A 57,016-nucleotide genomic window follows, 5' to 3' on the forward strand; every position below is an offset into this window, starting at 1 on the left:
CCTGGTCGCACAACCACGCCATCTCCATCAAGCAAGATGGCATGGCCGGCACCGCAGGCAACATCGCCCGCGTCATCTTCGGCGACGGCAGCGTACGCGCCTTTGACTGGGATGTGGCGACCACCAGCTGGAACGCCAGCAACAGCGCCGACAGCCTGACCGCTAACAACACAGGCCTTCTCTATAAACGCCTGGACGACGACAGCCAGTGGCAGTTCGATACGGCAGGCAGGTTGCTCACCGTGAACCAGCGCAACGGTTGGATCAACAGCTACACCTACAGCACCGCCAGCACACCTGCCAATGTTGCCCCCGTGCCCGGCCTGCTCATCACGGTCAGAAACCAGTTTGGCCGCACCTTGAGCTTTGTGTACAACGCCAACAATCAGCTGACAAGCGTCACCGCCAGCGACGGCCAGGTCACCAGTTATACCTACGACGGCACCACTGTCACCTCACACCTGACCGCTGTCAGCTACCCTGGTAGCTCCGGCATCGTCACCCGCATCTACCACTACGAGAACGCTGCTTACCCCCAACTGGTTACCGGCATCACCGACGAGCGGGGAATCCGGCTGTCCAACATCGCCTACGACAGCCTGGGCCGCGCCATCAGCAGCGGCCATGCAGGTGGCGTCGATCTGTACACGGTGAGTTACGCCACCCCCGGCTCGGCCACGGTCACCGATCCGCTGGGTACCCAGCGCACCTACAACTACAGCACCAACAAAGGCAAGCTCGCCGTCACCGGCGCAGACAAGCCCAGCGGAACAGGCGCCCCATCCGCGGCTAGCCGGGTGCAAGACGCCAACGGTTTCGTCACGCAGGAGACCGACTTCCTGGGTGTGAACACCATGTACACCTGGGACATCAACCGGCGCCTGCCGTTGACAACGACCAGGGCAGCAGGCCTGTCTGAAGTGCAGACCACGGCAACGCAGTGGCACCCCACCTTCAAGCTGCCCGTGCTGGTGACCGAGGCTGGAAGAACTACGGCCTACACCTACGACACGCAAGGCAACAAACTCAGTCAGACCGTCACCGACACGGCCACCAATGTGGCGCGAACCACCAGCTGGACGTACAACCCGCAAGGCCTGCTGGCTACCGAGACCACCAACGGCATCGTCACCCAGACCTACGCTTACTACAGCACCACCAGCTTCAGCGGCACGGCGCCCAACGAGGTGGGCTATACGGTAGGAGATCTGCAGAGCATCACGAATGCGATGGGGCACGTCATGCAGTTCACCCTCTACGACAAGGCAGGGCGAGTCAGGCAAAGCGTCGACCCGCGAGGTGTGGTGACCGACACGATGTACACGCCGCGCGGCTGGATCAGCCGCACCAGCGTCACGCCGCCGGGCGGCACCGCCCGAACCACGAACTACAAATACGACAACGCAGGCCAGCTAACGGGTGTAGCCACGCCCGATGGCGCCACCATGGGCTACAGCTACGACGCCGCTCACCGGCTAAAGGGTGTGACGGACGCCAAAGGCAACACCGTCGCCTACACCCTGGATGCCATGGGCAACAAGGTCGGCGAGCAGGTCAGGGATCCCGCGGGCAACCTGCAAAGAAACATCACGCGTGTTTATGACACCTTGAACCGCGTCCAGCAAGTTACGGGAGCGAGCAATTGAATAGCATCGAAGAAAACCATGGATACATACCGGCGGCAAGTCGGGTGGCGGCAATAAGGAACGGATGCGGGCAGTTTTTTCATGCGCTCTTGCGATTAATGAATAGGCGCCCTGTCAACCACTCGCCGCTAGCGGTCTTATCGCTTTTGGTCATTGCCCTCGTGCTGGCGTTGGTCTGGACGCCTGCACGTGCGTTTTCGCCTACCTCCCAGCTTGTACCGCCCGCCGACCTCGCGGAATGGACCGCTTATCAGATGCCAAACTGTGATCCGCCGATAACTGGCGATCCGTACAAAACCACTTGCACTGGGCCGATGCAGGGTTCCGGCGCGTATTCGGGTGGGTATGTGATCATGCGTACCAGTATTTTTGGTACCGATGTCTATGCCTACTACCCCGCTACGGAGGTACTAACTTGCCCTTTAAGCGCTGATCTTGTGGGTGGGCAATGTGTCTGTAAGCCTCCTTCGATGGAGAACACCGCTCAGACGGCTTGCAATTTACCGTCTCCGCCGGCGGTCCCAAACCCGCCGGTGACAAGCGCATCGGAATCAAGCAAGCCAAAGGTATGCAATATATGCCCGTGCCCGACCGGAACGGTCAAAGTTGACGGAGAACAAACCCCCAAGCCGATCATTCCGGCGACAGGCGAAGAGGTTCTGGCGCAAGCCGACTACACAGGACAAGGTGCAGACGCCCTGAGCCTGGTGCGGTACTACCGGAGCAGCTGGGCCGGCAACACAGACAGGGCCCTGGCAGTCGATCCCGGGCTGACCCGCGCCTGGTCGCATAACCACGCCGTGTCCATCAAGCAAGAAGGCACTGCAGGCACAGCCAACAGCGTCGCCCGCGTCATCTCTGGCGACGGCAACGTACGCACCTTTGGCTGGAATGTCACCAGCAGCAGCTGGGATGCCGGCAACAGCGCCGACACACTAACGGTTAACACCACAGGCCTTCTCTATAAACGCCTGGACGACGACAGCCTGTGGCAGTTTGATACGGCAGGCAAGCTGCTCACCGTGACCCAGCGCAACGGCTGGGTTAATACTTATACCTACAGCACCGGCAGCAGCGCTATTGTCCCTGCGGCCAATCTGCTGGTCTCGGTCAGCAACCAGTTCGGCCGCAGCTTGAACTTTGCCTATAACGGCGTCAGCCAGCTGGTGCGTGTGACCGCCAGCGACGGCCAGGTCACCAGCTACACCTACGACGGCGCCACCGTCATCTCGCACCTGACCAGTGTCAGCTACCCGAGCCTTGCCAGCGGTACCGTCACCCGCAGCTACCACTACGAGAATCCCACCTACACCCAGATGGTCACCGGCATCACCGACGAGCGAGGAATCCGGCTGGCAAACATCGCTTACGACAGCCAGGGCCGCGCCATCAGCAGTGGCTATGCCAGCGGCGCCGATCTGTACACAGTGAGCTACGCAACCGGCGCAGCTACGGTCACCGACCCCCTGGGCACGCAGCGCACTTACAACTACAGCACCAACAAAGGCCAGCTCGCCGTCACCGGCGCCGACAAACCCAGTGGAACAGGCGCCCCGTCCGCCGCCAGCCGGGTACAAGACGCCGACGGTTTCATCACTCAGGAGACCGACTTCCTGGGTGTGAACAGCATGTACACCTGGGACATCAACCGGCGCCTGCCTTTGAGCACCACCAAGGCGGCTGGCCTGTCCGAAGTGCAGACCACGACCACTCAGTGGCATCCCGCATTCAGGCTGCCGGTGCTTGTGACCGAAGCGGGAAGAACCACCGCCTATACCTACGACACACAAGGCAACCCACTGAGCCAGACCGTCACTGACACGGCCACCAATGTGGCCCGTACCGTTGGTTGGAGCTATGTCCCCAGTGGAGGTGCACGGGGCCTGGTGGCCACCCAGAGCGCTAACGGCGTTGTTCGCCAGACCTACGCCTATTACGGCGCCACCAGCTTCAGCGGCACCGAAAGCAACATCGATCCAGAGCTAAGTCACGTCAGCCTGCTGCTAAACGGCATCGGTATTCCTGGCTCGATCATCGTAGACAGCAGTCCGTCGCCCAAGCCATTGACGAGACTGGGTAACGCGCAAATCAGTGCAGCCCAGAGCAAGTTTGGCTACAGCTCTCTTTACTTTGATGGAAACAGATCGTCCGTGAGCACTCCACCATCAGCGGAGTTCCAGTTTGGCTCCGGGGATTTCACGGTTGAAGCCTGGGTGTACCAGACAAACCGCAATACGGGGACATATTGGGCCTACCAACAGGTTGTGGGGCAGTACCAGGCGGCCGCGAACTCAGACGTCAGCTTCGTGCTGCTCGCTGCTGACGGGTATCCTCGAGTCGCCTTCTGGTCGGGTAACGCAGTGGCGGCGGACATCGACGCGGTAAATCCCTTGCCCTTGAACACCTGGGCTCATCTGGCCGCGGTGCGCAGTGGCAATCTGGTGACCCTTTACGTCAATGGCGTGAGCGCCGGCTCCGCAACCTTGACTGCCAGTCTCGACGTTTCTACGCGGAACCTCACGGTAGGTGCGGACATTGATCGGCGAATAGCTTGGAGTGGCTACCTCTCTGATCTGCGGATCACCAAAGGCGTGGCGCGGTACACCGCGAACTTTACGCCACCGGTGAAGGCATTTTCTGATACGACACCGGTTATTGACCCGAATGCTCTTGGCCACACGGCAGGCGACCTGCAAAGCATCACCAATGCAGCAGGCCACCTGACGCAATTCACGCTTTACGACAGAGCGGGGCGTGTGCGGCAGATGGCCGATCCCAATGGAATCGTCACCGACATCGTCTACACACCGCGCGGCTGGGTGAGCAGCACCAGCGTCACGCCGCCGGACGGCACGGCCAGAACCACTACCTATAGCTACGACAACGCTGACCAGTTGATCGGCGTGGCGATGCCTGATGCCACCACCATGAGCTACAGCTACGACGCCGCACACCGCCTGACCGGCGTGACGGATGCGAAGGGCAACTCGGTGAGCTACACGCTCGACGCCATGGGCAACAAAGTCGGCGAGCAGGTCAGGGACCCCGCGGGCAACCTGCAGAGAAACATCACGCGCGTCTACGACGCCCTGAACCGGGTCCAGCAAGTCACGGGAGCGAGCAATTGAAAACCACCACCATCACCATTAATCAACCAGGAGGAGTCAGCATGAGCAGCCCAAGCCCCACCCGAGCCTTCACCGCGTGGCTAAGCCGCATGGTGCTGCTCATCGCCATGGCCCCGGCCATGGTCCTTGCCGCCACCCCGACGACCACGGCGCTGTCTAGCAGCGCCGGTACCGCTCCCGTCGGGCAGAGCGTTACGCTGACTGCTACCGTGACTGGTGCCAGCCCGACGGGTACTGTCACCTTCAAGGACGGCGCTGCCACTGTTGGTAGCAGCGCCTTGACTGGTGGTGTGGCAACACTCGCCACCTCCAGCCTGGCCCTGGGCAGTCATAGCCTGAGCGCTGAGTACGCAGGCGACACCAACAACAACCCTTCGACTTCAGCTGGCGTCACTGTCGCCATCAACGCCGGCACCCTGACCTGGCAGTACGGCTACGACGCCATGGGCAGGCCCACCACGGTGCTCGATCCCAATGGCCTGGCCAGCTACACCTACTACGACAGCCTGGGCCGTCCCATCCAGACCCAGCAGCCGGCCAACATCGGCAGCGCTACGCCGACCACCATCAGCCTGGCCTATAACGCCAATGACCGCCTGACCCAGGTCACCGACCCGCGCAACCTGGCCACGACCTACAACCCTAACGGACTGGGCGATGTGACGGCCCAGACCAGCCCTGACACGGGAGCGAGCCAGTACACCTACGACGCCAAAGGCAATGTCCTCACCAAAACCGATGCCCGCGGCAAGCTGAGCCAGTACACCTATGACAACATTGACCGCATCAAAACCATCAACTATCCCACGGGTACAGGGAGCGCCTTTGAATACGACGGCGGTACAACTCCTATCCCAGGTGCTGTAGGTGAACTCACCAAGATCACCGATGCGAGCGGCCAGACCGTCTATACCTACGACAGCATGAGCCGCAAGACATCCAAGGTCCAGACCACGGGCAGCAAAACCTTTACCGTTGGCTACACCTGGGGTGACAGTGGAAGCGCATTGGACAAACTGACCGCCATTACCTATCCGAGCGGAATCCGGGTCAACTACAGCTACGACAGCTACGGCGATGTTTCCGGCATCACCGTGAACCCGCCGAATGCCAATGGTGCAGGCACCAACACGGGCAGCACCTTGCCGATGCTGAGCGCCATTACCCGCAATGCCGAAAGCAAACTCACAGGCTGGACCTGGGCCAGCACCAAGACCCAGGCGATCAGCTACGACGCTAACGGGCAGGTCAGTGCTTACAACCTGGGCGACCCGACAACAACCGGCATCCTGCGCACCATAGTCCGCGATAGTGCAGGGCGCATTACCGGTTACACGCACACCAGCAACGGAACCCCCGTTTCCACCCTGGACCAGAGCTTTAGTTATGACAACCTGAACCGCCTGATCAGTGCGACGCTGGGCAGCACAGCGATTCAGTACAGCTATGACCCCACGGGCAACCGCACAGCGAGAGTCTTGAGTGGAGCGAGCTACCCCAACACCATCTCGGCCACTAGCAACAAGCTAGACCAGACCCAGGATGTGGGCGGTGCGGCCACTGTGGTGCATGACGCGGCCGGTAGTATCACGGGTGATGGGGCCAATGCCTATACCTACAGTGATCGGGGACGTCTGGCGACCATGACGAATGCCGGCGGCGCGGTCACTTACGGCTACAACGCGCTGGAGCTTCGGGTCGGAAAAACCGGACCGACGGCGCTGGTGCCCACGGGCGCTATCTACTATGTCTATGATGAGGCGGGCAAGCTGCTCGGGGAATACGACTCAAACGGAACGCCGCTGTATGAAACCATCTACTTTGGCCTGCCGGTTGGGGTGGTCAAGCAGACGGGAACCGCCGCGGCCAGCGACATCGCGATCAGCTTGTATAACGTCTCGACCGACCAATTGGGGGCGGCGCGCATCATCACGCGGCAAAGCGATGAGATGACGGTGTGGAGATGGGATACGGCTGAGCCCTTTGGCGCGACGGCGCCGGACCAGAATCCGAGCAGTCTCGGGATATTCAGCTTTAACCAACGTCTCCCGGGCCAGGTGTTTGATGCCGAGAGTGGGCTGTTCCAGAACTGGTACCGGGAATACAACCCCCGCATCGGTCGGTATATGCAGTCCGATCCGATTGGGTTGCGCGGCGGGATCAATACTTATGCCTATGTGGGAGGGGATCCTCTTTCGTACGCGGATCCTTCGGGACGTTGCCCATGGTGTGGAGCAATTTGGGAGGGGGTGGTATTGACATGGGAAACCGGAGTTCTGGTTTATAACGCTTATAGAAGAATAGTTCCCAAGTGGATACGTTACCCATTGCTCGCCAAAGACGCCCAAACGGCTTATAGGTGGTGGGAGAAGCATCAATCGAAACCGGATCAATGCCCCTCCTCGGATTATCAAAGCGGCGGCGGTGGCGATTTTGGCGGTGGCGGCGCTACAGCGGATTGGTCTGACCCTACGACCAAGAATTCTCCTGGCTCAGACAAAGATGACAAATTTGTAGACGACTTTGTTCGCGATCAAATTAGGGACGAGATCTTGCATGAGTTGGAAAAACGGCGTAAGAAGAAAAACACCGGGCATTAGGCTATTGGGTATGAGCCTTGACGATTAGATATACGAAAAATGCCGCGACCAAGAGGCAGACAACCGTAAGCGAGAAACTGATCAGAAGAAGTATTTTTGCTATCAGCGCTTTGCCTCGTCCCATTTGTCGCCAAGCATTTTTCGTTGTGGCTCGGTATCTGGAGGAAAAAATGAATCGCCAACCAGCAACTCCTTCGAGTACCAGCTCGATTAGTGTCAAGCCATCAAGAAAAATGGTAATGAGAGGCAGCATGAGTCAACTCCTGAAGTTCTGCATCTTTGCACAACTGAAGAACTTGTACGAGGCACCTTAGGTGGATAAAGAGATATGAGTGTTGAGTCCCACGTCGATGTGCCCCGCTTTTTTCGCAGCAGCTTGACCTTATCAAAAACCTGAAATGTGGATGTCCAGCCCTGCGCAAGGGTGTCACCAATGGCTCCGCATCCAATGGGAAAACGGATCAACCCAGCACGAAAATCCACAGTTCTCGAGTTATCTTCTGGAGCACGGTGGCCTATTTTGGTTATTCGTTTTTCTTTGGCCGGATCGTTTCGGGCGCATATCCTGCTGGTGACGGCAAGAGCTTTGAAACCTTGTTCTTGGGGCTTCTTGCCGGCCCCAGCCTCGGACTCGGCAGAGGGCATGGTGCGGAATTCTGGATCTTCGCAATCATGGTTTGCCTTCCTCTCCTTTGGGGCTCCCTCCTGTTGAAGTCACTGCCGCTATGGGTGGCGTGTTCGGGGTTGTCGACAACGATATGGTGCGGACTGGGCGCATTCATGTGTTGCTAACAGCCATTTGCAATAGGTGAACGCATTGAGATCATGGATGGCTCGGGCGCATGTCACTTCTCAATTCACCGAAGCCACAAACACCCACTCCGCATAAGTCTCTTTGTCCTGGAAATCCCGGTACTGGATCGGGAATTCCCTTTTCTTGAACGCGCTTTGCGTCGAGCGGCTGTGCACACCCAGAATGCCGCCGGCGCCTTGCATCAGCACCCAGTCGGCTTCGCCCGTCATGGGGTCGGGGTAGAGGCGGCGCAGGTGCCGCACCGGCATGGGGAATCGTTTGTCCTCCAGCAGGTCGTCGAGTGAGCGCGGCAGGGACTGGCTTTTGCCGGATGGCACGCTGCTGTAATAAGACTTGATGGCGCGGCGGTACTGGTCGCCTACGAAGAGCAGCTCTGTCTCTTTGGCGCGCTGGCTGTGGGTGCGTTGCAGTTCGACCATGGCCGATGCGCCCAGGGTGGTGAGCAGCAGAAAAATCAAGACCGCGAGCAGCACCAGGCCTGACTGCATGGCCAAAGGCTTGTGCGGGCGGCTGGCTTTTATCATGGCTTGAATGAGCCTCGTCACCAGGCGCTGTAAGCCGAGCCGTCCAGAGCGCGCTTGGCGGACTTCGAGGAGACGTCAAACACATCGGTGCCCGGTTGCGGCGCATCGGCGCTGCTGCTGTAGGCGCGGGTGTTCCAGGTCTGCCCATCCGCTAGCGCAGGGTCTTCAGCGAAGGGGTCGCGCGGAATCCTGCGCAGCAGCACAAAGGGCTGGGCTGAAAAACCAAAGGCGGCGGAGCGCGGGACGCCGGTGACCAGGACCTCGAGCGACGGCGGGTAGCCCGAGGCGCCTACGCCCTTGTCGATGACACCCGCGTCGGAGGCCGCTTTGTAGCTGTCGAGTGCCTGGCGTATGACACGCAGGCCTTGCTTGAGCTCGGCTTCCTTGGCGCGTGTCTGCACCACCTGGGTCAGGGGCAGGGCCACCATGGCGAGCAGGCCGACGATGGCCAGCGAGACCAGCAGCTCGATCAGCGTGAAGCCGCGCTGCGCCGGCTGTTTCATGGTGCGGTGCTTTCCGTGGCCGGTGCCGGCGATGGGCTCGGCGCATTGGGCGCGCGCACATCGTAAATGCCGGGTTCGGCGCTGTTCGGGAAGGGCAGGGTCTCCCAGGCCCTTGAGCCGGACACCGGGTCCAGCGGGATCTCGCGCAGGTAGCGTTTGTCGACCACCTCCTGCAATTGAGCCGGGTACTTGCCCTGGTCGGCGCGGAACTTGTCGATGGCGTCGCGCAGGGTGGCGAGGTTTTGCGCCTGGACTTTTTCCTTGCCGCCGTCGAGTGCCTTGAAGTAGCGCGGCGTGGCCAGCGTCAGCAGCAACGCGAGGATGGAGAACACCACCAGCAGTTCGATCAGGGTGAAGCCCGCCGCGCGCGAGGGGCCGGCGGCCGTTCGCATATTCATCAGGCGGAAGCTGGGGAGAGGACTCACATCGCCTCTTGTCAACGCTTGATCATGGGCGGAGGGGCCGGCAGGCCGCCGCCGCTCAGCGGCATGGCGGGTGCCGGCTGCGGAAGTGGCTGCGGCACGGACGGCGCGGATGGTGGAACTCCAGGCGCTCCAGGAGCCCCCGGTGCCTGCGGCGCCGGCGAGATGCCGCTGGCGGGCGCGGCGGTAGCGGCAGGCCGGCCGCCCAGCCCGCCAGGCAGGCTCAGGCCGCCCACGGGATCGCCGAGGATCTGCCGGTCGCGCAAGGTGAGCGCCGTGCCCGAGAACACACTGGCGCGGTCCAGGCCGAGGTTGGCGTAGTTGCGCACGATGCGTGGCGTGATCGCCAGCACGATCTCGGAGCGGGACTTGTTGCTGCCCGAATTGCCGAACAGGCGCCCGACCACGGGCAAATGTCCCAGGCCCGGAATCTTGTCGGCGGTGTTGCGCTCTTCATCGGTGATCAGGCCGCCCAGGACCTGGGTCTCGCCGTCGGCCAGGCGCAGAAAGGTGCTGGCGTTGCGTGTGCCTATCTGGTACGAGCGGCTGCCCTGCGCGTCGGTGAACTCCCGCGCGATGTTGCTGACTTCGAGGTTGATCTTGATGCCCACGTCGTTGCTGGCGTAGACCTGCGGCTCGAACTCGAGCTTGAGGCCCACGTCCTGGTAGGTGATGGTGCCGGTGACGACCGAGGAGCCGCCGTTGACCGGCGTGACGTTGTTGATGATGGTGGGCACGCGGTCGCCGATCATGATCTTGGCTTTTTCGCGGTTGCGCGCGCGTATGCGCGGGCTGGCCAGGATGCGGGTCTCGGTGTCCTGCAGCTTGAAGTTGAGGGTGCCGGCGATAGGCGTGACGGTGAGGCCGCCCACGCCCAGCTGCCTGAGCTGCGCGATGGTGAGGTTGCTGACGGTGCCGCCCGGCGTGGTGGCGCCGGCGCTGGGCGTGCTGATGGTGATGGCATTGGGCGGGGAAACGCCGAGGTTGCTGTTGCGGCCTTCGGAGATTTCCAGCACCTCCACTTCGAGCATGACTTCCGGGTCGGGCTCGTCGTGCAGGGCGATCAGTTTTTCGGCGATGCGCAGGGTCTCGGGTGTGTCGCGTATGACCAGCAGGCCGCTGCGCTCGTCGGCCGAGACGTCCTTGAGCTTGAGCATGGTCTTGAGCATGCCGGCCAGGTACTTGAGGTCGCTGTTGGTGACACGGAAGGAGCGCACCGTCAGCTCCTGGTACTCCGACTGCTTGGCCGCCGTGGCCGCGTACACCATCAGGGTGTTGCTGTTGACGATGCGTTTTTCGAGCTGGTTCTGCATCAGGATCAGGTCGATCGCATCCTCAACCGCCACGTCTTTCACAAAAATCGTGACCCGGACGTCGCTCTTGACCTCGCGGTCCAGCAGGATGTTCAGGCCCGTGGATTTCGACAGAGCTTCAAACACGGTGCGCATGGTGGCATCGCGGAACTGCAGCGTCACCGGCGAACCCATGACAGACTTGGCCTCCCTGAAGCGGTCGCGTTCAAGGTCGGCTACGGCCCTCGCGTCGAGGACGGCTTTCCGGAGCTGCGCCGCCTGCTTGTTGCCGGGCTGGTCGGCCAGCACCCGCGCCGCGCGTTCGCCGGCCGCTTCGAGCTTGCCTTCCTTGAGGTAGCGTTCGCCTTCGGCCAGCAACTGGTCGTTGCGCACGTCCTGGTCCAGCGCCTTCAGGGATGCCGCGGCCCGGGCATTGCTTGGGCTCAGGGCCAGCGCCCGGCCGTAGAGGTCGCGCGCGCCGGCGATGTCTCCGCTGGCGCGCACCAGGTCGCCCTGCTTGACGAAGGCGTCGGCATGCTTGTCGCGCTGCACCAGGTAGTCGATCTTGTAGTACTGGTTGGCCTCGTCGAGCTCCGTCGCTTTTTTCAGCGAGGCGACGCCGGCGTCGACGTTCCCCTCGCCGATCTGGCCCATGCCGTCGTTGTGGTAGCGCGCACCGGCGCAGGCCGTCAGCAGCAAACAGGCCACCACACTGGACGCGATGGGTGTCATGCGCCTGCGTTCTTCAATACGCCCTGTGTTGCCGCCACTTCCGGAGAGCCCGGCATTTCGCTTGAGTGTTTTCATCGTGGAGTGTCCAGAAGTAGAAGCGACTGTTTTTGGCCCAGGGGGAGGTAGGTGAACACCACGCGCTCGCTCGTGATCTCGTCGACGCGGTAGCTGCCGGCGACGGTGTCGCCTTTTTGGATGACGGTCAGGTTGTCGCCGTGCTGGATAAAGGCTTGCTGCTGGCCGTTGCCGATCTTCTTGCCCTGGATCGCGCCCACCGCGGTAAAGGGCAGCGGCGGCGCCGTGGGCGGCGGCGGCGGTGGCGGCTCGGCGGCCACGGCCGGTGGTGGCGGCTTGCGGGGTTTGGCGGGCGCGGGCGGCGGCATGGGTGGGGCCACCACCTGGGGCGGCGGCACAAACTCGGGCGCCAGCGGGCCGAAGGGGTCGCGCACCACCATCTTGTTCATGCGCAGGCTGGGGCTGTTCATCGCGACCTCAAGGCGCTGGGGTGCTGCATCGGCAAGCAGTGTTGTCGTGGCGGCCTGCGCTGGGGCGATCGCCGCCGTTCGCTGGCGCGGCGCCGCTGCCAGGTCCAGGTCCTCGTCGCCGCCCGGCCACTTGCCCTGCATGGCGGCCGCCAGCACAAAACTGGCCAGACCGGCCGCGACCAGGACGGCGGCCTTCTTCCAGCCGCCCTGCGCGGTACCGGCTTTCGAGGGGCCGGCGCTCACGGCATGCCTTTCGTGCCGCCCGGCTCGGGGGTACTGGCCGGCCGTCTTGGCGCCGCGGGCCGCGCGCCCTGGGCCTGCTCCGCGCGCGGGGCATACACCAGCGCGAGCTTGAGGAAGACCTGGTGCTTGACGGCCGTGCCGTCCTTGCGTTCTATGCGCAGCTCCTGCACCGCCGCATGCGGCATGGCGTTGAGCACGCTCGCCAGGAACTCCTTGAGCGCGCCGTAGTTTTCGTTGATGCGCAGGTCCACCAGGCGCGTGTCCAGGCCCAGCGCCGTGGGGTCCGCGTCGCGGTAGTCGCCGCTGGCCAGCACAATGCCCTGGCTTTTCGCGATGTCAAAAATCTGCGCCAGGTCGGCCGTGTAGTCGGTCGAAGGCGGGAAGATGACAGGTATGCCGCGCGGTGCGTTCGCGGCGGGCCTGGGGCTGGTTTTCTGGGCCTGCCGCAACTCCAACTGCAGCTTGTTCTTCTGCAGGCGCAACTGGTGGGAAAGGCCCAGTAGCAGGGCGCCCACCAGCACCAGCCCGGCGCCGCACAGCACGGGCCAGCCCAGGGCGCGCAGCGGCTCCAGGCCCGCGCCGCTGCGAAGCCGGTCAAGCGAGCTGGTGATGAACGCGGGGCTGCGCATCATGGCGTGGGTGCCTTGGTAATGCCCGGCTTCAGCACGGGGGCCGAGACTTCAACTGGCATCAGCGGGCTGAGGGCGGCCGGTGCGCCGGCGGGCGGCTCTTTCGCGAGGAACACGCCTTCGTTCAAGCGGTTCCAGCCCGCCGTCAGCCGGAAGCGGAAGGTGGCCGGGTTGCTGCGCTCGTCGAGCTGGTGGCTCACGATGCGCACGTCCGAGAAACCGCTGACGCTGCCGAGCGCCTCGGTGTAGGCCAGCATGGACGGGTAGTTCGAGGCCATCAGGGTCAGCTCTATCTTGCGGCTGGCCGGGTTGGCGGTGTTGGGCACCATGGACAGCAGGGTCACGCGCCCTTCGACCGTGTCGGCGGCGGCTTCCAGGGCCTCGAACATCAGCGACCACGGCGTTTGCAGCAAGGCTTCGAGCTGGCGCCTGGCCCTGATTTTTTCGAGCATGGCGGGGTTGTTCTCGGCCTGCCGCATTTGTTCGCTCAGCGCGTTCTGCTGCTTCGAGATCTTCGCCTGCTGCGAGCGAACGCCCTCCAGCAGCGCGCCGGCCCGCGACGTCATGTAGAGGCCGGCCAGCGCGATACAGGCGCCCGCGGCCAGGATGGCCCAGCTCAGCGGGCGGTAGCGCGCCGCGCCCGGCGCGAATTCAAAAGGGCTCTCGACCAGGCGCCGGCTCATGCTGCAAGCTCCGTGGCGGCGGGCCAGGCACAGGGGATGACCTGCTCATCAAGGCCCGCACCCGAGGCGATCAGGAAGCGGTCCAGCGCGGGCTGCAGCCAGGGGTCGCTGTTGCTTGATAGCGCCGGCGTGGCCATGCGCCAGGCATTCACGGCGCTGCCGTTCACCAGGCGCACAAAACTCAGCGCCGCATGCCGGCGGCCCGAGGCCTCAAGCTCCGTCCACACCAGCGTGCGCGCATCGCGCCGGCGCCGGCTTTGTTCGAGTTCGCTGTCCAGCCTTTCCACCAGGGCCGGCTGGCAGCTCGCGAGCTTCATGCGCTGGGCCTGGGCCAGCGCCTGCAGGCCGGCGACCAGGGCCGATTCGAAGGTGACCACGCACACATGGGCCTGGTCGACCTGGATGCGCCAGCGCACTTCATGCCCCGCCGCCTCCATGCCCAGCGCCTCCTGCGAGAGCGCCCTCGCCACGGTTCGCAGTTGCGATTCGGAGCGCGCCGAAGGTGAAGAAAAATCCATGGGCGCGATGCCGAGGTAGGAAGTGCCCACCCCCGTGCGCACCACAAGGCGGCAGCCATCCAGCGGCGCCGGGTGGCGCGCGCGCAGCGCCTGCAGGGCAAGCGCGGCGGCTTCGAGCAGGGCGTTAAGGGTATCGGCGCGCGTCGCACCAGGAATCCAGTTTGCCGTTTCGGTGAACGTGGCGGCCTGTGCCTGCTCAAGCGGCTTGCGCCTTGCTTGCAAGCTGCGCATCACGCGGCTGCCCCAGCCGGGCGCGGCCGGCTTGAGCGTCGCCTGCAGGTGGGCGGCGCCTATGTCGAGATGAACCATGGATTTCATGGCTGGCGATCAGGCATGGGAAGCCTCCGTGGGTTGCGTGGCCTGCAGGTTCTCGCGGGGGGTGACGCGGTTGATCTCTTCCACGGTGGTCTGGCCCCCCATGGCCAGTGACACGGCCGAGTCGCGCAAGCTCATGAAGCCCTTGCCGCGCGCAACCTGCTTGATCTGCGAGATGGGTGCCTGCCGCACCAGCAGGTCGCGGATGTCGTCGTCCATCTCCAGCGTTTCGGCAATCGCCAGGCGCCCTTTGTAGCCGGTGCCGCGGCAATGCGCGCAGCCCACGGCCTGCATGAACTTCGCCTGTCCCAGGTCCAGGCGCTCCGCGGGGATGCCCAGCCGCACCAGCTGTTCGGCCGTCATGCCGGCGGGCACCGCGCAATGCGCGCACACCGCGCGCAGCAGGCGCTGGGCGACGATGCCGGTCAGGGCCGACACCAGGCTGTAGCTGTCAACGTTCATGTTCTTGAAGCGGCCGATCACGTCGAACACATTGTTGGCGTGCACGGTGGTGAACACCTGGTGGCCGGTCAGCGCGGCCTGCACGGCGATCTGCGCCGTCTCGGCGTCGCGTATCTCGCCGACCATGATCTTGTCCGGGTCGTGGCGCAGCACCGAGCGCAGCCCGCGCGCGAAGGTCAGGCCTTTTTTCTCATTGACGGGAATCTGCAGCACGCCCTTGAGCTGGTATTCGATCGGGTCTTCAATCGTGATGATCTTGTCCAGGCCGGTGTTGATCTCGGAGATGGCCGCGTACAGGGTGGTGGTTTTGCCGCTGCCCGTGGGGCCGGTCACCAGCAGCAGGCCGTAGGGCAGGCCCGAGGCCTGGCGGATAAAGTCCTTGGCGCTTTGCGCGAAGCTCAGCGTGTCCAGGCTCAGCGTCTGGAACTGGCCGGTCAGGTGCTTGCGGTCCAGCACGCGCAGCACGGCGTCCTCGCCGAACAGGTTGGGCATGATGGAAACGCGGAAGTCGATCTCGCGCCGCTCGACACGGACCTTGAAGCGGCCGTCCTGCGGCGTGCGCCGCTCGGAGATGTCGAGCTCGGACAGCACCTTGATGCGCGAGATCGCCTGGTGCCCCATCTCGGCGCTGTCGATGCGTTTGACGTTTTCCAGCACGCCGTCGATGCGGTACTTGACGTGCAGGCCGACCGGCTGGGTCTCAAAGTGGATGTCGGAGGCGCCCATCTTGAGCGCGTCGTACAAAATCGAATCGACCAGGCGCACCAGCGGGTTGGCCGTGGTCTCTATGCCCGCGATGGACAGGGACACGACGGAGGCATCGACGGATTCCTCTCGCACCAGGCCGCCGGCTTCTTCTTCCGCGGCGCTGCCCATGGCCATCAGATTGCGCTCGGCATGCGCCAGCCAGGCCTGCACGTCCTCGACCAGCGCCAGCCCGCGCACCACCTCGTCGGCGCCGGTGCCGCCCAGGCGCAGGTCTATCCACTCCTGGCCCTTGAGGTCCAGCGGGTCGCTGACCACGACGGTGCGCAGTCTGGCGCCGGAGGGGCCGGTGGACCAGCCGCCCAGGCAGCCGCGCGCCTGGCAGTCGGCGAAGGAGATCAGGTCGAAGTCCGGTGTGATGCCTTGCAGGTCTTCCGTGGCCATGGCGCGCAGGCCCAGCGCGGCCGCGACATCCGCCAGCACGCGCCCAGCCTCAAGCCCGCTTTGCTGCACCATCCACTGCAGGCGCGAACCCACGGTCGCCGCCAGCACGGCTTGCTGCATCAGCGCGCGGCCAACCTGGCCGGCGGCCGGCGCTGCAAGAGGCGTAAGGGGCGCAAGAGGCGCAAGGGGGAGGGGGGCGTTCATGGAGGAAGCAGCGCGAAGCTCAGTTCAGGCTGGATGCCAGGTCGAAGATGGGCAGGTACATGAGGACCACGATGGCCCCAATGACGGTGCCGATCACGATCATCAGCGCGGGTTCGATGACGCGCGTGGCGACGTCGATGGAGCGCTGCAGCCTGCGCTCGTAAAACTGCGCGATGCGCTCCAGCATCTCCGACATGGAGCCGGTCCGCTCGGCCACCTTGAGCATGCTGGTGGCCACGGGATCCGACAGGCCGGCGCCGGACAGGGCCGCGCTCATGCTGAGGCCCTCGCGCATCAGCACGATGGCGCGCTCCAGCCGTTCACGGTCCGCGTCGTTGAGCAATTTGGCGCCGTGCTCCATCGCGCGGTGGATCACAATGCCGCGCGAGACAAGAATGGACAGCGTGCGATACAGCTGCAGGTGCTGGAATTCGCGGATCACCCCGGCGATATAGGGAATGCCCTGCAGCCAGCGTGAGCGCACGCCATGCGCGCGGAAGTGCGCGACCACCCAGGCCCCCAGCACGAAGACGGCACCAAAGAACAGCGCCAGCACCCAGGGCTTGTCGGCCACCAGCCGGCCCCAGGCCATCAGGCCGGCCGACAGCATGGGCAGCTGCGTGCGGGTGCCGTCCAGCAGGCCGGCGAAGCGCGGGATCACCACACCCATGAGGAACATCACGACCAGGCCGCCCACCACCAGCAGCACCATGGGGTAGACCGAGGCGCCTATCAGTTTGTCCTTGAGAGCCTGCATTTCACGCTGGTGGGCCGCATAGCGGGCCAGGCCCTTGCCGAGGTCGCCGGTGCGCTCGCTGGCCTCCACCGTGGCGACCAGCAGCTCCGGGAAGGCGCCCGTCATTTGCATGGCCGCCGAAAGGTTGCGGCCTTCCGACACCGCGCGCGCCACCTGCTCGATGAGCTCGCGCCGCGCGCCCGCGGTTTCCTTGCTGCCCAGGGTCTGCAGCGCTTCGGTCACGCTGAGGCCGGCGTCGATCAGCGCCGCGAAATCCTGCGAGAAGGAGGCGGTGTCCAGCCCCGAGCGCGAGGGCGCCGCGGATTTGGCGCGCACCAGGCCGCTGAAGCCCGCGCCGGATTCCCTGGCGGCCTCGCAGCTCAACACGGTGAAGCCGCCGCGCACCGTTTGCGCCAGCGCTTCGGCGGACGTGGCCGCGCGTACCTGGCGGGACGCGATACGCCCCGCGCTGTCGCGGGTGACAACGTCATACAGGGCGTGAGCCGCGGACATGCGTGAAACCGTTACGGTGCCGGAAGCTGCCGTCAATTGGCCGAATGCAGCGAGACGTCCTGCGCCTCGCCGGTGCCGCCGGGCTTGCCGTCGGCGCCGTAGGAAATGATGTCGATGGCCAATGCGCCCGGCTGCAGCACGTAGGCGTAGTCATTGCCCCAGGGGTCGGCCGGCAGGGCTTTTTTCAGGTAAGGCCCTTGCCATTTGGCGACGCCCGAAGGCTGGGCGTTGAGGGCGGCGAGCCCTTGTTCCGCGGTGGGGTAGCTGCCCACGTCGAGCCGGTACTGGTCCAGCGCCTTGTCGAGGGATTCGATCTGCGCCTTGGCGATCTTGGATTTGGATTTGCTGACCGAATCAAAGTAGCGCGGCGCGACCAGGCCGGCCAGCAGGCCGATGATGACCACCACCACCAGCAGCTCCAGCAGCGTGAAGCCGTGTGCGCGTTTGTGGCCGGTGGGCACGGAGTGGGTTCGCGCTGGATGCGTGAAGAGATTCAAAAAGTTTCCCCTCCCAGGGAAATGAGTCCATGCATTTTGCGGACGCGATGGGAAATATTTATTTTTCGACGGCCATGCCGCCTGCCGCGACCTGCGCTGTGGTTTTACTTAACCCGGCGCAAATCGATACTGAAAAGGTACTCAATCCAGAAAGAAATTGCGCTGAAGCAACTCCCACTAACTCCTGGGCCGGTCGGATTCTGCCAGAAGAGTATGGCATTGATAAGGGTGAAATTTCGGAGGCCAAAGATTGTGTTGTCTATACGCACACTTAAGAATTTTTTACTCCAGATGGAGGATGACAGGCGCACTGCCAGTCACTAGACTCCGGGCTCGTTTGCTTGCTCGCACGCGATAAGACGACAAGAAAAAATCAACGAGGGATCCCATGGGATTGTTTCAATGGCCTGCATCGGACACGGTGCGGGCGGATCAACTATGTTTTCCCACTAATGCTTGCGAGAATTTGAGTGTGGTGCGGGGACTCGCAGGGGTCCCTAAATGAGCCAAGTGAATTTCTTCCTGCGGCTGTTCTCCAAGGGCCTCACCGCTTCGCTTGCGGTGATTCTTGTTTTTTCTCAATCAGAGGCAATGGCTTCGTTTCCAGCGACTTCGTCTGGTGTCACCGAGTATCGATATACCTATGACAACGTGACCGGGCCTTGGCATCAGGTGCCTTCGACGGCTTGCGAAGGCTGGGCGGCGGCTTATCCGGTCGTTTATCCCCCTCCCGGGGGAAACACGGTGGAAATCACGGGCATGACGGGCACCACCTGTCGCTACGTTCCGCATTATGCGAGCGGGGTTGTGGGCTCTGAGGGAACCATTGGTGCAAGCACCCGCATAGCTCCCCCTGGCTGCCCGAATAACAGTGAGCAGGCTGAAAGCCAATGCACCTGCACATCTGACTACCACGAGAACGCAAGCCACACGGCGTGTGAATTAAGACCGTCTCCACCGTCGGTGACTGTTCCACCGGAACCCGAATCCTCTGCGCCAGGTGATTTGGGTGATCCGAGAAATCCCCAAGATATAAAAGATTCGGGAGACCCAAAAAGTAACAGCTGCCCAGCGAAGCCCGATGGTGTCGCGGTAGGCAATCCCATCCTGCCAGCGACGGGAGAGAAGGTTCTGAGTCAGACGGACCATGCGGGAACGGGGCCCGATGCACTGAACCTGGTGAGGCGCTACAGAAGCAGTTGGGCAGGCAGCACAGGCCGAGGCTTGGTGGTCGATGCCGGGCTCGGTCGGGCCTGGACGCACAACCACGCCATATCGATCAAACGTGAAGGCGCGGCCGGCAGTACCACCAGACTGACGTTCGGAGACGGTAGTGTGCGTACCTTCGACTGGCAGACAGCAAGCAGCAGCTGGCTTGCTACCAACAGCGCCGACATATTGACGGCTAACGGCGCAGGCCTGCAATACAAGCGACTTGACGACGACAGCCTCTGGCAGTTTGACGCCGCTGGAAAGCTGCTCACCGTCACCCAGCGCAATGGCTGGGTCAACACCTATGCGTACGGCACCACAGCCACCTCCAGCACCATCGCCCCGCCGCCATCGCTGGCAACATTTGCGCCGACGCCTGCTCTCACCGAGTACCGGTACATCTATGACGGCGTGACGGGCCCCTGGAATACTGCGCCCTTGGCCGCCTGCCAGGGATGGGGGGCTGCTTATCCGGTCGCCTATCCCGGTTACTCCGTAGGTATCCCGGGCGTGACGGGCACAAGCTGCCGTTATGTACCCCACTATCCAAACGGATATGTTGGCTCCGAAGGAAGCATTCCTGCGGCGACTCGCGTGACTCCCGACAGCTGCCCCGTGGGCAGCACACTGTCTGGCGGCAATTGCATACCCAACCTGCTGATCTCGGTTACCAACCAGTTCGGCCGCAGCCTGAACTTTGCCTACAACGCCGCCAGCCAGCTGGCCAGCGTGACGGCCAGCGGCGGCCAGGTCACCAGTTACGCCTACGACAGCACCACCGCTGCCGCGCGCCTGACCACGGTAACTTACCCCGGCAATGTCAGCGGCGCGGTCAGCAAGACCTATTTGCACGAGAACGTCACATTCCCGCAGCTGTTGACCGGTGTCGTTGACGAGAACGGCTTGCGCTTGGCCACTTATGCGTACGACGCCCAGGGCCGCGGCATCAGCACCCAGCACTCAGGTGGCGCTGGCCTGTATACCGTCAGCTATGGCACAAGCTCGGCGATCGTGACTGACCCTCTAGGTACGCAGCGCACCTACAACTACGGCACCGCCAAAGGCAAACTCGCCGTCACCGGCGCCGACAAGCCGGGCGGCACAGGCAATAGCTCGGCAGCCAGCCGCGTGCAAGACGCCAATGGTTTTGTCACACAAGAGACCGACTTTCTGGGTGTGAACACCATGTACACCTGGGACATCAACCGGCGATTGCCGTTAACCGTGACAAAAGCGGCTGCCTTGCCCGAAGTGCAGACGATCACCACCCAGTGGCACGCCACCCTCAGGCTGCCCGTGTTGGTGACCGAAGCCGGGCGCACCACCGCCTACACCTACGACACGGCGGGCAACCCATTGACCAGGACGGTGACCGACACCGCCAGCAGCGCGGCCCGCACCACTACCAGGACTTACAACGCGCAAGGCCTGCTCGCGACGGAAACCGCGCCAACCAGCGTGGTGGCCCGAGCCTATGCCTACTACCCGACTACGAGCTTCTCCGGCACGGCACCCAACGAAACTGGCCATACTGCCGGTGACTTGCAAACGGTCACAAACGCAGCAGGGCACGTCGCCCGGTTCACGCTGTACGACAGAGCAGGGCGAGTGCGGCAGATGGTCGACCCCAATGGTGTGGTGACCGATACGGTCTACACCCCGCGCGGCTGGGTAAGCAGCGTGACGGTGACACCACCCGGCGGCACGGCCCGGACCACCAGCTACAGCTACGACAACGCAGGCCAGATGACAGGCGCAACGCTGCCCGACGGCACAACGCTGGGCTACAGCTACGACGCCGCCCACCGCCTGACCGGTGTCACCGACGCCAAAGGCAACACCGCCACCTACACCCTGGACGCCATGGGCAACAAGACCGGCGAGCAGGTCAAAGACCCCTCGGGCAACCTGCAAAGAAACATCACGCGCGTCTATGACGCTTTGAACCGGATCCAGCAAGTCACAGGAGCGAGCAATTGATATCAGTGCAACATCTCAGCCGTCAGGGCCGAATTTTCTCAACATGGCTTTGCGGCCTGGTCTTGCTGGCTTGCATGGCGCCGGCCTTGGCCGCGACGACAACGCCCAGCCCGCGGCTGGACTATTGCTGGACCAACGGTGGTGCGCAGGGAAACAGCAATACCGAGATTTATGGCGACCGGCTTCTGGTCGGCAACTGTTTCTCAACCGTCAATGATTTTTATGACGCGATGGTGTCGACGGTCCAGCTTAACTACAACGCGGCCTGGCCCTCTGGAAAGTCGGGGGTATGCGATTTCGGCGCCTGCAATGGCGCCAGCTATGTAACGACCTCCGTTTTTTCCAAGCATGCCTATGGGGTGCAAGCGGGCCAAGGCCAGCTCAACAATTGCCTTGAGCCTTCGAGTCCGGCCGCAGCCAACAACAATGTCTATTGCGGCATGAAGAGGACCGATACCACCACCTGGACTTGCAACTCCGGCTCCTGCCAGGCCTTGAATGGCGTCGTGCAGGTTTCTGATAGCCCGGACGCCGATATGCACGCCTACGTCAAATTTTCCTGCCAGGATGCGCGCCTGGTGAAGACGGGCCCCAACACCACGGGAGGGGCTTGCGCCAATATCGTCGATCACTACCCGGGGCTGCAGGAATGTGCCGCCTGCGTCGGCCGGCTCAGCGGCGGCGGGTCTATCTACCCCATGACGGGCGCCAAGACGGAGTTCGTGCCCACCGAACTCAGCATAGGCGGGCAGTCGTTGTACCTGAGCTACGACACACAGCGCCAGATGACGGCCAAGGCCGACGGCCTGACGTCAGCCGCCCAGCTGAAGGACTTGCCCTCGTTTGGCCCTTTGTGGAGCAGCAGCTTCCACAAACGCCTGAACATCAAGGCGGGAAGCGCGGGCCTGGAGGCCTATCGAGGCAGCGGCCGCATCACCAGTTTTGGGCTGAACGCGCCCAGCGGAAGCTATGCGGCCGCTACGAGTATCAATGACACCGTCACCGCCATCAGCGGCGGCTACCGCTTCTTCGATTCCGCGTCCGGCGTGCTTGAGACCTACAACAGCGCGGGCCAGATCACTTCATCTGCCGACAAGAAGGGCAACACCCTCACCTACACCTATAGCACCGCTGCAGGTGCCGCTGCACCGGCGGCCGGCTACCTGACGCAGGTGACCGACAACATGGGCCGCGCCATCAGCTTCGGCTACACGCTGCCTGTGGGCGGAAGCGCCACCTCGGACGGGCTGATTTCTACCGTGACGACGCCCGACGGCCGTACCATGTCGGCCGCCTACGACACCAACAAAAATCTGACCGCGCTGACCTGGCCCGACGGGAAAACCCGCACCTTCCAGTATGAAAATGCAGGCTTGCCCTGGGCCCTGACCGGCAAGACCGACGAGAACAATGTGCGCCTGGCGACCTGGGCCTATGACACGGCCGGCCGCGCGGTCTCGAGCGATGGCGCCCTGGGCACGGACCACTACAGCGCCGGCTACACCACGCCGCCGCAGGCGATCGTCACTGAGGCTCTGGTGGGCAACACCTACGTTCGCAACCACACCTGGCAGGCGCCCACGGGACTGCAGGTGACCGATGCGACCGGCACCACCTCGACGACCAACGTCGTGATGCCGAACGGCTATCCCGTGCTGGCCGGCATCAGCCAGCCCGCGGGTTCGGGCTCCCCGGCGGTCAGCAATGCCTCCACCTACGACGCGCGCGGCAACCTGCTGTCGCATGACAACTTCCAGGGTGAACGTACTTGCTACGCCTATGACGCCAAAAACCAGCAGGTGGTGCGCGTCGAGGGCCTGGCCAATACCGTGGATTGCGCCACGGTACTGGCCGCTGCTGCGAGCTTGCCTGCAGGAGCCCGTAAATACACGACCACCTGGGATACGAACTGGCGCGTGCCCAAGTTGACCACCCAGCCCGGTTCAATGACGACCCTGGTCTACCAGGGTCAACCCGACCCGAAGAATGGCGGCGCCATCGCCAGCTGCTCGCCCGCTGCCGTCCTGGCCAGCGGCGCGCCCTTGAACCTGCTGTGCAAATCGGTGGTCGAAATGGCAAGTGGCGCCAGCTTCGATGATCCGTCCGCGGGTAGCAGCGATGCCCTGATCGACAAGGTGGTTTTGTTGCTTCACGGCGAAGAAAGCGCCGGCTCGCCCGTGTTTGTGGACAGCAGCTCGTACATGAAAAGCTATTCGGGAAAAGCAGCCAATCCTGTGGTCACCACAGCGCACAGCAAATTCGGCGCCTCGTCCATCAGCCTGGACAGCACGACCGGCGCGAGCGCTTTCGGCTATGGCCCCGACAACACGCTCAAAATGACCGGTGATCTCACCATTGAGATGTTTGTCAAGCTCAACGCGCAGGCAAGCGCGGACCGGGTCATCTTCGGTTGGGGGGGATCAGACAATTCGGTAAGTATTGGTCGTGTGGGCGTCGATTCAACAGGCAAACTCAACGCGTACTTGACCACGAGTGATTGGTCGGAAAGCCGTTCCATCGTCGGCCCTGTCATATCGACAGGCGTGTGGCACCACGTTGCGCTGAGCCGAAGCAACGGAAGCTGGATCATGCACCTGGATGGGGTGCAGGCGGGCGCTGTCGTGAGCCAAATCAACACGGATTCGTTTGCTTTGGGGCGCTTCCAGTTGGGCCGCCAGCAATTCAATGTGGGGGGCAGTTTGAATGGTTACCTGGACGAAGTGCGAATCACCAATGGTGCGGCTCGCTACTGGGGAGCCTTCACACCGCCGACCCAGCAGTTTGGCGATCCCTTGAACCTCAATCCGGCGCAGCCCAAAGTGGCCGACGTCCATTACGCGAAGAACATTCTGCTGCTGCACGGCGACGCAGTGAATGGCTCCAAGGCCATTGTGGACAGCAGCCCTTTGGCGGCCATCGGTACGCTCAAGCGGAATGCGCAGATCAGCACCGCTGAGAGCAAGTTCGGCGGCTCGTCCATCTACATTCCCGCATCGACCGACTACGGCGACTATGGCAACCTGAGTGGCGACTTCACGCTTCCCGGGGACTTCACGGTCGAATACTGGATGAAACCCGCCAGCACCATGACCAGCACGATTGCCGTACGGCTCGGCGGCGGCGGTGCGACGTATCACGATTTCGCTTTTTTTGGCAACCGCCTCTGGATTTTCGGTAGCGACGGGGTCAACTGCTTGACGGGTGGCGGCCTGGGCAATCTGGCCAATACCTGGATTCACGTGGCGTACGTCAGGATCGGCGCAAAGATTTATACCTATGTCAATGGCCAGGCCAACGGAGACTGCGATTGGACCGCCACCGTCGGCAATACGAACGGCATGGCCTTCGGCTACAACGGCACCTCCAATGCCGTCTACTACGACGACATCCGCGTGACCAAAGGCCAGGCACGCTACACAGCCGCATTTACGCCATCGGCCTATCCCGCGCCCAATGTCGCAACGCTGTCGGCTGATGCATCGACGGTGACGACCCAGTACACCTACGACGCCGCCGGCCGCGTATTGACCGCCAAGGACACGCTGAACCGCACCACGAGCTACGCCTATTACACGGCAGCCGCCTTCAGCGGCACCGCGCCCAATGAAACCGGCCATGCGGCCGGCGATCTGCAGACCGTTACGACCACGGCAGGCCATGTCACCCAGTTCACGCTGTATGACAGGGCAGGGCGCGTGCGCCAGATGGTCGATCCCAATGGCGTGGTAACCGACAGCGTGTACGCGCCCAGAGGCTGGACCAGCAGCGTGACGGTAACCCCACCCGGCGGCACCGCCCGAACCACAAGCTACACCTACGACAACGCAGGCCAGATGACGGTCGCCACGCTGCCAGACGGCACAACGCTGGGCTACAGCTACGACGCGGCCCATCGCCTGACCGGCGTCACCGATGCCAAGGGAAATTCGGTGACTTACACCCTCGACAACACCGGCAACAAGACCGGCGAACAGGTCAAAGACCCCTCGGGCAACCTGCAAAGAAATATCACGCGCGTCTACGACGCCCTGAACCGCGTGCAACAAGTCACGGGAGCGAGCAATTGAACACGAGCACAACCATCACAAGCACCACTCAAGCAGGAGTCAGCATGCGCAGCCTTAGCCCTACCCGAGCTTTCACCGCGTGGCTAAGCCGCTTGGTCCTGCTCATCGCCCTGGCCCCGGCCTTGGCCTTTGCCGCCACCCCGACGACCACGGCACTTTCGAGCAGCGCCGGCACCGCCCCGCTCGGGCAAAGCATCACGCTGACGGCCACCGTCACAGGCGCCAGCCCGACAGGAACCGTCACCTTCAAGGACGGCGGTGCCACCATAGGCAGCAGCGCCGTGACAGCCGGTGTCGCCAGCCTGAACACCAGCGCCCTGGCCCTGGGCAGCCACACCTTGAGTGCTGAGTACGCGGGCGACACCAACAACGACCCATCCACCTCCACAGGCATCAGCGTCGTCATCAACGCCGCCACGGCCGGCCCCATGACCTGGCAGTACGGCTATGACGCCATGGGCAGGCCCACCACGGTGCTGGATCCCAACGGCCTGGCCAGCTACACCTACTACGACAGCCTGGGCCGTCCCATCCAGACCCAGCAGCCGGCCAACACCGGCAGCGCCACACCAACGACCACCAGCTTTGCCTACAACGCCGCCGATGGTTTGACGCAGGTCACCGACCCGCGCAACTTGGCCACGACCTACAGCCCCAACGGCCTGGGCGATGTCACAGCCCAGACCAGCCCTGACACGGGAGCCAGCCAGTACACCTATGACGCGCTCGGCAAGCTGCTCACCAAAACCGATGCCAGGGGCAAACTCACCCAGTACACCTATGACAACGGGGATCGCCTCAAAACCATCAGCTATCCCACGGGCACAGGGAGCGTCTTTGAATACGACGGCGGCACCACCCCGGTCCAAGGCGCCATAGGCCAGCTCACCAAGATCACCGATGCCAGTGGCCAGGCTGTCTATACCTACGACAGCATGAGCCGCAAGACCTCAAAGGTTCAGACCACGGGAGCCAAGAGCTTTACGGTTGGGTATACCTGGGGTGACACCGGAAGTGCGCTCGACAAACTGACCTCCATCACGTATCCCAGCGGAACAAGGGTCAACTACAGCTACGACGCGCAAGGTGTGGTCTCCGGCATCACGGTCAACCCACCCAACACCAACGGCGTGGGTACCAACACGGGATCCACGTTGCCGCTGCTATCGGGCATCACGACCAATGCCGAAAGCAAGCTCACGGGCTGGACCTGGGCCAGCACCAAGAGCCAGGCGATCAGCTACGACGCCAACGGCCAGATCAGCGCGTACAACCTCGGTGACTCCACAGGCACCGGCATTCGTCGCACCATTCTTCGCGATAGCGCGGGGCGTATCACGGGTTACACGCACGTCGGCAATGGAACTCCCGTTCCTGCGTTGGACCAGAGCTTTGGCTATGACAACCTGAACCGCCTGATCAGCGCCACCCTGGGTTCCACGGCAATCCAGTACAGCTACGACGTCACTGGCAACCGTACGGCCAAAGTGGTCAGCGGCACCAGCTATCCCAACACCATCTCGGCCACCAGCAACAAGCTGACCCAGACTCAGGATATAGGCGGCACGGCGGCCGTGGTGCATGACGCGGCGGGCAATATCGCGAGTGATGGACTGAACACCTATACCTACAGCGACCGGGGCCGGCTGGCGACGATGACGAATGCGGGTGGTACTGTCACCTACAGCTACAACGCCTTGGAGCTGCGGGTTGGCAAGACCGGGCCGACGGCCTTGGTGTCGACCGGTGCTACCTACTACGTCTATGACGAAGAGGGCAAGCTACTAGGAGAGTACGACGCCAATGGAACGCCTCTGTATGAAACCATCTATCTGGGAGCTCCAGTCGGGGTGATTAAGCAGACGGGCACGGCTGCCACGAGCGACATAGCAATCGGCCTGTACAACATCTCGACCGACCAGCTTGGTGCGCCGCGCATCATCACCCGTCAGAGTGATGAAGCAATTGCCTGGCGCTGGGATACGGCCGAGGCCTTCGGTGCAACAGCGCCGGACCAGAACCCGTCCAGCCTGGGCACCTTCAGCTTTAACCAGCGCTTGCCAGGCCAAGTGTTTGATGCCGAGAGCGGTTTGTTCCAAAACTGGAATCGGGAGTACAACCCCAGGGTGGGCCGGTATATGCAGTCTGATCCGATTGGGCTTGAGGGTGGTATAAATACTTTCGCCTATGTAGAGGGAGACCCTCTTAGCTATACAGATCCGCTCGGGCTTGTACCGAATCCTGCGGAGCTTTCTTGCATTGCGGGGCCCAATCCCGTTTGTATTGGTGGTATTGCGGCTGACATCTTTACGTGGGTGATCGCTCCTGCAGTGGTGGCCGGAGGCGTCGTGTTAGCGACAAGCGATACAAACTGTGTGCCTACCAAGGCGGAGTGCGCTAAGGCGATCAAGCTCTTGGAGCAGGTTGTGCGACTAGCGCAAAAACTGGGCAAGAAGTTGCCGCCGAAACGCCTGGAAGACCTGAGAAGAAAGATCAAAGATGGCACGATCACCAGCAATGACTTGCCGGGAGATATCCAGCAAGAATTCCCCCCGGCATTGCGAGGAAAGACCTTAAATGAAATTCGCCAACTGTGCAGAAAGTCGAGGTAACTATGCTAGACACGCTCAACATTGTTGGTAAGCCATTTGAAGAGTTGGCGGCATTGTTTTTCTGCGATATTGCGAATGATGATGACTTCTACGACGTGCTTGCTTGCAACTTGGCAAGGGGGCACCGCAAGCAGCTAGAGGCCATGCTTGATTGCCTGTCAGGTAAACGGCTTCGGGCTGCCATCTGCGGGCTCGGACTTGCTGGGTCTGTCGAGAGCAACGGAATCATCCGTGAGTACCTATCGCATGCTGATCCTTTTGTCGCATCTGCCGCTATCGATGCGTTGCGGCGTACAGGTTCAATCGATTGGTCTTCTGTCGCGCATTGCCTGAAGCACTCATCTCCATATGTACGAGGTGCCGCTCTAAGGTTCGCTAAAGACCGCATGGGAGCAGGTGCTTTGCCAATCTTGCGTGAGGCATTGCATGACCCGGATGCCATTGTTCGGCAAAACTCACTGGATGAGTTGGAAGGCCTGGTTTCAGCGGACGATCTTCAATGGATAACTCCCTACCTAAACGACCCTTCTGTCGAAGTGCGAGAAGCGGCTGTTTCCATCATTGAGGCAATCACTGGGTAGCAATTAGCGCTTCGTCAAATCACCGAAGCCACAAGCACGTACTCTGCATAAGTTTCTGTGTCTTGGAAGTCGCGGTACTAAATCGGGAATTTCCGACCCTTTTAGGCGCTCTGTGCGACCGGTTGCGCATACCAAGAATGCCGCTCGCGTGGTGATTGTGTTTGGCCCGAGTTTTTCATCGAGTCTTGACCCACACTCTTTGTAATCAAGGTGTACACGATGTGGATAACAAAGGTTGTTCCATGAATACTAGTGTCGAAAGCAAGCGTCCTCGGAATATCGCTCACGTCGCAACTTACCGAGGCCAACTGCCAGCCCTATGCGTGCGCCTTCGATGCGCACTTCACGAAGAAACAGATGACCTAGGCGACTTGTGGCGGGCAGATTTCTTTCTTCCTGGCGGACTTGTTTTTCGTCTATTGACATATCGGGGCATGAACGAAAACACTTTCGAACTTTTTTTCGAATCTCAATTGCCAAATTGGGAGGAGCTACTAAAGGAAATCACAAATGCTCTTGCAATGTCCCCAGCAGATATCCTTTGGATCAATGATCGGTACTTTGATACGCCATAAAAAACAAGTTGAGGTTATACGTGTGGATTTCCGTGCTCGCTTGATCCATTTTTCCATCGAACGAGGAGCCTTTGGCCTTGCCTCCTTGCACTTAGAGTGGCTATTGAATCCACTGAGGTTTGACCCGAGTTTTTCCGGTAGGGAAGTCACTAGCGGATAAACCCCAATCCCACGACCACAGCGCTTTCCAGCAGCGCCGGCACTGCCCCGCTCGGTCAAAGCGTCACGCTGACAGCCACCGTCACAGGCGCCAGCCCGACCGGCACCATCACCTTCAAGGACGGCGGTGCCACGATCGGCAGCAGCGCCGTGACAGCCGGTGTCGCCAGCCTGAGCACCAGCGCCCTGGCCCTGGGCAGCCATACCCTGAGCGCGGACTACGCGGGCGACACGAACAACGACCCGTCAACCTCCGCCGGCATCAGCGTCGTCATCAACGTCGCCTCGCCTGGCCCTATGACCTGGCAATTCGGCTATGACGCCATGGGGCGGCCCACCACGGTGTTGGACCCGAATGGCCTGGCCAGCTACACCTACTACGACAGCCTGGGCCGGCCCATCCAGACCCAGCAGCCGGCCAACACCGGCAGCGCCACGCCCACCACCACCAGCTTCGCCTACAACGCCGCCGACGGCCTGACCCAGGTCACCGACCCGCGTAACCTGGCCACGACCTACAGCCCCAACGGCCTGGGCGATGTCACAGCCCAAACTAGTCCGGACACGGGAGCCAGCCAGTACACCTACGACGCGCTCGGCAAGCTGCTCACCAAAACCGACGCCAGGGGCAAGCTCACCCAGTACACCTACGACAACATCGACCGCCTGACGCGTATCCACTACGCCACGGGCACTGACAGCGTCTTTGAATACGACGGCGGCACCACCCCGATACCGGCGGCGACAGGTGAGATCACCAAGATCACCGATGCGAGCGGCCAGGCTGTTTACAGCTACGACAGCCTGGGCCGCAGGATCTCCAAAACCCAGACCACCAACGGCAAGACCTTCACCGTCGGCTATGCCTGGGGTCGCAGCGGGAGCGGGGGCGCGCTGGGCAAGCTGACGGCGATTACCTACCCGAGTGGAACCCGGGTCAATTACAGTTATGACGCCTATGGCGACGTTTCCGGCATCACCGTGAATCCGCCGAACACCAACGGTGTGGGCACCAATACCGGCAGCACTTTGCCAATGCTGGGCGCCATCACCCGCAATGCCGAAAGCAAGCTCACCGGCTGGACCTGGGCCAGCACCAAGACCCAGGCGATTGCCTATGACGCCAACGGCCAGATCAGCGCTTACAACCTGGGTGATCCGACAACAACCGGTATCCGCCGCACCATTCTCCGTGACAGTGCAGGCCGCATCACGGGTTACACGCATGTCGACAATGGAACCCCAGTTCCCTCGTTGGACCAGAACTTTGGCTATGACAACCTGAACCGCCTGATCAGCGCGACTTTGGGTTCCACGGCCATCCAGTACAGCTACGACGCCACAGGCAATCGCACGGCCAAGGTCATCAGCGGCACCGGCTACCCCAACACTATCTCGGCGACCAGCAACAAGCTGACTCAGACCCAGGACGTGGGTGGTACGGCCACCGTGGTGCATGATGCGGCGGGCAATATCACGAGCGATGGGACCAATAGCTACACCTATGGCGATCGGGGCCGCATGGCGACCATGACGAATGCTGGCGGAACCGTCACCTACAGCTACAACGCGCTGGAGATGCGGGTTGGCAAGACAGGACCGACGGCTCTCGTCCCGACGGGTGCGACGTACTACGTTTATGACGAGTCGGGCAAGCTGCTTGGTGAATACGATGCTAGTGGCACCCCTTTGTATGAAACCATTTACCTGGATAGCCCCGTTGGGGTGGTCAAGCAGACGGGGACGGCGGCGACCAACGACATCGCCATCAGCCTGTACAACGTCTCGACGGATCAGCTAGGCGCGCCACGCATCATCACGCGGCAGAGCGATGAAGCCTTGGTATGGCGCTGGGATTCGGCCGAAGCTTTTGGCGCCTCGGCGCCGGACCAGAATCCAAGCAGTCTTGGGACCTTCAGTTTTAACCAACGCTTGCCGGGTCAGATCTTCGAGCCCGAGAGCGGTTTATTCCAGAACTGGAATCGGGAATACAACCCGCGCATCGGGCGTTATATGCAGTCCGATCCGATTGGACTCCGAGGAGGTATCAATACTTTTGGTTATGTTAGTGGAAATCCGCTGAGTGCAGCCGATCCGCTGGGACTGTTTGAAGTTGAGGGCTATCCGAGCGCGGTATTCGACAAACGGAAATATCCAAAAAAAGTCCAAGAACTCTATAACTACGCGGCGCACTTGGAGGATCTGCTTAAAAAGAACTGTCCTGGCAATAAGAAGGCAAAAGAGTTGTTCGATACATGGGTCGCGAAAATCTCGCCACGCTGGGCTGACCCCGTCACTAATTACAAAGAAAGGACAACCGATTTCACGGCTCCATTCTTCGACGAGAAGACATATGGACTCGGAAAACCGGGCCCTTTTTTCGTCTTTATGCATGAGTTCATGCACCTTACTGATTCCAACTATGCGAAGAGTCGTGCCACCTCTACGGCAGAGTACATTAATGCGTTTACTAGGGGTACATCGAACGATCTCCCCTTCGAAAAAGATGCTGACCAGCTTGTTCGCGATCTAATGAATGGAAAATGCCCATGCGACTAATACTCCTCTTTGCTGTGTTTCTGCTCTCGTCAATTGCGCCCACAGTGGCGTTAGCTCGGTCGTGGGTTTACTACGACATCCGTGAACCTAAAAATCAGTTTGTTCTTGAAAACAATCCGGATCGTAGTGCTTGGCTGGACATCGGTGGCAGCGCAGAGTTTTGCGGCAACGACGATCCGTACCTATGCTTTAAGGCTGGAGACTTTCAGTTCGCGGTACCGAAGAGATTTGGAGATAAAGATGCGGAGTGGACTTATGACAATATCTCGTACAAGGTGTCGGGTACAAGTCGTCGGCATATTCTCGGAAAGCAGTACCTCACGTACTTTATTGAGAGAGATCTGGGCCAGCATAGGCTTCGCTTCCTCTTTACACGCGAGACAGGATTGATCGCTATTACAACTGTTGGCCAGGCTCAAGGGATGGTTCTCATCTTGAGCGAGAAGTGCGGTTTTGGCGCGCCGCTTCGCTGCTATAAGTCCAATTGACCTGTTGAGTGCAGAATCGCGCTGAAGTCTGATCCAAGTTTTCCATCGAATCTTGACCCGCATTTTTTGTGAGCAGAAGATGCTCACGATGTGGATAGATTCTTGATCTTCTCCTTTGAGGCTGAGTTGTGTGGATCGCCCTCAAAGTGCGCCGATGTTTCCGCGATCTTGTTACCTCGATTCCCGCTGGAACTAGATTGATGGGAAGCTGTATGGTCTACGATCGAACCTACGTTCAGAAATATCTTGAAAGATTTGTGCGCCCGAAGAGCCGGGCTTTAGAGCGTTCACTTCTCGCCGTATTCGATGCTCTTTCCTCTGGGTCTGAGGTCTCGGGAGAAGATTTGGATGCCACAGCACAAGGAGCATCGGACAAGCGGGAAAACGTATACCACGTCAGCACTGAGTTCCTGGGCGAGATTGTCGAAAAGGACGAAAGAGCGATGCTGTTGATAAGGCAGATGTCGGACGCGAAGCAGGCTCATATTTGACACAATGCGCTTCTGTGCCTAAATTCAAAAATTCCAACTCATGAGTCCGTCTCCATGATTCGAAAGAGTCTGGCAGACAAGAGCTCCCGAGTGCGAACCAAGGCCGCTGACTGGGCGCATCGTCTGAACCTAAGGATACTCGCACCAGACTTGAAGGCGGCGCTTCGTATTGAGAGCGACGAAGAAGTGGCGGAGGAACTCCGTTACTCGCTACGAGAGTTGACGAAGAAGAGCAAGTCCAACAACTGAGGCTTGGCTTGCGAGGCTTGTGATTGGTCGCAGAGTCTCAAACGATGATTGACATTAAATTCCCTGGAATGCGAGCTGAGCTGATTCAGCATCTAAATGAGCTCTCCGATATTGACTACCAACGAAGAGTCTGGGTTCTTGGAGGTTCAGAGGGGACCGTAGTTCACGATGAGTTTGACTATGCCGTTCATTATTTGTATGACGATACGCACTTGGCATCCGATCCGGCCTCAACAATTGGATGGATATGGCCAGCGCTGAAGAGGCGGCTGAAATCTCAAAGCTGGTTGAAGCTATAGAGACGGTCCTTCAACGATATGGAACAAAGTTATCGGACGCTGAATACATTCAACTTCCGGAGTGGACCGCCGTATTGAAAGCGGCAAAAGATGCTGGGAACTTGATTCGGTAAGCGAGGCGGATTTAAGCCTGCGAACTAAAAGGGCTCGGCGCGTTGATGTAGGTTTGGCGGGGGAGGGGTTGACCGAGGCACGGGTGGCCATCAACCGCATTTGTGCGTCGTATATGAATGCTGGATTGGGTGCCGCGACGCTGGCGGGAGCACCAGCGGGCAAACTGCAATCCCATGACTCAAGAAAAGCCATGGTGCCCGGGGCCGGAATCGAACCGGCACGCCTTTCGGCGGGGGATTTTGAGTCCCCTGCGTCTACCAATTTCACCACCCGGGCTGGAATGAGCGAAGCCTCAAATTATGGCACAGTGTGGTCATGAACTATCCCACCATTGAAGACGCGATTGGCAAAACGCCTCTGGTCGCGCTGCAACGCATCTACGCCGCCGAGAACGCCGCACGGGGCAATGTGATCCTCGGCAAGCTTGAAGGCAACAACCCGGCAGGCTCGGTCAAAGACAGGCCGGCGCTCTCGATGATCAAGCGGGCCGAGGAGCGCGGCGACATCAAGCCGGGCGACACGCTGATTGAAGCCACTTCGGGCAATACGGGTATTGCCCTGGCGATGGCGGCGGCGATCAAGGGCTACAAGATGGTTTTGATCATGCCGGAGGACCTGAGCATTGAGCGGGCCCAGACCATGAAGGCTTTTGGCGCCGAACTGATCCTGACGCCCAAAAGCGCGGGCATCGAATACTCGCGCGACCTGGCCGACCAGATGCAGAAAGAGGGCAAGGGCCGGGTGCTGGACCAGTTCGCGAATGCCGACAATCCGCGCATCCATTACGAGACCACCGGCCCGGAAATATGGACAGATACGTCAGGCAAGGTGACACATTTTGTCAGTGCCATGGGTACGACGGGCACGATTACCGGGGTTTCGCGCTACCTCAAAGAGAAAAACCCGGCCATCAGGGTGATTGGCGCCCAGCCCAGCGAGGGCTCGCGCATCCCCGGAATCCGCAAATGGCCGCAGGAATACCTGCCCAAGATCTATGACCCGCGCCAGGTCGATGAGCTGGTGCTGGTGAGCCAGGCCGACGCCGAGGACATGTGCCGGCGCATGGCGCGCGAGGAAGGCATCTTTGCCGGGATCTCGGCTGCGGGCGCCCTCTGGGTAGCGCAGGAGATCGCCAAGACCGTCCAGAACGCGGTGATTGTGTTTGTGGTCTGCGACCGGGGCGACCGTTACCTGTCGACCGGCGTGTTTCCGGCTTGAGGGCCTGCTCTCTTTTACCCGCCTGATGCGCGTTCGAAACTGTTGAAGCCCCGGCGGCCGGCGCGCTTTCTTTCCTTTCCCTTCTTTTTAATTCTGATCCCCCACCATGACCCATGAATTCCGGTTTTGCCCGAACTGCGCGACGCCGCTGGCCATGGTGTCGCAGATGGAGGACGGCGGCGAAAAAGCGCGGCTGCGTTGCCCGGCCTGTGGATTCACCCACTGGAATAACCCGACGCCGGTGCTGGCCGCGGTGATTGAATACCACGGCCAGGTGCTGCTGGCGCGCAACGCGGCCTGGCCGGGCAAGATGTATGCGCTGATCACGGGCTTTATGGAGGCGGGCGAGACGCCGCAGGGCGGGATTGAGCGGGAAATCAAGGAAGAAACCAACCTGGAAACCAGCTCGCTGGACCTGATCGGCGTCTACGACTTCCAGCGCATGAACCAGATCATCATTGCCTACCACGCGGTCTGCACGGGGGAGGTCAGCCTCTCGCCCGAGCTGGTGGACTACAGGCTTTATGACCTGGACAAGCTCAAGTGCTGGCCCGCAGGCACCGGCTATGCGCTGGCCGACTGGCTGCGCACGCGAGGGCACGAGCCTGAGTTTGTGGAATGGGCGAAGAGGACGGAATAGGACCGGGCATGCCGCGCGGCCTCGGGTAAAGCCCGTTAAAGGGCTATTGCGCTTTGCTTAAAATCGCGGCAACCCAAGGATTTTCATGAACATCGACAAAGAACTCGACACCCGCGGCCTGAACTGCCCGCTGCCCATCCTGAAAGCCAAAAAGGCGTTGACGGAAATGCTGAGCGGCCAGTTGCTGCGTGTGGTGTCCACCGATTCGGGCTCGACCCGGGATTTTCAGGCCTTTGCCAAGCAGACGGGCAATGAGCTGGTCGAGCAGCAGGTCGCCGGCAGCGACTTTATCCACGTGCTCAAACGGCGTTGAGACGGCGCCGAGCCGCCAGACCGTCAAATCCGCAAGCCGTTCAAGCCTGCTTGCGGCGTTCCCGGCCCGACCAGCCGATCTGCAGATTGTCGAGGTAATTGCGGAAGTGCACGCCCACCTCGGGGTGCTGCAGCGCCAGCTCGACGGTAGCCTCCAGAAAACCTTCCTTGCTGCCGCAGTCATAGCGTTTACCCTCGTACTGAAAGGCATAAACGTTCTCTTTGTCGAGCAGGCTTGAAATGCCGTCGGTGAGCTGCAGCTCGCCGCCCACGCCGGCGTTCTGGCTGCGGATGTGCTCAAAGATGGCCGGCGTCAGGATGTAACGGCCGGCAACGCCCATGCGCGACGGGGCGGCTTCGGGCGCGGGTTTTTCGACGATTTTCTTCACTTTCATGAGGCCGGTGCTGGCGCCGTCGGTGGCAACGATGCCGTAGCGGCGGGTCTGGTCCTGCGGCACTTCCTGCACCGCCAGGATGGACTGCTGCACTTCCTTGAACTGCTCGGCCATCTGGGCCAGGACGGATTTGCCGCCTTGGGGGCCGACCATCAGGTCGTCGGCCAGCAGCACGGCAAAAGCCTCCTGGCCGACCAGGTGTTCGGCGCACAGCACCGCATGGCCCAGGCCCAGGGAGCGGGGCTGGCGCACATAGGAAAAGTTCATGTCGTCGGGCTGGACGGAGCGGACCAGGTCCAGGAGCTTGTGCTTTTGGGCTACCTCAAGCTCGTTCTCAAGCTCGTAAGCAGTATCAAAGTGGTCTTCTATGGCCCGTTTATTGCGTCCTGTCACAAAAATCATGTGGCGGATGCCTGCTGCGTAAGCCTCTTCGACCGCGTATTGGATGAGAGGCTTGTCGACAACCGGGAGCATCTCCTTGGGTTGGGCCTTGGTGGCCGGTAGAAACCGGGTGCCGAGACCGGCCACCGGGAACACTGCTTTGTGTAATGTAAATTTTTGCATCGACTTTGATCGGGGAAAAGACTAGAGTGTTGCGTTGTTGATACATCGCTTCAGGTCGGACAAACGCCCGACTTGACGTGGTCAATCCGCGCGAATTGCGGTCTGCAGGAAAAAGGACTCACTGGGTGGACATCTTACTTCTTGACGCGCTGGTGCCCGAGGCCATGGCCTGGCTCGAGACCCGCCACAGCGTGGGCTACCACCCGGAGCTCGCCGACGACCTAGCTTCCCTGCGCAAGATCGCCTACAAGACCAAGGGTATCGTGTTTCCGCGCCAGACCGTGGTGACGCGCGAATTCCTTGACTTCCTGCCCAAAATCAAGGCCGTGGGCCGCCTGCATGTGGGCACGGACAACACCGACCTCGAGGCCTGCAAGGAGCGCGACATCAAGGTCGTGCATGCCAGCAGCGCCAATGTGCGCTCCAATGCCGAATACCTGCTCAGCAGCCTGCTGCTGCTGTACCGCCGCGGCCTGGTCTCGGCCCTGATGGGGCGCCGCCACCCGACGACGCAGATGGGCCGCGAACTGCACGGCAGCACCGTGGGCATCCTGGGCCTGGCGCCGACGGCGCACACGCTGGCCGGCATGCTGAACGGCCTGGGCGTGCGCCTGATCGGCTACGACCCGGCGGTGCACCACACGGCGCCGATCTGGGAGCGCCTGCGCATACAGCCGGTATCCCTGCCTGAACTGGTCAGCCAGGCCGACGCGGTCTCGGTGCAGATGCTTTATGCCACGCGTTTCCGCGGCTTTGTGAATGAAAAACTGCTGGCCGCCTGCAGGCGCAACCAGCTGTGGGTGGGCATCAGCCGCAGCGAACTGTTCGACGAAGCCGCGCTGGCCGCGGCGCTGTGCGACGGCCGCATCGAGGCCTGCATCCTGGACGGCGCCGAAGCCAGCTTCCTGGGCGACACCTCGCCGCTCAAGGGCCTCAAGAACCTGTTCGTCACGCCGCGCCTGGGCTCGCACACACGCGAGGCGCGCCTGCGCTCGAGCTGGTATGTGGCGCACCGCATGCATGAGGCCATAGGCTCGGCGCCGCACAGCGGCATGGACCAGTTGCCCAGCGGTTCCATGGGCCTGGATTTGCCGGGTGGTGTAACACCCTCCCAATGGTCCGAGCCCGAATTCATGATCCGCTGAACACGCGGCCGCCATAAAAAAAGCCCCGTTGAACGGGGCTTTTTTGTGGACGGTTTTCCGGCTTTATTTCAAGCGTGCCAGTTGCTCGCGGATTTTGGCCAGTGCCGCCTGGTTATCGGCCAGGCGCTTGCGTTCCTGTTCCAGCACGGCAGGGGGCACCTTGCTGACGAAAGCTTCATTGGCGAGCTTGGTCTCGGACTTGGTGATCTCTCCCGTCAGGCGAGCCTCTTCCTTTTGCAGGCGCATCTTTTCCGCCGCCAGATCGACTTCCATGAAAAGGCACAGGCGCGCTTCGCCGACGATGGCTACCGGTGCGGACTGTGCCGCGGCGGCCCAGCCGGCTTGGTCGTCGAACACTTTGACCTCGCTGAGCTTGGCCAGCGACTTGAGCACGGGCGCCATGCCGGTCATGAAGGCGCTGTCGCCGACCACAAACAGCGGCAGGCGCGTGGCCGGTGAGACCTTCATCTCACCGCGCAGGTTGCGGCAGGCGTCGACCAGGGTCTTGAGCTTGGCAACGTGGGCCTCGGCCTTCTCGTCGATCTTCTCGGGCTGGCTTTGTGGATAGGGCGCGACGCCGATGAATTTCCCCGTCTTGCCGGCAACGGGCGCAACCTTTTGCCACAGCTCTTCCGTGATGAAAGGAATCAGCGGATGCGCCAGGCGCAGGATGGCCTCCAGCGTGCGGATCAGGGTGCGGCGCGTGGCGCGCTTTTGCGCTTCACTGCCATCCCTGATTTGAACCTTGGCGATTTCCAGGTACCAGTCGCAGAACTCATTCCAGACAAACTGGTAGATGCTGCCGGCGACGTTGTCGAGGCGGTAGTCGGCAAAGCCCTTGGCCACGTCGGCTTCGACGCGCTGCATGGTCGACGAGATCCAGCGGTCGGCCTGCGAGAAACTCAGGTAGTTGTGGAACTCGCCGCCGGGCGCGCATTGTTCCTTGCTGTGCTCTTCGAGCCCGCAGTCCCGGCCTTCGCAATTCATCAAAGTGAAGACGGATGCGTTCCAGAGCTTGTTGCAGAAGTTGCGGTAGCCTTCGCAGCGCTTGCTGTCGAAGTTGATGCTGCGGCCCAGGCTGGCCAGCGAGGCGAAGGTGAAACGCAGCGCATCGGCGCCATAGCCCGGGATGCCGTCGGGAAATTCCTTTTCGGTGTTCTTGCGAACCTGCGGTGCGGTCTCGGGCTTGCGCAGGCCTTGCGAACGTTTTTCAAGCAAAGGCGCCAACTCGATGCCGTCGATCAAATCGACCGGGTCCAGCACATTGCCTTCGGACTTGCTCATCTTCTTGCCCTGGGCGTCTTTCACCAGGCCGTGGATGTACACGTGTTTGAACGGCACCTGGCCCGTGAAGTGCGTGGTCATCATGATCATCCGGGCGACCCAGAAGAAGATGATGTCGTAGCCGGTGACCAGCACGCTGGAGGGCAGGAAGAGGTCCAACTCCTTGGTCTTCTCGGGCCAGCCCAGTGACGAGAAAGGCACCAGCGCCGACGAGTACCAGGTGTCCAGCACATCTTCGTCACGCGTGAGCTTTTTGCCGGGCGCCTGCTTCTGCGCCTCTTCTTCGCTGGTGGCGACATAGACCTTGCCGTCTTCGTCATACCAGGCCGGGATCTGGTGGCCCCACCAGAGCTGGCGCGAGATGCACCAGTCCTGGATATTGTTCATCCACTGGTTGTAGGTGTTGACCCACTGCTCGGGCACAAACTTGACCTCGCCGCTGCTCACGGCGTCGCGCGCCTTCTGCGAAATGGATTTTCCGGTTGGGTCTTGCTCGCTGACCTTGCTCAGCGCGACAAACCACTGGTCGGTCAGCATGGGCTCGACCACCGCGCCGGTGCGTGCGCAGACCGGCACCATGTTTTTGTGCGGCACGGCTTTTTCGAGGAAGCCTTGTTCTTCCAGGTCTTTCAGCACCGCCTTGCGGCAGTCGTAGCGGTCCAGGCCCTGGTATTGCACCGGGCCGTTTTCGTTGATCTTCGCGTCCAGCGTGAAGATGGTGATCAGTGGGAGGCCGTGGCGCAGCGCGACCTGGTAGTCGTTGAAGTCGTGCGCGCCGGTGATCTTCACCACGCCGCTGCCGAAGGCCGGGTCCACGTAGTCGTCGGTGATCACCGGGATCTTGCGGTCGCACAGCGGCAGGTCGACCATCTTGCCGACCAGGTGTTTGTAGCGTTCGTCGTCGGGGTGCACCGCCAGCGCGCCGTCGGCCAGCATGGTTTCGGGCCGCGTGGTGGCGATGTGCATGCCGCGCAGCGGCGAGCCGTCGGCGGCCTTCTGCGGGCCGTCGCTGAACGGATATTCGATATGCCACATGAAGCTGTCGCGCTCTTCGTTCTCGACTTCCAGGTCGGACACGGCGGACTTGAGGATGGGGTCCCAGTTCACCAGGCGCTTGCCGCGGTAGATCAGGCCCTGCTCATACAGCTGCACAAAGGTCGAGGTGACCACCGTGGACATCTTCGGGTCCATGGTGAAGTACTCGTGCTTCCAGGCCACCGAGTCGCCCATGCGGCGCATCTGGCGCGTGATGGTGGTGCCGGACTCTTCTTTCCACTCCCAGACTTTCGCAACGAAGTTCTTGCGGCCCAGGTCGTGGCGGCTTTTGCCTTCGCCCTGCAGCTTGCGCTCCACCACGATCTGCGTGGCGATGCCGGCGTGGTCGGTGCCGGGAACCCACAGCGTGTTGTGGCCGCGCATGCGGTGGTAGCGCGTGAGCGAATCCATGATGGTCTGGTTAAAGGCGTGGCCCATGTGCAGCGTTCCCGTCACGTTGGGCGGCGGCAGCTGGATGGAGAACGAGGGTTTGGCCGCGTCCAGCGTGGGCTCGTACTGGCCGCTGTGCTCCCATTCGGGGCCCCAGCGGCTCTCAATGGCGGCCGGCTCGAAGGATTTGGCCAGGCTGTCCAGCCCCGGTGTCGGGACTTTGACGGCCTCCGCGGCGGGGGTGGCGGTATCGGCAAGGGCGGGGGCGGCGGCGTTGGTCATGGGGGCAATGAAAAACGGCATCGAGGGGATGCCGCCTTGGGGTTGGGGGAAACTGTCTTGATTTTATTCGACTGAGGCGGCCCGGACCTGATTTACCCCGTCTGGCCCGCTGGAGCCGCGGGCTTTGCGGCCACGATACACGCCCGCAGCACCGCGGTATCGCCCAGCTGGTTGGCCATCAGCAGGATCAGCCGGGCATTGAGCAGCTCGGATTCCTCGCGGCTCAGGCCCTGGTGGGCGTCCAGCAGGCACTCGTAAAACGCGTCCGCGTCCTGGAAATGCAGGCGCGTGCTCAAGGGGCTGTCGGCTTTCATGCGGTCTCCTTTCCGGTGGGTGCGCCCAGCGCGGCGGCCACCGCGTGGACCAGCGAGGCGTCCACACTCTCGCCGGTGGCGGCCACATGGCCGTCGGGCCGGAGCAGCGCCCAGGCGTGGCCGAAGACATGGCAGGTCGCCTGCAGGTGGCCCTGGTCGTCAATCACGTGTTCCACGGCCGCAGCCTTCTCGCCGGGGCCAACCACCTGCATGCAGCGGATGCCGGCCTCCACCGATAGCGCCGCCAGGCGCGCCAGCGCGGCGGAGGAGACATCGCCAAAGGCCAGCAGCAGCAAACGGCCCTGGGCCCAGGCCAGCAGGTCCAGCAGTTCGCCGGGGCGGCCGCCCGGCCAGGCAAAACCCACGTTCTGCGTCGCGCGGCCACCGGAGGGGCCGCAGGCGACCGAGCGCGTGTAGTGATTCGGCGTGGACATCCGGCCGGTGTTGACGAGCTGCCGCGCGAACACATGCTCGCGCGCCAGGCCCAGCGCCGCAGTGCGAAACAGCCTCTCGGCGCCGTCAGCCGGCCGCAGGAAGCGCGCCGTGCGGTTGGTGACCCGTACGTTGTGCGTGGCCGCCTCGTGCCGCTCGTGGTGGTAGCTGTCGAGCAGGGCGGGCGCGGCGCGGCCCTGCAGCACGGCGGCCAGCTTCCAGGCCAGATTGTCGGCGTCCTGCACGCCCGAGTTGCCGCCACGCGCGCCGAAGGGGCTCATCACATGGGCCGCATCGCCGGCAAAAAACACGCGGCCGTGGCGCAGGCTGTCCAGGCATTCGCTGCGGTAGGCATAGGGGCCGACCCAGACGATCTCGTAGTCGCCATCGTCCAGCAACTGGCCAGCCTGGCTCTTGAACTGCACCTTGAGGCGGGCGCGCACCACGTCCTCGCGGCTGACGTCTTCGGGCCTGGCGTGCGGCGGCATCTGGTAGTCGATGCGCCAGACGCCGTCGGCCATCAGGTGCTGCCAGACGGCCCGGCCTTCGTTGAAAGGCGCCTCTATCCAGGTGTGGCGCTCCACCGGCGGCGGGTTCTTGAAGCGCACGTCCGCAATGCACCAGCGGTCGTCGCCCTGCTGCGCCGTCACCGTGGCGCCGCACCAGGCGCGAAACGGGCTGCGCGAGCCGCTGCAGTCGATCACGTGCTCAGCCTCCAGGGTATAGGCGCCGGCCGGCGTTTCCAGTTGCAGCGTCGCGAAGTTCTCGTTTTGCTCGAAACCGGTGACGCGGTGGCTCCAGCGGATATCGACCAGGCGGTCTTCGGGTGCGGGACTGTAGAGCTGCTCGACCAGGAAACCCTCGACATAAAACTGCTGGATGTTGATAAAGGGCGGCTGCCGGCTCAGCGAGTGCGTCTGCTGCTGGCGCAGGTCGAAGGCGTAGACCTCGTCGCTTCCCGCAAAGGTGCGGCCCACGCTCCACTGCACGCCCCTGGCCGCGATGCGTTCGTAAATGCCCAGGCGCTTGAAGATCTCCAGGCTTTTTTGCGCGTAACAGATGCCGCGCGAGGAGGCACCTTTCACGCCCACGGTGTTGTCCTCGTCCAGCAGCACAGCCCGGATGCCGTACTGCGCCAGCGCGCAGGCCAGCGTCAGCCCCGTGATGCCGCCGCCCACGATGGCGACCGCGTGGCGTTTGACCTCGCCCGTGCGCAGCTCCGGCGACTCGATGAAAGGGTATTCGGGCAGGGTGTAGCCCGCGCCCTGGGCGAATTCATAGCCGTTGGTGAAGGCGGCGGCCAGCGCGGCGGGCGGCTTGGCATGGGCTTGTGTTGTCTCGGGCATGGGGGCTGTGCCTCTTGTCTTGTTTACCTATTCGTAATCAATCTACCATAACGTAATTATCAGGAGAGGCAACCTCCTCGGCTCTCCAGCCCAAAGCGCCATGACGGTATGGCTTGTAATTGATGATTATTATTAATACTTACGTATTTATAGTTTTTCTCAATTCCATGCATTGATTCCGGCAATTAGACGAAGCGGCCGAACAGGTCTAAGGTGTTTTGGTCTTCGGTCTTCGCGCCTGGACTTTTGGGGCAGGGGCTTGAAGCATTGGCGATTTGTTCATCCATCAACCCACGAAGGAGATTTCCATGGCTGCTCTCAAAGGCTCCAGGACGGAAGAGAACCTGAAAGCCGCATTTGCCGGCGAATCACAGGCCAACCGCCGCTACCTCTATTTTGCGAACAAGGCCGACGTTGAAGGCCAGCCCGATGTCGCGGCGCTGTTCCGCTCTACCGCGGAAGGTGAAACCGGCCATGCCCACGGCCACCTCGAATGGCTGGAGCAGTGCGGCGACCCCGCCACCGGCATGCCCTTCGGCGCAACCCGCGACAACCTCGCGTCCGCCGTGGCCGGCGAAACCCACGAGTACACCGACATGTACCCCGGCATGGCCAAGACCGCGCGCGACGAAGGCCATGACGAAGTGGCTGACTGGTTTGAGACCCTGGCAAAAGCTGAGCGTTCACACGCCAATCGCTACACCAAGGCTCTAGCAGAGCTGGTCGATTAATTGACTTCTCGCTGCGCCGCAAGGCGTGGCGGGTTTTGGAAAAGATTCCGTACGAGAGTCTTTTCTCAAACCCCACCTGAGATTCAAAAGAAGAGGCAAGCATGGCCACAGAAGGCAACCTCCAGGCGCCCACGCGCCACGCGATCGACTGGAAAAATCCGGACTTCTACAACGAAGACGCGGCCCTCCACGAGATGGAGCGCATCTTCGACATCTGCCATGGCTGCCGCCGCTGCGTGAGCCTGTGCGGCGCCTTCCCCACGCTGTTCGACCTGGTCGACGAAAGCAAGACCGGCGAGGTCGACGGCGTGGACAAGAAGGACTACATGAAAGTGGTCGACCAGTGCTATATGTGCGACCTCTGCTACATGACCAAGTGTCCTTATGTGCCGCCGCATGAGTTCAACCTCGACTTCCCCCACACCATGCTGCGCGCCAAAGCCATCAAGTTCAAGAAGGGTGAAGTCGGCGCGGGGGAAAGGTTTTTGTCTTCCACCGACGTGCACGGCCAGTTCGCCGGCATCCCCATCGTGGTCCAGGTGGCCAATGCGGTCAACAAGACCAAACCGGCGCGCGCCGTGATGGAAAAAGTGCTGGGCGTCGACAAAAACGCCTGGCTGCCGGACCTCGCCACGAAGAAATTCCGCTCCGGCGCGCCCGAATCGCCGCCCCACGCGGTGAAAGACGGCGCCAAGACGCCCGGCAAGGTGGCGATCTATTCCACCTGCTACATCAACTACAACGAGCCCGGCATAGGCCACGACCTGCTCAAGGTGCTGGACCACAACGAAGTGCCCTACGTGCTCGTCGAAAAAGAAAAATGCTGCGGCATGCCCAAGCTGGAGCTGGGCGACCTGGCCTCGGTGAACAGCAGCAAGGAAGCCAACATCCCGGTACTGGTGAAGTACGCGAAAGACGGCTACGCCATCCTGAGCGCCGTGCCCAGCTGTACCCTGATGTTCAAGCAGGAACTGCCGCTGATGTACCCCGATGACGCCGAGGTGCAGCTCGTCAAGGAGCACATGTGGGACCCGTTTGAATACCTGATGGCGCGCAAGCGCGACGGCCTGCTCAAGACGGAGTTCAGCGCGCCGCTGGGCAAGGTCAGCTACCAGATTCCCTGCCACGGCCGGGTGCAGAACATCGGCAAAAAAACCGAGGAAATGCTCAAGATGGTGCCCGGCACCAGCGTGCACACGCACGAACGCTGTTCGGGCCATGCCGGCACCTTCGGCGTCAAGGTGCCTTACCACCAGCAGGCCATGAAGATCGGCAAGCCGCTCTTCAAGGCCATGGCCAGCCACAAGGACGGCGGCCTGCCCGACGTGATCAGCAGCGACTGCCCGCTGGGCGGCCACCACATCGCCCAGGGTTTTGAGGTCAACAGCCTGGGCGCGCCGCCGCAAAAACATCCGCTCACTTTGATACGCACGGCCTACGGCCTCAAGTAAGCACTGAGGAAGCCGCCATGAAGACCACCGGAAAGATCACCCCCGACTCCCTGATGACGCTGGAGGCCTACAGCAAATACCGCAAGGAAAACAAGGCCGCCATCATTGCCCACCGCAAGCTGCGCAGCGTGCGCCTGGGCGAGCACATCAACCTGCAGTTTGAAAGCGAAACCAGCATCCGCTACCAGATCCAGGAAATGCTGCGTGTGGAGAAGATCTTCGAGGAAGAAGGCATAGAGCAGGAAATCGAAGCCTATGCCCCGCTGGTGCCCGACGGCAGCAACTGGAAGGGCACGCTGATGCTGGAGTACCCCGACGTCAACGAGCGCAAGCGCGAACTGGCGCGGCTCATAGGCGTGGAAGACCGCATGTTCGTGGAAGTCGAGGGCCATGCTCGCGTCTACGCGATCGCCGACGAGGACATGGACCGTGAAAACGACGAAAAAACCTCGGCCGTGCACTTTGTGCGCTTCGAGCTGGACCCGGCCATGTGCGCGGCCGTGAAAGCCGGTGCCGGCGTCAAGCTGGGCTGCGACCACACGCATTACCCGGCGCACGTGAACATCGCGGCGGAAACTTTGGCCTCACTGGCGAGCGACCTGCATTAGGGCTTTTAGTGGCAGCTGTCTGTGCCGTTCTGCGCCTGTCGTAAAGTGGAGGTTTCGCCCTTACTCCAACAATTCCAAGCATGCTGTTTCTTATCTCGCCGGCCAAGTCGCTGGACTACGACACGCCGCCGCACGTAGACACCCACACCCAACCCCTCTTTACCCGCCAGTCGGCCCAGCTCATCGACGTGCTCAAAACCCGGACCCCGCAGCAGATCGGCACGCTGATGAAGCTGTCGGACGCGCTGGCGGGCCTGAACGTGGCGCGCTACCAGGCCTGGTCGCCCAGGTTCACAGCGAAGAACTCCAAACAGGCTGCGCTGGCCTTTGACGGCGATGTGTATGGCGGCCTCAATGCCAAAACACTGAACGAGGCGCAGCTCGCCTGGGCGCAAGACCATCTCTGCATCCTGAGCGGCCTCTACGGCGTGCTGCGGCCGCTGGACCGCATGCAGCCCTACCGGCTTGAAATGGGCACGGCGCTGGCCACGCCCCAAGGCAAAAACCTCTACCAGTTCTGGGGCTCGCAGATTTCCGCCTACCTCAATGAGCGCGCCGCGGCCGACACCTCTCCCGTCATCGTCAACCTGGCCAGCGAGGAGTACTTCAAGGCCGTGGACCGCAAGGCGCTGAAGGCGCGTGTGGTGAGCTGCGTGTTCGAGGAGTTCAAGGGCGGCAAGTACAAGGTCATCAGCTTCTTCGCCAAGCGCGCGCGCGGCCTCATGGCGCGCTACGCGATCGAGAAAAAAATCGCCACGGTGAAAAAGCTCGAAGGCTTTGACGCCGAGGGTTACCGCTTCGACCCCAAGGCCTCCGGACCCGACCGGCTGGTGTTCCGGCGCACCCAGGCCGCCTGAACGGCCGCATCACCTTCAGCCCGCCATGCAAGCCCAGACCCTCACGCGCGAGATGCAGGACTGGGTGGCGGCGCAGCTCGCGGCCGGCTACACGCCGCACGAGGTGTTCCAGGCGCTGCTGGATGCCGGCTGGCAAGCGGCCGCCGCCAACCAGGCCCTTGGCCTGCCGGCGCCCGTTGCCGCGATACCGCAGCCCGCGCAGGCCGTGCCCTGGGTCAAGGCCGATGCCTCCGGCGCCATGGTGGACGCGGGCGACAAATGGGTGACGGTGAGCGAGCACCGCAGCGCGCCCGAGCTGTGGGTCTTCGGCAACCTGCTCAGCACGGCCGAATGCGAGGCACTGATGGAAGCGGCCGAGCCGCGCCTGGCGCGCTCGCTGACCGTGGACATCCGCACCGGCGGCGAAGAACTGAACCATGATCGCACCAGCCATGGCATGTTTTACACGCGCGGCGAGAACGAGGTGGTGAGCCGCATCGAGGCGCGGATCGCGCGGCTGCTGAACTGGCCGATGCAGAACGGCGAAGGCCTGCAGGTGCTGCGCTACCGGCGCGGCGCGGAATACAAACCGCACTACGACTACTTCGATCCCGGCGAACCCGGCACTGCGGCCATCCTGCGGCGCGGCGGCCAGCGTGTGGCCAGCCTGATCATGTACTTGCAGGAGCCCGAGGAGGGCGGCGCCACGGTATTCCCCGACATAGGCCTTCGTGTGCGGCCGCAGCGCGGCAGTGCGGTGTTTTTCAGCTACGCGCTGGCGCATCCGGCCAGCCTCACGCTGCACGGTGGTGAGCCCGTGAAAACCGGTGAGAAGTGGATTGCCACCAAGTGGCTCCGCGAGCGGGAGTTTGTGTAACACCCCTGTTGAAGAGTGCACCGTGACGCGTGGGCGACGCTGCGATTGGCACGCTTCCAGGGGCGGGGACCATAATCCACCATGAAAATCAAAGCCAACAGCATCGACATTGAAATCGAAGACACCCACCCCGGCGACACCACCGGCCGGCCTGTGGTGCTGCTCATCATGGGCCTGGGCATGCAGCTCATCGCCTGGCCGCCGGCCATGGTGCAGGCGATCGTAGATGCGGGTTTTCGGGTCGTGCGCTTTGACAACCGCGACATCGGCCTGTCGCAACACTTTGACCACCTGGGCAAGCCCAGCCTGCTCTGGGAAGGCCTCAAGTTCCGCCTGGGCTGGCGCATACGCCCGCCTTACAGCGTCGAAGACATGGCCGCCGACACCGTGGGTGTGCTGGACGCGCTGAAGATCGCCAAAGCCCACGTCGTGGGCGTCAGCATGGGCGGCATGGTCGCGCAGCGCGTGGCGGTGCTGGCGCCTTCGCGGCTGATCAGCCTGTCCAGCATCATGAGTTCCAGCGGCGCGCGCGGCCTGCCCGAAGCCAGCCCGGCCGTCACGCGCGTGCTGCTGAGCCGTCCGGCCGGCAAGGGCGTGCAGGCCGCCGTGGACCATACCGCCAGGCTGCTGAAAGCCATTGGCAGCCCTGGTTTCCCTACGCCCGACGCCGAGCTGCGCGAAAAAGTCGCCGCGGCGGCGCAGCGCAGCTTCCACCCGCAGGGCGTCGTGCGCCAGATGGTGGCGATTGCCGCCGACAGTACGCGCGCCGCGGCGCTGGCCAGGGTGACGGCGCCCACGCTGGTGCTGCACGGCCGCGCCGACCCGTTGGTGCCCATGGCCTGCGGCCAGGACACGGCCAGGCGCATTCCGGGTGCGCGTTTTGAAAGCATTGAAGGCATGGGCCATGATTTGCCGCCGGGTGTCGTTGAGCGTCTGCTCGCACTCTTGATTCCGCACTTCCAGGCCCACGCTTAAAGGTATGGCCCCACCGAAAGGCTTGCCGATTGCCTCGGGTGCCCTTTCGCTTCACGGTTAGCTGCGAAAATAGAGGCATGAACACCCCAGAACAATCGCAGCTCGGCAAACCCTCGGCCTACATCGACCAGTACGACGCCTCGCTGCTGTTTCCCATCCCGCGCGAAGGCAAGCGCGCCGAAATCGGCGTCACCGGCACACCGCCTTTTTTCGGCGCCGACCTGTGGACGGCGTTTGAACTGAGCTGGCTCAACCTGCGCGGCAAGCCCCAGGTGGCGCTGGCCCAGATCACCGTGCCCTGCGAATCGCCCAACATCGTCGAGAGCAAGTCTTTCAAGCTCTACCTCAACAGCTTTAACAACACGCGGTTCGCCGATGCGCGCGACGTGCGCGAGCGGATTCGCGCCGACCTCAACGCCGTGGTGGGCATGGGCGTCGGTATCAAGACCCTGGGCCCCGAGCTGTTCGACCGCGAGCCGGTGCACGAACTCGACGGCCTGAACCTGGACCGGCTGGACGTGGAGTGCCTCCACTACCAGCCCGCGCCCGAGTTGCTGTTCGCCGAATTCGACGAGCCGCCCGTAGAGGAGACGCTGACCAGCAACCTGCTCAAGAGCAACTGCCTGGTCACCGGCCAGCCCGACTGGGGCAGCGTGCAGATCCGCTACGCCGGCCCGCAGATCAACCAGGAAGGCCTGCTGCAGTACCTGGTGAGCTTTCGCAACCACAACGAGTTCCATGAGCAGTGCGTGGAGCGCATCTTCATGGACATCTGGACGCGCTGCAAGCCGCTCAAGCTCTCGGTCTATGCGCGCTACACACGCCGCGGCGGGCTGGACATCAACCCGTTTCGCACCAGCCATCCACAGGCGCTGCCGCCCAGCGTACGCACCGCGCGCCAGTAAGAACGCCCCGGTTTACTGCCCGAACTCGCTGAAGTTCTTGAGCGGTGTAAGCCCGGGAAACTGCCCCGCGCGCTTTTCCTTCATGGCCGTCACGGACTCGCGCACATGGGCGTTGCTCCAGATCGCGCCCTGCAGCCAGCCCATCTGCCGGAGCGCGTCGTCCACCGAGTGGTCGCGCGCATAGTGGATGGCCTGCTTGCTGCCCCAGACCGCCACCGGCGGCTTGGCGGCGATTTCGTTCGCGCATTGCATCGCGGCGGCCAGCATGGCGTCCGCTGAATCAAACACCTCGTTGACCAGGCCGTAGCCTAGCGCCCTGGCCGCCGGCAGCCGTCGCCCGGTGTAGGCCAGTTCCTTGACGACGGCCAGCGGCAGCAGCTTGGGCAGGCGCTGCAGCGTGCCCACGTCTGCCACCATGCCGATGTTGATCTCCTGGATGCAGAAAAACGCGTCGGCCGTAGCGTAGCGCAGGCAGCAGGCCGTCACCATGTCGACCGCGCCGCCTATGCAGCCGCCCTGGATGGCCGCGATCACCGGGATGCGCAGGGTTTCGAGTTTGGTGAAGGTGGCCTGCATGTCCGTCAGCAGGTCGAAGATGGCCGCACGGCCTTCGGGGCTCTGGTCGTCCATGGCGATGCCGCTGCCGAAGGTTTCCAGCGCCATGCCCGCGCTGAAGTGTTTGCCGGTGCTGGAGATCACCAGCACGCGCGCTTCGCCGGTTTTATGGATGTACGTGAGCGCCGCGTCCAGTTCGCGCCAGAACAGCGGGTGCATGGTGTTCATCGCCTCGGGGCGATTCAGCACCAGATGGGCGACGTGGCCGGTGGTGGTAAGGGTGAAGCAGGTCAGGGAGGGTGGGGTGGGAGCGTTCATGCCGCCACTCTAGTTCAAGCCACTAGGTCCAGCCAGTCACACCTGAGACGCCGCGCCAGGTGCGCCCGCGCCCTTGCATAGACATACAGCCGCGGCGCCAGGATGCCCAGCGCACACAGCGGGTAGGCCCAGGCCGCCTCAAAGGCGTAGGCCGGCAGCCAGCCCGTCCAGCCCATGAGCCAGACGGTCAGCACCCCTTCCCAGAGCTGGCATTCGAGCGGGTGGGCCGCCCGCTGCGCCTCGCGCCAGTCCTTGACGCGCTGCAGCTGTGCCAGCGTGATGTGGTGCCAGTACGGCGACGTGGCGGATGTTGAGGGCCTGGAAGGGTCAGAGGGGTCAAACATAAAGCCTCCGTGCGAGGCTTCAATGTAAGTTTCGTGAAAGCTTCTGTCAACGGCCGCAAGCCGTCAGGGTCGATGCAAAACGCCTTTTTTTTGCAAGCCCTCGTGACAGGCCGGGCCGCCCTGGCCACCGCGCCTCAGGCCGAGGCCAGGGTTTTCAGGGCCGACACCAGCCGGTCCAGGTCGGCCTCGGTGGTGTAAAGCGCCGGGGAGACACGTATGCAGGGGCCTTTGGCCACGCCGGTCCGGCGCACCGTCAGCACGCCATAGCTGTCGCGCAGCTGTGCCACCAGCGCCTTGTAGTCGTCCGGCGTTGTCCTGCCGGCCAGGCGGAAAGAGGTGATGCCCGCAGCCATGCCGGGCTGGTCCGGCGTCAGGATGTCGACGTCCTTCAATTCGCGGGCGCGGGCTACCCAGTAGTCGCGCAGGTGGCGCAGGCGAAGCTCCTTGGCCTTGGGGCCGATTTCCGCATGCAGGGCCAGCGCCCTGGGCAGGGTCAGCAGGGCCGCGAAATTGGAGGTGCCGCTGTGCACGCGCGAGCGGATGTCGTCGGCCGGCCAGTCCTCGTCGGCCATCGCGCGGTCTATGTCGGGCAGCCGCCCTTTGGCGACGTACATAAAACCCAGGCCGACGGGCGCACCTATCCACTTGTGCAGGTTGAAGCCGACGAAGTCCACGCCGAGATCTTGCACCTTGAAGTCGATCTGGCCCCAGGAGTGCGCGGCGTCCAGCACCACGTCCACGCCGCGGGCCCTGGCCATCGCGGCGATCTCGGCCACGGGCATTACCAGCCCCGTGCGGTGGCTGACGTGCGTGAGCAGCAGCAGTTTGGCCTTGGGGTTGTTGGCCAGGGCTTCCCGGTAGGTTTGCAGCACGGCTTCGCGCGTGGCGGGCTCGGGGATGCTGAACTTGACCACGTTCACGCCGCGCCTGTCCTTGAGCCAGTTCATCGCGTACTGCATGGAGTCGTAGTCGAGGTCGCAAAACAGCACGCTGTCGCCCGCGCTGAGTTTGTTGTAGCCGCCTATCAGCAGCTGCAGGGCTTCGGTGGCGCCGCGCGTGAAGGCGATTTCCCCGGGGGCGGCGCCCACGGCGGCGGCCAGCAGCTTGCGGGCTTCGGTCGCATCACCGTCGAACTGCGAACGCGCATAGTAGGAATTCTCGCGGTTCACCATGTCGGTCTTGGCCTGGTACTCGCTGCGCACCGGGTCGGCCATGATGCCCCAGTAGCCGTTTTCCAGGTTCACCGTTTTGGGTGTCACGGTGTAGAGCGACCTGACGGCCGCCCAGTAGCCGCGATCGGTGGCCATGGCCTGCGCACTGCCCGCCAGCAGGGGCGGAAGACTCCGGGCGGTGGTCTGGGTTTGGGCCTGGGCGCTGGCCGCGGTGAGAGAGGCGGTGGCCATGAGGCCCATGACAAAACCGCGGCGATTGGCATGCAGCATGAAACATATCCTGATGATGGGTGTCTGCGGTTTTTAACCGCCGGACATGTCAGGCATGTGTCGTCATGGCTGCGGCGGCGTGCCGCCTTTGTTTCCTCAGATCCGGCGGCGGCGCGGCACCACACTGAGCTGCAGCGTGAGTTTCCCCGGCGAAGCGGTCACGGTGTAAGCCTGCGGTGCGATCTCTATCAACTGGTCGGCATGCCAGACCTTGATCTGCGCGATGCCTTCGGGAAGCTGCGCGATCTGCGCCACACCCTCGGCATTCGTCAGCACGGCCCAGGGCGATTCGCTCACATACACGTGGCCGCGCATGGAGCCATGGATGTGGCAGCCCAGCAGCACGGCGCCTGCCTTGGCGAAAGTCGCATCGGCCGTTCTGGCCGGCTTGCCTTCGGGCTTGCCGTCCAGGCGCAGCTCAAAGCCTTCGCCCGCCGCGGCATTGAACTGCGCCGCGCCGGCGGCCGAGCCGCGCACGTGGTGTTCCCAAGGGTCGTTGTTGACGAATTGGGCCTTCGCGCCCACGGCCACCACGCTGACGGCCGGTACAAAGCGCATTTTTTCCTGATAGATCGTGACCTGGCTGGGCAGCGCGGTGGGGGCTGCGCCGGTCCTGGCCGAGGGCACGACCACCACGACCGCATCGGGCGCCGGCTTGCCTTCCTTGTCGAGCACCAGCACCGAGAGGGTGGCGGCGCCGGCCCAGGCGGAAAAGGCCAGGCCGGCCAGCAAGAACAGGGCGGATGCCAGCGTTCGCGAAGTGGGGTGTGTCATGGGGTTCTTCCTGTTCAGGTTTCGCGAGGCATCAACAAGCCCAGCACGGCTGCCACCAAAAACAGCGCCGGCACGTCACCCCAAAGATGGCCCATGGTGTGGTGGCCGCTGAAGGACTGCACCGCCATGATCCCGCCATGCACGACGCTGGACCAGACGGTGAACCAGATGAGGCTGCGGTGCAGCAGCGGGTTGCGGGCTGCCAGCAAAAGGAAGACACCCAGCGTTGCGTACAGGCCTATCATCATCTCAAGGTAGTGCGAACGGCCCTCCGTATGCCACGCCCAGCCGGAGGGCCAGACGATGGTGAGCGGCCAGAAGGCAAAAGTAAAGATGAGGCCTGTCAGCGTCAGGGCGACGCGCAGGTATTTGAGTCGATCGGCATTTGTCATTGTTTTGTCTCTTTCGGATCATCAGATGCCGCGCGTTTACAAGCATCCACAAAATCCTCCCGGCGGCGCAACAACGCCAGGAGGGCTTTTGAGCAGCGCTTACTTCGCAGCAGGCTTGTAGTCGGCTACAGCCTTGGCCAGATCCCGGGTTTCTTCGCAGCCGGCGCAGATGGCCTGCAGCTTGGCGAGCTGGGCGTCGGCCTGGGCTTTCTGGTTGGTTTTCAGGTAGGCAATGCCCGAATATTCCAGCGCGCCCTTGTGATTGGGGTCCAGCGCCAGGGCCTTGCCGTAAGCGGCAAAGGCCTCGTCGTACTTGCCCAGCCAGCGGTTCGAATAACCGAGGTAGTTGTAGGCGTCGGCATTCTTCGGATTCTTGGCCACGACCTTGTTGAAGCTGCTCACGGCCTCGGACCAGTTCTTCGCGTCTATGGCTTTCTTGCCGGCCGCGAAGTCGTCGATCTGCGCGTTCTGCACCGGCGTGGTCTGGATGTCGGCCGCGATGGCCGCGCCGGCAAGGGCCAGGGCGACGACGGGCAGGGCGATGAAGTTGCGGATGGAAAAAGCGTTCATGTCGGGCTCCTTGAATGTTGCTTGCTTACTGACTAAGTTGGATGCGCTGCGAATCAGCACCTTATACAAACGGCACGACTGGAGAATTGGATGCAGCCGAACTCGTATTTATTTGTAAGGGCTCAGATCGCCTGCGGCCACTGCAGGCCAAAAGGCAGTAGACGCGGCCCAAACAAAAAATGCAACACCCTTCGCCGGCTGCTTCCCGTGGATCTGGAAGAGGCGTGCAACAGTAGCGGGCGCATGGCCATCACGCTTCCCCGCTCTGCCGTGCAAATGACTTCGACCTGCGCATGGCGGGCCGCCGCGGCGGCTTGCGCTTCCGTCCTGCCCTGCAGGTGCGAACCCGGAACGACCCGCAGCGGGCCGTCTTCGGCGCCGCAGGCGTCGATGTGCAAACGCACGGCCACCAATTGCTCTAGCAGTTCGACCGGTGGCTGGACGTACAGGCCGCCTTCCTTCTCGGACCAGCCGCCCAGGCCTGCGTGCGCCACGCGGGCCGCTACCGGGATGCTGAGGTCCTGGTGCACCGGCACCAGCCAGTTGCGCGATGCCGACTTTTCGAAGAAGGTGCACTGCACGGCCACGAAGTCAGCCGGGATCAGCGGCGCCAGCAAGGGGTGCCGATGCAGCGCTGCCGCAAGCGCCTGGCACCAGGGTTGCGACAGCAGGCCGCGTGTTCCGGCCGAGTCCGGCAAAACACCCGCAAGCCGGGAAGCGACCGACTCGCATTCGGCGCTGCCCAGCACCCCGGGAACAAGCGCAAAGCCCTGGGTCGTGAATGCGGTGTGATCCATGCCTGCCAGGGGATGCCGAGGGTCACAGCATCGATTGAAACAGCGCGAGGTACTGCGGATGCTGCGAAATCGTGTTGTGCGAGGTTCCCGGCAACATCTTGAGCGCAGCCGTGCCTTTGTTGAAGCGCGCGTGCAGCTCCCCGGTGCTGGACGCTGGGATGACCTCGTCGTGCTCCGCGGCAATCAGCAGCGTGGGCGCCGTGACCTTGGGCGCGTACTTCCAGGACTCGAACTTGTCGACCAGCAGCCAGGAGATGGGAAACCAGGGAAAGCGCTGCGCGGCCAGTTCCTGGATGCTGTTGTAAGGCGTCACCAGGATCAGGCGCGACACCGGCCGCTGGCTGGCGACCCAGACGGCCACACCCGAACCCAGGCTCCTGCCGACCACCGTGACATCCGCATGCGTCTTGTTCACGTGGTCGAACAAGGCCAGGGCATCGCTTTGCAGCGCTGCCTCGGTGGGGCTTCCGCTGCTGCCGCCGTAACCCCGGTAGTGAAGCAGGTAGATGGCGTGATCCGGGAAAGCCTGCGTGAAAGACGGCAGGTTGGCCGAAACGTCCTCGGCATTGCCGCCGAAGTAAACAAGGGCCTTGGGTCCGGACTTTTGCCGAGCGGTGATCGCCAGATCCGCATCCTTGACCTGGAGTTGCATCGTCGTGGCTGGGCCGCCTCCCGAGTTCGGCTGGGGGAAATAAAGCAGCGAACGCTGGTACACAAACAGCGCCGCGCAAATGGCCAGGTAGGCCAGCAGCAGAACTGTGAAGAAAACCGCCACTGCGCGCGCCGGCCTGTTCACCACAGCTTGGCGCAATTGCCGCTGAAGACCACGGTCTCGCCGGGTTTGGCCGGGTTGGCGTCGGTTTCCAGCGTGACCACCAGCTTGCCGACCTTGGACAGCAGTTTTTCCGAGGTGTCGGGCAGCATGGACACCGCCGAGCCGCTGGTCGGCACGGTGCCCAGCGAAAACGCCGGGCCGCTGGCCGGCACGGCCCACAGCACCAGCTTCCCGCTGGCGGGCGGCGTGATCGGGCCTATGACCTTGACCGTCATGGTCTTGCCGTGGCGCAGCGAACTGACCAGCAGCTTGCCGTTGCCCTGGGCGTCGGTCAGCAGGCCCACATAGCTTTGCGGCAGCTTTTCGCCCGAGCGCATCGCGAGCTGGTCGCTGGACATGAACAGGGTAGGCATGGCCAGAAAGAACGCGCTGGCCGCGATCACGCCAGCAGCCAGGCCGCCAAAACCAAAGCCCGCCGGCTTGAGCCAGCCCAGCCAGCCGGCTTTGCCCTGCGGCGCATGCCGCGTGCCGGCGGGCTGCGTGCGCGCGGCGATCGCGGCCCACACCCGGGGTGAAGGCTGGTGCGCCGGCACAGACATCGCCAGCTGGCCCAGGCGCGCCTCCCATTGGGTGACACGCACACGCACATCGGCGCGGTCGCGCTGCAGTCGTTCAAAGCGCCGCCGTGCGCCGCCGGCCAATGTGCCCAGCACATAGGCGGAAGCCAGGTGTTCGAGCAATTCAGGGTGGGTGTATCTCATGCCACCACCCCTTGCGCGGCCAGGCAGCCCTTGAGTTTCTCCAGGCCGCGCCGTATCCAGGCTTTCACCGAACCCAGCGGCGCGCCCATTTGCGCGGCCACCTCGCTGTGCGACAGGCCCTGGTAATAGGCCAGCGCCAGGCTCTGCCGGTGGCTGCCTTCCAGCGCGTTCATGCAGCCTGCTATATGCAGGGCTTCGGTGGCCTGCTCCAGCAGCTGCATGGCGCTGGGGGCGGGTGCCATGGTGCTTTCGCTGTCTTCTTCGCCCACGTCACCGGATTCGGGCAACTCGCTTTCCTTGCGGCGCGCGCGTGCCCGAAAGGCGTCCAGCGCCTTGTTGCGGACGATGGCGATCAGCCACGTCATGGGTTGAATGGTTTGGCCGTCCACCTCGCTGCGGTAGCCGGCTGCGCTTTTCCAGATACTCACATACGCCTCTTGCAGCACATCTTCGGCCGCCTGTCCTTGTCCCAATATACGAACGGCGACGCCAAACAGATGCGTATGGGTGCGTTCATAAACCTGGGCGAAGCAGCCATGGTCGCCCTGCGCCGCCCCGGCGATCAGGGCTTGCAGGCTGCGGGTGTCCATGTCGGAGGCCAGTTTCATGCGGCTGAGTATAGGGAGTTAGGCCCAGGCGGCAAAACATCCCCGGCAATGGCATTTTTTTCAGAAAAACCTGCATCCAATTGGTGCTTGCCGTCGTTTGTCCCTGGTGGGCGGGCCGCCGCGCCGGCCCACAGCCCTTCAGCCCTGGGAGTTGGGGCTTTTTTACTTTCTTTTTTACTTTCATTTAACCCGGGGACCTGTCAATATTTGCAGGGCTCCCTCTCAGGAGATCGCCATGACACCGATTGCAATCGCCACCCCACCCAGGTTTCACACCGGCCTTGCCGCCACCGCCTTGTGTGCCGGCCTGCTGTTGAGCGCCTGCGCTACCGGCCCTACCGCGCAAGTGGATGCAGGCAAGCCGGCGCCCGCCGCGCTCAAGCCGGCCGACAGCGAACGCGCGGCCTTCACCTGGCATGCTGTCGGCTCGCAGATTTATGAGTGCCGCGCCTCCGACAA

Annotated in this window: 51 protein-coding genes, 1 tRNA gene and 1 pseudogene (2 of these 53 only partly in view); 26 read left to right on the forward strand and 27 right to left on the reverse strand. The window is 62.5% G+C overall.

The annotated features are described in order from the left end of the window. From AC1D0O_RS06475 to AC1D0O_RS06485, 3 genes are all read left to right on the forward strand, one after another. On the forward strand, window positions 1–1,646 hold the 3' portion of the coding sequence (locus tag AC1D0O_RS06475) for a DUF6531 domain-containing protein (protein WP_477652709.1). The gene continues 370 nt to the left of window position 1, outside the view; the window shows 1,646 of its 2,016 coding nt (coding positions 371–2,016); the start codon falls outside the window, past its left edge; its stop codon occupies window positions 1,644–1,646. A 470-nt stretch (window positions 1,647–2,116) separates the two neighbouring features. Beyond that, the gene (locus AC1D0O_RS06480; protein WP_477652710.1) at window positions 2,117–4,774 is read left to right on the forward strand and encodes a LamG-like jellyroll fold domain-containing protein; all 2,658 of its coding nucleotides are present in this window, start codon (window positions 2,117–2,119) and stop codon (window positions 4,772–4,774) included. Then, on the forward strand, window positions 4,771–7,374 hold the full coding sequence (locus tag AC1D0O_RS06485; protein ID WP_477652711.1) for an Ig-like domain repeat protein: 2,604 nt from the start codon (window positions 4,771–4,773) through the stop codon (window positions 7,372–7,374). Before AC1D0O_RS06480 ends, AC1D0O_RS06485 begins: the two co-directional genes overlap by 4 nt. Window position 7,375: 1 nt before the next feature. On the opposite strand, the gene AC1D0O_RS06490 is transcribed toward AC1D0O_RS06485, so the two are convergent. The 12 genes from AC1D0O_RS06490 to gspG form a co-directional block, all read right to left on the reverse strand. Beyond that, window positions 7,376–7,627 carry a hypothetical protein gene (locus AC1D0O_RS06490; protein ID WP_477652712.1) on the reverse strand — a complete coding sequence of 84 codons (252 nt, stop codon included), beginning with the start codon at window positions 7,625–7,627 and terminating at the stop codon, window positions 7,376–7,378. Window positions 7,628–8,226: 599 nt separating this feature from the next. Then, window positions 8,227–8,712, reverse strand: a complete 486-nt coding sequence (locus AC1D0O_RS06495; protein ID WP_477652713.1) for a type II secretion system protein — start codon at window positions 8,710–8,712, stop codon at window positions 8,227–8,229. A 17-nt stretch (window positions 8,713–8,729) separates the two neighbouring features. Continuing rightward, a complete protein-coding gene (locus tag AC1D0O_RS06500) occupies window positions 8,730–9,215 on the reverse strand; it encodes a type II secretion system protein (protein ID WP_477652714.1) in 486 nt (161 codons plus the stop codon). Beyond that, a complete protein-coding gene (locus tag AC1D0O_RS06505) occupies window positions 9,212–9,613 on the reverse strand; it encodes a type II secretion system protein (RefSeq protein ID WP_477652715.1) in 402 nt (133 codons plus the stop codon). Before AC1D0O_RS06505 ends, AC1D0O_RS06500 begins: the two co-directional genes overlap by 4 nt. A gap of 38 nt (window positions 9,614–9,651) precedes the next feature. Beyond that, window positions 9,652–11,736 carry a secretin N-terminal domain-containing protein gene (locus AC1D0O_RS06510; protein ID WP_477652716.1) on the reverse strand — a complete coding sequence of 695 codons (2,085 nt, stop codon included), beginning with the start codon at window positions 11,734–11,736 and terminating at the stop codon, window positions 9,652–9,654. Beyond that, window positions 11,733–12,389 (reverse strand): hypothetical protein, encoded by a 657-nt coding sequence (locus tag AC1D0O_RS06515; protein WP_477652717.1) that lies wholly within the window; start codon window positions 12,387–12,389, stop codon window positions 11,733–11,735. The genes AC1D0O_RS06510 and AC1D0O_RS06515 overlap by 4 nt, the downstream gene beginning before the upstream one ends. Continuing rightward, the gene (locus AC1D0O_RS06520) at window positions 12,386–13,021 is read right to left on the reverse strand and encodes a hypothetical protein (protein WP_477652718.1); all 636 of its coding nucleotides are present in this window, start codon (window positions 13,019–13,021) and stop codon (window positions 12,386–12,388) included. The genes AC1D0O_RS06515 and AC1D0O_RS06520 overlap by 4 nt, the downstream gene beginning before the upstream one ends. Beyond that, window positions 13,018–13,701: a hypothetical protein gene (locus tag AC1D0O_RS06525; protein WP_477652719.1), complete on the reverse strand. Its 684-nt coding sequence runs from the start codon at window positions 13,699–13,701 to the stop codon at window positions 13,018–13,020. The genes AC1D0O_RS06520 and AC1D0O_RS06525 overlap by 4 nt, the downstream gene beginning before the upstream one ends. Continuing rightward, window positions 13,698–14,537: a hypothetical protein gene (locus tag AC1D0O_RS06530; RefSeq protein ID WP_477652720.1), complete on the reverse strand. Its 840-nt coding sequence runs from the start codon at window positions 14,535–14,537 to the stop codon at window positions 13,698–13,700. The genes AC1D0O_RS06525 and AC1D0O_RS06530 overlap by 4 nt, the downstream gene beginning before the upstream one ends. A gap of 9 nt (window positions 14,538–14,546) precedes the next feature. Further along, on the reverse strand, window positions 14,547–16,349 hold the full coding sequence (locus tag AC1D0O_RS06535) for a GspE/PulE family protein (RefSeq protein ID WP_477652721.1): 1,803 nt from the start codon (window positions 16,347–16,349) through the stop codon (window positions 14,547–14,549). Window positions 16,350–16,368: 19 nt separating this feature from the next. Continuing rightward, window positions 16,369–17,598, reverse strand: a complete 1,230-nt coding sequence (locus tag AC1D0O_RS06540) for a type II secretion system F family protein (protein WP_477652722.1) — start codon at window positions 17,596–17,598, stop codon at window positions 16,369–16,371. A 32-nt stretch (window positions 17,599–17,630) separates the two neighbouring features. Next, a complete protein-coding gene (gspG, locus tag AC1D0O_RS06545; RefSeq protein ID WP_477652723.1) occupies window positions 17,631–18,059 on the reverse strand; it encodes a type II secretion system major pseudopilin GspG in 429 nt (142 codons plus the stop codon). A 65-nt stretch (window positions 18,060–18,124) separates the two neighbouring features. Here gspG and AC1D0O_RS06550 point away from each other — a divergent pair, with 65 nt between their 5' ends. From AC1D0O_RS06550 to AC1D0O_RS06600, 11 genes and pseudogenes are all read left to right on the forward strand, one after another. Continuing rightward, window positions 18,125–18,370: a hypothetical protein gene (locus AC1D0O_RS06550; RefSeq protein ID WP_477652724.1), complete on the forward strand. Its 246-nt coding sequence runs from the start codon at window positions 18,125–18,127 to the stop codon at window positions 18,368–18,370. 484 nt (window positions 18,371–18,854) lie between these two features. Continuing rightward, a pseudogene (locus tag AC1D0O_RS06555) lies at window positions 18,855–19,430 on the forward strand (DUF6531 domain-containing protein); the annotation flags it as partial. After that, window positions 19,431–21,287: a hypothetical protein gene (locus tag AC1D0O_RS06560; protein ID WP_477652820.1), complete on the forward strand. Its 1,857-nt coding sequence runs from the start codon at window positions 19,431–19,433 to the stop codon at window positions 21,285–21,287. 86 nt (window positions 21,288–21,373) lie between these two features. Then, window positions 21,374–25,354: a LamG-like jellyroll fold domain-containing protein gene (locus AC1D0O_RS06565; RefSeq protein ID WP_477652725.1), complete on the forward strand. Its 3,981-nt coding sequence runs from the start codon at window positions 21,374–21,376 to the stop codon at window positions 25,352–25,354. Continuing rightward, the gene (locus tag AC1D0O_RS06570) at window positions 25,351–27,966 is read left to right on the forward strand and encodes an Ig-like domain repeat protein (RefSeq protein ID WP_477652726.1); all 2,616 of its coding nucleotides are present in this window, start codon (window positions 25,351–25,353) and stop codon (window positions 27,964–27,966) included. The genes AC1D0O_RS06565 and AC1D0O_RS06570 overlap by 4 nt, the downstream gene beginning before the upstream one ends. Before the next feature lie 2 nt (window positions 27,967–27,968). Then, complete coding sequence (locus AC1D0O_RS06575) at window positions 27,969–28,547, forward strand: HEAT repeat domain-containing protein (protein WP_477652727.1); 579 nt, start codon at window positions 27,969–27,971, stop codon at window positions 28,545–28,547. Window positions 28,548–29,278: 731 nt separating this feature from the next. Continuing rightward, window positions 29,279–31,840, forward strand: a complete 2,562-nt coding sequence (locus AC1D0O_RS06580; protein WP_477652816.1) for an Ig-like domain repeat protein — start codon at window positions 29,279–29,281, stop codon at window positions 31,838–31,840. After that, window positions 31,831–32,328, forward strand: a complete 498-nt coding sequence (locus tag AC1D0O_RS06585) for a hypothetical protein (RefSeq protein WP_477652728.1) — start codon at window positions 31,831–31,833, stop codon at window positions 32,326–32,328. Before AC1D0O_RS06580 ends, AC1D0O_RS06585 begins: the two co-directional genes overlap by 10 nt. 212 nt (window positions 32,329–32,540) lie before the next feature. Then, on the forward strand, window positions 32,541–32,819 hold the full coding sequence (locus AC1D0O_RS06590) for a hypothetical protein (RefSeq protein ID WP_477652729.1): 279 nt from the start codon (window positions 32,541–32,543) through the stop codon (window positions 32,817–32,819). A gap of 293 nt (window positions 32,820–33,112) precedes the next feature. Then, window positions 33,113–33,367: an SCO4402 family protein gene (locus AC1D0O_RS06595; RefSeq protein WP_477652730.1), complete on the forward strand. Its 255-nt coding sequence runs from the start codon at window positions 33,113–33,115 to the stop codon at window positions 33,365–33,367. Further along, window positions 33,316–33,480, forward strand: a complete 165-nt coding sequence (locus AC1D0O_RS06600) for an SCO4402 family protein (RefSeq protein WP_477652731.1) — start codon at window positions 33,316–33,318, stop codon at window positions 33,478–33,480. Before AC1D0O_RS06595 ends, AC1D0O_RS06600 begins: the two co-directional genes overlap by 52 nt. Window positions 33,481–33,672: 192 nt before the next feature. On the opposite strand, the gene AC1D0O_RS06605 is transcribed toward AC1D0O_RS06600, so the two are convergent. Further along, window positions 33,673–33,757 (reverse strand) — tRNA-Leu (locus AC1D0O_RS06605). A 39-nt stretch (window positions 33,758–33,796) separates the two neighbouring features. On the opposite strand from AC1D0O_RS06605, the gene cysM reads away from it, so the two are divergent. From cysM to AC1D0O_RS06620, 3 genes are all read left to right on the forward strand, one after another. Next, the gene (gene cysM, locus AC1D0O_RS06610) at window positions 33,797–34,699 is read left to right on the forward strand and encodes a cysteine synthase CysM (RefSeq protein ID WP_477652732.1); all 903 of its coding nucleotides are present in this window, start codon (window positions 33,797–33,799) and stop codon (window positions 34,697–34,699) included. Between the two features lie 106 nt (window positions 34,700–34,805). Continuing rightward, complete coding sequence (locus AC1D0O_RS06615; RefSeq protein ID WP_436153484.1) at window positions 34,806–35,339, forward strand: NUDIX hydrolase; 534 nt, start codon at window positions 34,806–34,808, stop codon at window positions 35,337–35,339. A gap of 85 nt (window positions 35,340–35,424) precedes the next feature. Then, the gene (locus tag AC1D0O_RS06620; protein WP_092130867.1) at window positions 35,425–35,652 is read left to right on the forward strand and encodes a sulfurtransferase TusA family protein; all 228 of its coding nucleotides are present in this window, start codon (window positions 35,425–35,427) and stop codon (window positions 35,650–35,652) included. Between the two features lie 40 nt (window positions 35,653–35,692). Here the strand turns inward: AC1D0O_RS06620 and galU are convergent, their stop codons facing one another. Then, complete coding sequence (gene galU, locus AC1D0O_RS06625; protein WP_477652733.1) at window positions 35,693–36,610, reverse strand: UTP--glucose-1-phosphate uridylyltransferase GalU; 918 nt, start codon at window positions 36,608–36,610, stop codon at window positions 35,693–35,695. A gap of 125 nt (window positions 36,611–36,735) precedes the next feature. On the opposite strand from galU, the gene AC1D0O_RS06630 reads away from it, so the two are divergent. Then, a complete protein-coding gene (locus AC1D0O_RS06630) occupies window positions 36,736–37,755 on the forward strand; it encodes an NAD(P)-dependent oxidoreductase (protein WP_477652734.1) in 1,020 nt (339 codons plus the stop codon). 63 nt (window positions 37,756–37,818) lie between these two features. Here the strand turns inward: AC1D0O_RS06630 and AC1D0O_RS06635 are convergent, their stop codons facing one another. The 3 genes from AC1D0O_RS06635 to AC1D0O_RS06645 form a co-directional block, all read right to left on the reverse strand. Then, window positions 37,819–40,767, reverse strand: coding sequence for a valine--tRNA ligase (locus AC1D0O_RS06635; protein ID WP_477652735.1), 2,949 nt, complete (start codon window positions 40,765–40,767; stop codon window positions 37,819–37,821). 71 nt (window positions 40,768–40,838) lie between these two features. Then, window positions 40,839–41,060 (reverse strand): DUF2783 domain-containing protein, encoded by a 222-nt coding sequence (locus tag AC1D0O_RS06640; RefSeq protein WP_477652736.1) that lies wholly within the window; start codon window positions 41,058–41,060, stop codon window positions 40,839–40,841. Continuing rightward, on the reverse strand, window positions 41,057–42,838 hold the full coding sequence (locus AC1D0O_RS06645; RefSeq protein WP_477652737.1) for an FAD-dependent oxidoreductase: 1,782 nt from the start codon (window positions 42,836–42,838) through the stop codon (window positions 41,057–41,059). Before AC1D0O_RS06645 ends, AC1D0O_RS06640 begins: the two co-directional genes overlap by 4 nt. A 308-nt stretch (window positions 42,839–43,146) precedes the next feature. Here AC1D0O_RS06645 and AC1D0O_RS06650 point away from each other — a divergent pair, with 308 nt between their 5' ends. The 7 genes from AC1D0O_RS06650 to queF all read left to right on the forward strand — a co-directional run bounded on the left by AC1D0O_RS06650 (window position 43,147) and on the right by queF (window position 49,221). Then, the gene (locus AC1D0O_RS06650; RefSeq protein WP_411879083.1) at window positions 43,147–43,569 is read left to right on the forward strand and encodes a rubrerythrin family protein; all 423 of its coding nucleotides are present in this window, start codon (window positions 43,147–43,149) and stop codon (window positions 43,567–43,569) included. A gap of 101 nt (window positions 43,570–43,670) precedes the next feature. Then, window positions 43,671–45,020, forward strand: a complete 1,350-nt coding sequence (locus tag AC1D0O_RS06655; RefSeq protein ID WP_477652738.1) for a (Fe-S)-binding protein — start codon at window positions 43,671–43,673, stop codon at window positions 45,018–45,020. 17 nt (window positions 45,021–45,037) lie between these two features. Next, on the forward strand, window positions 45,038–45,628 hold the full coding sequence (locus AC1D0O_RS06660; RefSeq protein ID WP_477652739.1) for a DUF3501 family protein: 591 nt from the start codon (window positions 45,038–45,040) through the stop codon (window positions 45,626–45,628). A gap of 80 nt (window positions 45,629–45,708) precedes the next feature. After that, window positions 45,709–46,485: a peroxide stress protein YaaA gene (gene yaaA, locus AC1D0O_RS06665; protein ID WP_477652740.1), complete on the forward strand. Its 777-nt coding sequence runs from the start codon at window positions 45,709–45,711 to the stop codon at window positions 46,483–46,485. 25 nt (window positions 46,486–46,510) lie between these two features. Next, entirely contained in the window at window positions 46,511–47,341 is an 831-nt protein-coding gene (locus AC1D0O_RS06670) for a 2OG-Fe(II) oxygenase (protein WP_477652741.1), read from the forward strand. Window positions 47,342–47,422: 81 nt separating this feature from the next. Further along, window positions 47,423–48,316, forward strand: a complete 894-nt coding sequence (locus AC1D0O_RS06675; protein ID WP_477652742.1) for an alpha/beta fold hydrolase — start codon at window positions 47,423–47,425, stop codon at window positions 48,314–48,316. 77 nt (window positions 48,317–48,393) lie between these two features. Next, on the forward strand, window positions 48,394–49,221 hold the full coding sequence (gene queF, locus AC1D0O_RS06680; RefSeq protein ID WP_477652743.1) for an NADPH-dependent 7-cyano-7-deazaguanine reductase QueF: 828 nt from the start codon (window positions 48,394–48,396) through the stop codon (window positions 49,219–49,221). A 12-nt stretch (window positions 49,222–49,233) separates the two neighbouring features. Here queF and AC1D0O_RS06685 read toward each other — a convergent pair whose 3' ends face one another. From AC1D0O_RS06685 to AC1D0O_RS06730, 10 genes are all read right to left on the reverse strand, one after another. After that, entirely contained in the window at window positions 49,234–50,094 is an 861-nt protein-coding gene (locus AC1D0O_RS06685; RefSeq protein WP_477652744.1) for an enoyl-CoA hydratase-related protein, read from the reverse strand. Between the two features lie 14 nt (window positions 50,095–50,108). After that, window positions 50,109–50,438 carry a hypothetical protein gene (locus AC1D0O_RS06690; protein WP_477652745.1) on the reverse strand — a complete coding sequence of 110 codons (330 nt, stop codon included), beginning with the start codon at window positions 50,436–50,438 and terminating at the stop codon, window positions 50,109–50,111. A 134-nt stretch (window positions 50,439–50,572) separates the two neighbouring features. Next, window positions 50,573–51,880, reverse strand: coding sequence for an aminotransferase class V-fold PLP-dependent enzyme (locus AC1D0O_RS06695; RefSeq protein ID WP_477652746.1), 1,308 nt, complete (start codon window positions 51,878–51,880; stop codon window positions 50,573–50,575). 96 nt (window positions 51,881–51,976) lie between these two features. Continuing rightward, window positions 51,977–52,654 carry a cupredoxin domain-containing protein gene (locus AC1D0O_RS06700; RefSeq protein ID WP_477652747.1) on the reverse strand — a complete coding sequence of 226 codons (678 nt, stop codon included), beginning with the start codon at window positions 52,652–52,654 and terminating at the stop codon, window positions 51,977–51,979. A gap of 14 nt (window positions 52,655–52,668) precedes the next feature. Further along, window positions 52,669–53,046, reverse strand: coding sequence for a DUF6632 domain-containing protein (locus AC1D0O_RS06705; protein ID WP_477652748.1), 378 nt, complete (start codon window positions 53,044–53,046; stop codon window positions 52,669–52,671). 99 nt (window positions 53,047–53,145) lie between these two features. Continuing rightward, window positions 53,146–53,616 (reverse strand): tetratricopeptide repeat protein, encoded by a 471-nt coding sequence (locus AC1D0O_RS06710; protein WP_477652749.1) that lies wholly within the window; start codon window positions 53,614–53,616, stop codon window positions 53,146–53,148. 122 nt (window positions 53,617–53,738) lie between these two features. Then, the gene (locus tag AC1D0O_RS06715; protein ID WP_477652750.1) at window positions 53,739–54,413 is read right to left on the reverse strand and encodes a phytanoyl-CoA dioxygenase family protein; all 675 of its coding nucleotides are present in this window, start codon (window positions 54,411–54,413) and stop codon (window positions 53,739–53,741) included. A 22-nt stretch (window positions 54,414–54,435) separates the two neighbouring features. Beyond that, window positions 54,436–55,188: an alpha/beta hydrolase gene (locus AC1D0O_RS06720; protein WP_477652751.1), complete on the reverse strand. Its 753-nt coding sequence runs from the start codon at window positions 55,186–55,188 to the stop codon at window positions 54,436–54,438. Window positions 55,189–55,205: 17 nt separating this feature from the next. Beyond that, window positions 55,206–55,949 carry an anti-sigma factor gene (locus AC1D0O_RS06725; protein WP_477652752.1) on the reverse strand — a complete coding sequence of 248 codons (744 nt, stop codon included), beginning with the start codon at window positions 55,947–55,949 and terminating at the stop codon, window positions 55,206–55,208. After that, a complete protein-coding gene (locus AC1D0O_RS06730) occupies window positions 55,946–56,557 on the reverse strand; it encodes an RNA polymerase sigma factor (protein ID WP_477652753.1) in 612 nt (203 codons plus the stop codon). Before AC1D0O_RS06730 ends, AC1D0O_RS06725 begins: the two co-directional genes overlap by 4 nt. A gap of 235 nt (window positions 56,558–56,792) precedes the next feature. Here AC1D0O_RS06730 and AC1D0O_RS06735 point away from each other — a divergent pair, with 235 nt between their 5' ends. Then, window positions 56,793–57,016 carry the 5' portion of a DUF3455 domain-containing protein gene (locus AC1D0O_RS06735; RefSeq protein WP_477652754.1) on the forward strand. The gene runs 358 nt beyond the window's last position, so 224 of the gene's 582 nt are visible here — the first part of the coding sequence; the start codon lies at window positions 56,793–56,795; its stop codon lies beyond the right edge, outside the window.

This window comes from Polaromonas sp. P1_F2, from assembly GCF_056405735.1.

Excerpts from the sequence above, each read along its gene's own strand:
- AC1D0O_RS06655 (WP_477652738.1), top strand. The coding sequence starts at position 43,671 with ATGGCCACAGAAGGCAACCTCCAGGCGCCCACGCGCCACGCGATCGAC.
- AC1D0O_RS06640 (WP_477652736.1), bottom strand. The coding sequence starts at position 41,060 with ATGAAAGCCGACAGCCCCTTGAGCACGCGCCTGCATTTCCAGGACGCG.
- queF (WP_477652743.1), top strand. The coding sequence starts at position 48,394 with ATGAACACCCCAGAACAATCGCAGCTCGGCAAACCCTCGGCCTACATC.
- AC1D0O_RS06725 (WP_477652752.1), bottom strand. The coding sequence starts at position 55,949 with ATGAGATACACCCACCCTGAATTGCTCGAACACCTGGCTTCCGCCTAT.
- AC1D0O_RS06660 (WP_477652739.1), top strand. The coding sequence starts at position 45,038 with ATGAAGACCACCGGAAAGATCACCCCCGACTCCCTGATGACGCTGGAG.
- AC1D0O_RS06585 (WP_477652728.1), top strand. The coding sequence starts at position 31,831 with ATGCGACTAATACTCCTCTTTGCTGTGTTTCTGCTCTCGTCAATTGCG.
- AC1D0O_RS06650 (WP_411879083.1), top strand. The coding sequence starts at position 43,147 with ATGGCTGCTCTCAAAGGCTCCAGGACGGAAGAGAACCTGAAAGCCGCA.
- AC1D0O_RS06645 (WP_477652737.1), bottom strand. The coding sequence starts at position 42,838 with ATGCCCGAGACAACACAAGCCCATGCCAAGCCGCCCGCCGCGCTGGCC.
- AC1D0O_RS06690 (WP_477652745.1), bottom strand. The coding sequence starts at position 50,438 with ATGTTTGACCCCTCTGACCCTTCCAGGCCCTCAACATCCGCCACGTCG.
- AC1D0O_RS06510 (WP_477652716.1), bottom strand. The coding sequence starts at position 11,736 with ATGAAAACACTCAAGCGAAATGCCGGGCTCTCCGGAAGTGGCGGCAAC.
- AC1D0O_RS06590 (WP_477652729.1), top strand. The coding sequence starts at position 32,541 with ATGGTCTACGATCGAACCTACGTTCAGAAATATCTTGAAAGATTTGTG.
- cysM (WP_477652732.1), top strand. The coding sequence starts at position 33,797 with ATGAACTATCCCACCATTGAAGACGCGATTGGCAAAACGCCTCTGGTC.
- AC1D0O_RS06575 (WP_477652727.1), top strand. The coding sequence starts at position 27,969 with ATGCTAGACACGCTCAACATTGTTGGTAAGCCATTTGAAGAGTTGGCG.
- AC1D0O_RS06535 (WP_477652721.1), bottom strand. The coding sequence starts at position 16,349 with ATGAACGCCCCCCTCCCCCTTGCGCCTCTTGCGCCCCTTACGCCTCTT.
- AC1D0O_RS06615 (WP_436153484.1), top strand. The coding sequence starts at position 34,806 with ATGACCCATGAATTCCGGTTTTGCCCGAACTGCGCGACGCCGCTGGCC.
- AC1D0O_RS06525 (WP_477652719.1), bottom strand. The coding sequence starts at position 13,701 with ATGAGCCGGCGCCTGGTCGAGAGCCCTTTTGAATTCGCGCCGGGCGCG.
- AC1D0O_RS06695 (WP_477652746.1), bottom strand. The coding sequence starts at position 51,880 with ATGCTGCATGCCAATCGCCGCGGTTTTGTCATGGGCCTCATGGCCACC.
- AC1D0O_RS06670 (WP_477652741.1), top strand. The coding sequence starts at position 46,511 with ATGCAAGCCCAGACCCTCACGCGCGAGATGCAGGACTGGGTGGCGGCG.
- AC1D0O_RS06620 (WP_092130867.1), top strand. The coding sequence starts at position 35,425 with ATGAACATCGACAAAGAACTCGACACCCGCGGCCTGAACTGCCCGCTG.
- AC1D0O_RS06540 (WP_477652722.1), bottom strand. The coding sequence starts at position 17,598 with ATGTCCGCGGCTCACGCCCTGTATGACGTTGTCACCCGCGACAGCGCG.
- AC1D0O_RS06495 (WP_477652713.1), bottom strand. The coding sequence starts at position 8,712 with ATGATAAAAGCCAGCCGCCCGCACAAGCCTTTGGCCATGCAGTCAGGC.
- AC1D0O_RS06550 (WP_477652724.1), top strand. The coding sequence starts at position 18,125 with ATGCATTTTGCGGACGCGATGGGAAATATTTATTTTTCGACGGCCATG.
- AC1D0O_RS06595 (WP_477652730.1), top strand. The coding sequence starts at position 33,113 with ATGATTGACATTAAATTCCCTGGAATGCGAGCTGAGCTGATTCAGCAT.
- AC1D0O_RS06530 (WP_477652720.1), bottom strand. The coding sequence starts at position 14,537 with ATGAAATCCATGGTTCATCTCGACATAGGCGCCGCCCACCTGCAGGCG.
- AC1D0O_RS06730 (WP_477652753.1), bottom strand. The coding sequence starts at position 56,557 with ATGAAACTGGCCTCCGACATGGACACCCGCAGCCTGCAAGCCCTGATC.
- AC1D0O_RS06675 (WP_477652742.1), top strand. The coding sequence starts at position 47,423 with ATGAAAATCAAAGCCAACAGCATCGACATTGAAATCGAAGACACCCAC.
- AC1D0O_RS06490 (WP_477652712.1), bottom strand. The coding sequence starts at position 7,627 with ATGCTGCCTCTCATTACCATTTTTCTTGATGGCTTGACACTAATCGAG.
- AC1D0O_RS06700 (WP_477652747.1), bottom strand. The coding sequence starts at position 52,654 with ATGACACACCCCACTTCGCGAACGCTGGCATCCGCCCTGTTCTTGCTG.
- AC1D0O_RS06520 (WP_477652718.1), bottom strand. The coding sequence starts at position 13,021 with ATGATGCGCAGCCCCGCGTTCATCACCAGCTCGCTTGACCGGCTTCGC.
- yaaA (WP_477652740.1), top strand. The coding sequence starts at position 45,709 with ATGCTGTTTCTTATCTCGCCGGCCAAGTCGCTGGACTACGACACGCCG.
- AC1D0O_RS06480 (WP_477652710.1), top strand. The coding sequence starts at position 2,117 with ATGGAGAACACCGCTCAGACGGCTTGCAATTTACCGTCTCCGCCGGCG.
- AC1D0O_RS06685 (WP_477652744.1), bottom strand. The coding sequence starts at position 50,094 with ATGAACGCTCCCACCCCACCCTCCCTGACCTGCTTCACCCTTACCACC.
- AC1D0O_RS06505 (WP_477652715.1), bottom strand. The coding sequence starts at position 9,613 with ATGAATATGCGAACGGCCGCCGGCCCCTCGCGCGCGGCGGGCTTCACC.
- AC1D0O_RS06600 (WP_477652731.1), top strand. The coding sequence starts at position 33,316 with ATGGCCAGCGCTGAAGAGGCGGCTGAAATCTCAAAGCTGGTTGAAGCT.
- AC1D0O_RS06705 (WP_477652748.1), bottom strand. The coding sequence starts at position 53,046 with ATGACAAATGCCGATCGACTCAAATACCTGCGCGTCGCCCTGACGCTG.
- AC1D0O_RS06500 (WP_477652714.1), bottom strand. The coding sequence starts at position 9,215 with ATGAAACAGCCGGCGCAGCGCGGCTTCACGCTGATCGAGCTGCTGGTC.
- galU (WP_477652733.1), bottom strand. The coding sequence starts at position 36,610 with ATGCAAAAATTTACATTACACAAAGCAGTGTTCCCGGTGGCCGGTCTC.
- AC1D0O_RS06710 (WP_477652749.1), bottom strand. The coding sequence starts at position 53,616 with ATGAACGCTTTTTCCATCCGCAACTTCATCGCCCTGCCCGTCGTCGCC.
- AC1D0O_RS06635 (WP_477652735.1), bottom strand. The coding sequence starts at position 40,767 with ATGCCGTTTTTCATTGCCCCCATGACCAACGCCGCCGCCCCCGCCCTT.
- AC1D0O_RS06715 (WP_477652750.1), bottom strand. The coding sequence starts at position 54,413 with ATGGATCACACCGCATTCACGACCCAGGGCTTTGCGCTTGTTCCCGGG.